The organism is Butyricimonas synergistica DSM 23225 (genome assembly GCF_000379665.1).
Taxonomy (GTDB): domain Bacteria; phylum Bacteroidota; class Bacteroidia; order Bacteroidales; family Marinifilaceae; genus Butyricimonas; species Butyricimonas synergistica.
This window is the reverse complement of sequence record NZ_KB903374.1, coordinates 57,672-115,342: the sequence shown is the minus strand read 5'-3', so window position 1 is coordinate 115,342 and position 57,671 is coordinate 57,672. Positions and strand designations below refer to the sequence as shown.

Sequence of the window (57,671 nt, the reverse complement as noted above, 5' to 3'; positions counted from 1 at the left end):
CCGGCAAACGGAATTTCCTGGAAAGTGTAATATTCCATATCCACGACATTAGCCGAAGTCAATTTTTGCATAGCCTTCAATGCCAATGGTCCTTGAACAGCAAGCTGACAGATATTTTCGGAAGCATTTTCCAAATCTGTTTCCAAATTCATTCCTAATTCTTTCGCCCATTTGGTACACCATGCCCAATCTTTATCGATATTTGCGGCATTCACCACCAACAAATATTTCTCAGCACTGAAACGGTACACCAGCAAATCGTCCACAATACCACCCGTTTCATTCGGGAAGCAACTATATTGTACTTTGCCGTCCGTAAGGGCTGCCACGTCGTTAGATGTAATTTTCTGCACCAACTCGAAAGCCTTCGGACCTTTTACCCAGAATTCACCCATGTGAGAAACATCAAACACGCCCAACTTTTCGCGAACAGTATTATGCTCATCCTTGATACCCGTGTATTCTATAGGCATATTGTATCCGGCAAACGGAGCCATTCTTGCTCCCAACGCCTCATGAAAATGTGTAAATGGAGTAGTTTTCATCATTATTTTTCGCTTAAATATTCATTATATTATTATACTATTAACAATAACGCTCCGCAAAGTTATAACTTTTATTCATCCTGCCCACCCTTTCTTTAAAAATATTACTTCCCGCTGAAAAAGTTAGAAGCAAACACATATATATTCCTTTCATCCAAAAACTTATCTTCCTCATTCCCGTGCCACAAACGGCTTCTGCAAACGATTGACAGTTTCTTTTTCAAGAAATTATCCAAAGAATCTCTTACCAATATTATTTGCAATATCAGCGGAAATGATTACTTTTGCTAAATAACCAATAATTTAGAAACACGAAAAAATCATGATAATTAAAGTAACAGAACAAAACGGTATTACCTTCGCCGAATTCACGGAAGACGTGACTCGCTTCACGTTAGCGTTGGCAGAAGCAGTGAAATCAGACCTCAGACCTTACTTAAATAATCCCAATTGCCGGATGATATTTGACTTTAGCCACATCGAATTCGTGGATAGTAGCGCCATCGGCACCGTTATCGCTCTTTTCAAAACGGCTAAAAGCATGGGGTCCAACTTGAAGCTCTGCAATCTTTCACCGGAAGTTTTAAAAATATTCGAACTTCTCCACTTGCAAGTCATTTTTGACATCACGGGTACACGTGAAAGTTGTATCGCTTCATATAGCAAATAAAAGTGCTTATAACCAAATTTTGAAAAGCACCCCAAAAGTTAGACACAAAACTTTTGGGGTGCTTTTTTTTACGCTACATTCAACGGAATAGACATACATAACTTATACCGAATCGCTTGAAACAAAAATTCACTCCTCCCGTATTATCAAATACAAAGCGAAATTCATAAACAACCAGTCCTAATTATTTGTCATTATGAAACATAAACTACAAATTTCACTGTTTTTCTCCCTCATCATCTATTTACAACCACAAACCTTGGATGCTTGCACCGGAATATCTTTGACAGCAAAAGACGGTTCCCGCATCGTGGCTCGTACCATAGAATGGGGCGGCAGCTACCTTAACAGTCAATACGTGATCGTGCCGCAAGGTTTCGAACAACAATCCTACACACCGGACGGGATCAACGGGATGCCATTCTCGGCCCGGTACGGGTACATCGGGATTTCCGTGGAACAAAAAGAATTCGTGGCAGAAGGTCTTAACGAAACCGGACTTTCTGCCGGGTTGTTCTACTTTCCCAATTACGGGAAATACGAGGAATACAATCCCGCCCAAAAAGCGAACACAATCTCCGACCTGCAACTCGTGCCATGGATACTTGGCTGTTGCAAAAACATCGATGAAGTAAAAGAAGCCATCGGGAAAGTTCACGTTGTTGGTATTGTCCCGCAAGCCTCCACAGTACACTGGCGCTTTGCCGATCCTTCCGGACGGCAAGTAGTTCTCGAGATCATCAACGGGAAACCCGTCTTTTATGAAAATAAACTCGGGGTACTGACCAATTCGCCGGGATTCGAGTGGCAAATGACCAATCTTAACAACTACGTAAACCTTTTCCCCGGCATGGCTTCCCCGCAACAACTGGACGATATAAAACTCTCCTCTTTCGGAAACGGTAGCGGATTCTTGGGTATCCCGGGTGATATCACACCCCCTTCCCGCTTCGTACGAGCCACTTTTTACCAAGCAACCGCCCCGCAGCAAGAAACTGGCTTGAAAACCGTTCTTCAATGCTTTCAAATCCTAAACAATTTTGACATTCCCATCGGGATTGAATATTCACCGAACACTCCCCCCATCGACATACCTAGTGCGACACAATGGACTTCGGCAACCGACATGACAAACCGGGTAATCTACTACCGCACGATGCACGACAGTGCAATCCGTAGCATTGACCTCAACAAGATCAATTTCACCCGCGTAAAATACCGTGCCATTCCCCTAAACAACGTGCAACAACAACCCATAATCCCGATAGATATTAAATAAGAGGTGCGTTTCAACACACCTCTTATCTACAATTATTTATAAATCTCACACTCTCTCCAGTTGAATAATCTTCTCCCAACGTGCCTTTTGAGCCGGAGTAGCCGAAGCTAAAGGACAATCTTGATACTGGCAAAAAGGACCGGCTAAACGAAAAACGACCCAAACAGCCAACTGAGAATCATCTTGCAAAATAGGCATCTCTTTTTCGCACACATCCAACAATTTATCTATATCATCGCTTCCCACTGCCTCAGCGATTTTCAAAGCAGCCAATAAATGACACTCATTCAACAACTTCATTTTTTTAATCTCTTTCTCTACTGCCTTTAAACGCTTGATCCCAACATTAATAATCTCACCTCCCATTATAGCCAAAATCTCATTACAAAGATCTTCTCCCAATCGCTTATCCACCTTTTCCCGACCAATAGTTGCATAAAATCTTTCCCGTTTATTCCTCAAAAACTGAAACGCCTTGGAATCAGAAGGACTCAATTGCGAATTAGCAAAAATAAACCAATATTCTTGAGATATCTTTTCTTCATCGCTCGCAACTTTCAACAATTCGTCTGCCACAACCGGCAATTTCGACCTTTCGCCACACTCGTTCAACAATTGAAGATACTCGTACAAAAATGCTTTATCTCGATTGCCGGTACGATATTTCACCTCCCAGCTTCCCAATGATTCGGTTCCCTCTATCCCTTCTTTCACCAACCGGATAAATTCATCCACCTCGTAAGCGCCGGAAATCTTATGCAGAAGCGTCCCGTCAGGTCGAATCAAGAAAAACGTAGGATAGGAAGCAACATCATAATTCCGAGCAAATTTCTTTCCTTCCTCTTTTTCCATGTCAAATTTCACGGAAACAAATCTCGGGTTAAAAAACTCACCCACTTTCTTTTGAGAAAATACTTTTTCAGACATCAACTTACAAGGTCCACACCACGTTGTGTAGCAATCCACGAAAAGCAACTTATTCTCTTCTCTCGCCTTCGCTAAAGCCTCATCGAAAGAGAGAATTTCAAAATTCACGCCTTCCTGTCCCTTAACCGCAACACAAATAGTGAAAAAAATAACAAAACAAACAAACCTTCTCATCTTAATCCTCCTGCAACACAAATTTATACGTTTTACCTGGCTCAAACCAAGCGTCATACACCAACAACATATCTTCAGACACAGCCACCTTCCAATCCTGCTTGGATACCAAACGAGGATTTTTCAATCGCTCCGGGAAAATAAAACCGAATGGTATCTTGCCAACGGTTGCCGGTTCCCCGGGTATTCGGTTATCAAACGTCCGGATTCCCTCTCCTTCCAACTGGTCCACCGAAAAATTCTCTTTCGTTTCCAAGGTAATCACGCACTTTTTCCCCTTGCGCACCATCTTCACCGTGTAAGTTTCTTCTCCCGGACGGAAACGGACATTCCATTTCGGATCTCCGAAATAAGCCAACAAATCCCGCTCCTGCCAAAATCCGAGAATATTTCCATCGACACGTTTAGCTGTTACCTCTTCCATTTGGGCATTTATAACAGACAAATTTGTTATCGCATCCCGAGTGAAATCATAACTAAGCTCCAGCAATCGGGGAAAAAACTCCTGCAACGTATGCAATAGATGCTGTTGTCCAATAAAATAAGCTTCTGCCATCGTGTAACGCCCGGGGGTTGCGTGCCAGAATTTCAAACCGCCCCATACTGCCTGTCCCAACAATATCTGGTTAGCAGGATACCCCACCATGGCTGTCACATTCGGGCTTCCCATCCACGCCAAAGCACAACTCTTTTCCGGCTGATCCACATCACAACCGAAACACCCGGCGGCAATATACACTTTTGGCTTTCCCGACCACTCCAATTCCCGATTCAATACTTCTCGCCGGGAAACGCGATTATCTTCTACCTTCACCTCCTGCATCGCGTGACGAAAAACTCCGTTTTGAGCATAAATCCGCTCGTGCACGCTTGAATTATCCGGCATCAACAACTGATAATTAGGTGCGTAAGACTCACACAACACGAAATCCGGCTCTAACTTCCGGTAAAGTTCGTTAAACTTATCTGTTTGCTTGTCTGCCTCCCAATGCTCCACGGCAAGCGTGTCGCAACTATTCATTTTCATTCCTGACTTTCCCCAACTCACGTACCCGAATCGCTCCCAATCCGCTTCTGTCAATTCAACTCTCTTTTGCGCCACCAATCCGTTATGTATCTCGAGCGGCTCTTTGGCATTCGTCACCAATTTCATTGCCATCTCCGCATCGATCCCCGTGATAATTCCCCAAATAAAATCGGCATAAATCGAGGGGGTCATCTGCCGCGACAAACGGTGCATCCCGATAACATAATCCCGGGTAATCCGCTCCGGTTTTTCTACTACCGCCACGTAACGGGGGTGTATACGCCGCAATTCCTCCAATGCCTCCCGCGGCTCCTTGACGTAATACACTACCTCCGCGGCGTGCAACTCCCGTAAAACTTCCACCACCTCTTTCCAAGCCTGCTCTTGTTCCACCGAGCGACTTGCCAATACCACGTATTCACATCCTTCAACTTTTACAGGGCGACGATTGCCGGCAAATACACTGCCGACAATCAAAAAAAACACAACAACAACACTTTTTCTCATATTCCTTTCAATTTTAACAATCGTTCCAACGTTTTCGGATCGGAAGGACGCGTCATATCGGCATCCACGATTTTCCCCTTCTTGTCCAACAAAATAAAACGGGGAATTCCCTTGATACGATAAGCCTCCATAAAGGTCTCGTTTCCCTCTGCATTCAACTGCACCCCTCCCATCTCTCGCTCTTTCACAAATTTTTGCCATACACTCCGGTTTTCATCCACCGACATGCTCACGAAAACGATCTTCTTGCCATGTAACTTCTGTTCCAATTTTTTCAGATAGGGAATCTCCGCGCAACAAGGGCCGCACCACGTCGCCCAAACATCAATATACACGTACTTTCCTTTCAAACTCTTCAATGTCACCACCTTGCCATTCACATCCCGGTATCTGAAATCCGGTGAAGCCATTCCCGCTTTCAGTGTATCCGCCACCGGCGCCGTCATCTGATCGGCCGCAACAGCTTGTCCCCCCGGGATTCCCAGGAGAACAAGCATAAGAAATAGATAAATTTTCGTCATCATTTTACATCTTTATAGAACAACTTCAAGGGCTTATCGGCCACCCCTTCAAACTTTGCCACGAACGAAAAATCTTGCGTCTTGTAAACATAAACGTTCCCTTTCAATCCGGATGCTCCCGCATCGTATCCCCCCACGTACAAGTATTCTCCATCCGGGCTTTGTGCAATACAAGTCGCCTCCCCGGGTATCGTCAACACGTTACGGCCACTCGCCGAAGCATCAGGCAATGCATCCGTGTAACGCCAACGATACACCTTGTTACCACTGGTGTAAAAAACTTCATTCCACAACCCGTTATACAACACCTGCGACTCTGGGGTCAACGTCAATGGGGAAGATACACTATAATCTCGAACTTGACTTTCGCTCTCTTTAGCGAACAATTCTCCCAACGTCCAATGATCCGGTACCTGGTTAAAAACCGTAATCCGCACCTTACCCGAACTGTTTTTCGATTCGCTCACGACAACCAACCGTTTGACCCGCTCCCCGACTAACAGGTAATTGATGATCCGATGTCCCGAAAACTCATTCCCTGAATTATACACCTTACTGCTCCCCTGATAAAGGAACATCTTCTCCTGATCGTTATCCGCAATCATCGGGAACGAGATGATAGTCGCCTCTTCCGCAGCATTAATGAAATCCGCCTGATACAACTTCGTGGCTTTCATATCCTTTCCCCACCAAGAATCATTTACCAATCCATTAGCGGTCAATTGAGACCCCACCACCTGGCCGCCTTTGGACAGGACGCCCAAATTCGTATTGTACACGGACAAGGCTACCGGTTGTATATCCCATTCCAACAATGGAGTCAAATCCATTTTACGCAACACCATCAACGTGTTTTTCTCCAATTCATAAATACATTTTTGAGACTCCGAAAGCACAAACACGCTTCCTTTATAGTTTCCACTATTCATCAAACAAATATCCCAGGCATCCCGCAACTCGAAATCCGGATTGATCATCGACCAGACATCCACGTTAAAGTCCTCTGCCTTTGCCTGCAACAATTCATTTGCATCGCTCAACACGGGACAAAACGACAATCGCCCATTCCCGGCATCATCCGAACTCAACACCAGCAAACCGGTTTCCATCCCGGCTTTCACCGTGACTGTCACGTAATGGAAGGTACTCCCGAACTCGTTATAGACCCGCAAACGTACCAGAAATTCACCCACGCGATTAAACGCGTACTCAAGCGCCGGTTCCGTGGAAACAAAACGCATCGAATCGATCACCGGCTTCCCGTCTTTGTAATCAGATATGTATCCCACGCGCCATTCATACGCCAACTCGTATTCCTTCAAACTCTGTGATACTTCAGCCTCGAAATGCACCGGTTTCATAAATTCCACAAACGCCGCATCCCCACTTTCGTTCATCCCATCGCCCGACATCTTCGCAATCGTGATGTCGGAAACTTCATTCACGAACCCGGTCGTACCGTCATGAATACAAGAAACCATTCCCAGCGATAGCCCGAGCAAACATAACAACAATCGTATATATATCTTTTTCATAATGCACTTCATTTATAATTATAAATACGGATCCGGCATTAACGTGTAATCCCCGTCTTCCGGATGAGCTTTCAAATGGTCGTACAAGGGACGCGCCACATATCGCTTAAGCATGGTATTATAAGGTTCTTTCCAAAAATAACGGAACCACCCCTGCATCACGGCAAAATCATAATTCCATATCTTTTCTATATTTTCCCCAAAATTCGGCAGGAAATACTCCGTCCACACGTAAGGTTCCAATTCTTCCACCTGATGGTAAAAACGAAGTACCAGCTCGTTATATTTAGGCGACCATGCCGTCCCGAACATATAACCGCTCCAGCTCCACCACATCGGTTGATACAACTTAAACGGATAGATAATATAGCATACCTGCGAAGAGATCACCGGTTGGAAATGCTCGTTCTCCACGAGCTTAAAAACAACCGACACCGTATCTGTTTCCGAATAGGCATAGGAAAAATTCAACATCCCGAACGTCTGCCCTGCCGGGATATAGCACGTGTCCTCGAATCTCAACCGCTCGGCAGGTATCGTGCTCAAAGAGTCCACCAGTTCCACCTTGAAATGGCGGTCTACATTCGCGGAGAAACCGAGAACATCAATACGGTCACTGTATTCGCACCATTCATTACCCAACGATGACGGGCGAATATCCAATGTATCGTATGAGCCTAAAAAATACACACCGGCCTTTTGATCGGTATCATACCACAAATAATCGCGGTCACAACCGCCTAAAAAAGCGGAAATCACCAGCATAGTACAACAAAGCCTAAAAAATCGATTCAATAATATACTTGTTTTCATATATTTTGCCCCTTTAATTTAAATCCTCTCTAAAATCAAACTCATCATCCGGGATAAGCAATTGCCACATGTTCTCGCTCATCGTAAGTTCCTGTCCGTATGCAGAGATCACCGTCTGCGGGTAACGATGTTTCATCTGAAACCACACCTGCCCTTCACACACCAGCTCTTTTCTCCACTCCTTGTCAATATTTTCCAGTGTCAACGTGCCCGGGAATTTCGACAAACCACGGGAAATCACGAGGTCATCAAGATACCCCTGTGCCGCTGTAGGATTGGCAGCTAAAGCAGCCTCGGCCGCAATCAGATACATCTCCGCAATGCGGATCTGATTTATCCCTTCCAACCCGGCAGGTGGCGTTGAGGAATTTGCCAACTCCACGGGATCCAACAATTTAAGCGTTCTCGTGTAATCTCCGGTTGCCACCGTATTGCCAAACCAATCCCGCCGGGCATCCATCTCTCCCGCTACCGACGCATAAAGTCCAATCTGGCTTGCAGTCGGATCGTACGAATCCATACCTCTCCCGATATAACGGGGATACAATTTGTCATACAATGTCTTAGTAGACAATCCCCAAATTGCCTCCGTTTCGGCAATTACACCCGCCATCATATACGTGACATCTTTCACCTCCCTCACCAGGGGGAACTTCTCCGACTCAATCAATGCCCGTGCATACTCTCCCGCCTTCTCCAAATCGCCCGGTTCCCCGCGCATGTAATACACCCGGGCCAAAGTCGCCTGTACCGCGTACCAGTTGAAATGTACCTCACGGTTCCGACAGATAATAAATTCATGCGAGCGCACCCGCGGCCACGTCAAAAGCGTTTCATCCTCCCGCAACAATTTCTCGGCATCCAGCAAATCCTGGATAATAAGATCGTAACACTCTTTCACCGTGAAGAATGAAGTCACATCAGGACCGAAATGCTTGACATAAGGGATTCCCCTCTCCGACAATTTCACCGGGGCAAACATCCGAAGCAAATCGAAATGGAGGTAAGCCCGCAAACCCAACGCCTCACCCCGGTAAAGATCCTCGAACCGGAGACGCTCACCCTCGTAAGCATCCAAATTCGACAGGAAATTATTAATATCGCTGATCGAATGATACATCCCCTGCCATATCGAATTGTAAACCCTCCTGCATTCCTCCCGATCATGTTCATATTCCAGCATAGAGTTCAAGGATGCGTTAGCGGGAATGTAAAACTGTGCCAAAAAATCCATCCAGAAAGGCACATCCACGCCATACACCGTAGATTGCGCCAACCCGGCATATATCCCGTACAACGCATCTTCTACGCCCTCCCGGTTGGTAAACAATTTATTCTCCAATACCGTCGACTTATCGCGCGAGGTAAGAAAATCGTCGCACCCTCCCAACAGGAGTGCTGCCCAAATCCATAGTATCGCTAATTTTTTCATCGTGTATTCAATTTTTAGAATGTCGGACTAATCGTAAAATTGTATCCTCTCATGTAGGGATAGCTGGTTCCCCGTTCATACTTCACCGTACCGACCCGAAGTATATCGCTGAAACCGACACCCAACGCCAAACGTTTCAAACCGATCTTTTTCAACCAGTCTCCTTCCAAGTTATAGGATACACTGAGTGAGGAAAGATAAAACTCGTTGTTCCGCTCCACGAAACGTTCCGTGTGACCACTCGTGGGACGTTGCACGTTAGGATACATCACGTAATCGTCCATCTGTTTCCAACGTTCCGTGAAAGCCCGACGGTCCACATTATCCTCTACATTGATATTCTCGACCTTATTTGCCCGAGTGACATTGTAAATATCTCCCCCGAAGGTTACCGAGCATCCGGCAAATACCGAAAGATTCTTCCAACGGACTCCGGTGGAAATCGTCCCGTGCAACTTCGGGATAGTATTTCCCAACGCCACCTTATCCTGCGGATCGTAAGTAAACGTGTAAGAACCGTCCTTCTTGATAAAAATCTCTTTCCCGGTAGCGGGGTCTATACCAGCCGAACGGACGGCATAAATTGCCGTGGCAGACTCACCCTCTTCCAATTGGATCCTCGGTGCCGTGAATGTACTGTACTTGTCACGATTCTCGGCATTGATATTTTTCAACGAATTACTGATCTTTTTGATTTTGTTGACCGTATGGCTCGTGCCGAAACTCATCGACCAACCCCAATCCCGCGTATGAATAATCTGCCCCGAGATGGAAAGTTCGTAACCGCGGTTGACACTCTCTCCCAAATTATAATTAACGGAATTATATCCCGTTGAAGGGGGCAACGAAACCGCCATCAACAAATCTTTCGACGCCTCTTTGTAAAAATCCACATTCACGCCCAAACGTCCCTCGAACAATTCGACATTAACTCCACCGTTCCATTTCAACGTGCGCTGTGATTTCAACTTGTCATTTCCCATGGCAGAAGGTAAAGCCCCAAGATAACTATCGTATGTCGCATTGTATTTATAAGTAGTCTGCGCGAGCGTTCCCCCGAAATTGTTACTTCCCACATACCCCACGCTTCCCTTGATACGTAAACTCTTCACCCAGCCTAAGTCCGCGATAAACTGTTCGTTGTGAACATTCCAACCAAAACCGACCGACCAATAAGGTGACCAACGACGATCCTTGGAGATCACGGAGTTACCTGACGTACGGAACGAAAAATCAACAAAATAACGATTTTTCAAAATAAAGTTGACATTCCCGAAATAAGCCACCGTGGCGCTATACGATTCACCACCTCCCGCGTGAGAACCCTCCGGGAATTTCTGTGAAAAGTTCAAATCATCCAAACGGTCTTTCGAGAATCCGACTGCCTGGAAACTAAATGAATTTCCTTTACTTTGCGACACGTTAACTCCCCCGTGAAGGCTCAACAAAGTTCCCTCTTCATCCAAAGGAAGGCTGTAATTCAACACCCCGGACAAACTCCATCCAGTCCCTTTATTTCCTGACACATCGTAACTGCCTTTCTCGTCTTCCGGGTATTCCTCCCTTTGGAATTTGGTGTGATCCGGTGAAACATACACATCCGACTGCCCGTTACTCATGTTGTATCCGGCAGTACCGGTAAAATAAAATCCTTTCAAAATATCCCACCTCATGCTCAAGCTACTGGAAAAACCTTTCTCTTCCGCTTTACTGAAACTGCTCAAAGTGGCATTCCAAAGTGGATTGATCTTGTCATACGACAACACCTTCACCCACTCCCCGTTCTCATCCTTGGGGGCATCATAAGGATTGATCGTCACCCAATCGCTATAACTTCCATAAGGCGAATCCTTTGTTGCCATCTTAGAAAAATCAGTACGGAGACTAACCGTCAATTTATCATTCAAATGATAAGAGAAATAGAAACCTAATCCCAAATTACGGCGATAGTCACCTTTCATCACACCCCGGTCATCCGAGAAATTGGCAGTAATCCCGTAATCCATGCCGCCACCGCGCCCGGTGATGCTCAACGAGTGGGCATGCGACCAGGAATTGCGCAACGGGATAGATTTCCAATCCGTGTTCACTCCGGCAGTAACCCGCTTCAATTTTTCGTTATACAACTCGTCATACTCTCCCGTCGGGCTATCATATTTCCCGTACAAACGTTCCAGTTCCAACTTCTCCCACGGGGAACAAAGATTGAAAGAAGATACATCCGGGAAACCAATGTTCGGTACAAAATTGTAACGCACTCTCACTTTACTATCTGTCACGCGCTTTCTCTCGACCACGATCACGCCGTTAGCCGCCTTCTCCCCGTACATCGCCGTGGCGGAAGCATCTTTCAGCACATCAATACGCTCGATATCGAACATATCCAAATCGTACAAACGCTCCATGCTGATCTCCACCCCGTCCATGATAATCAACGGGCGATTCAACCCCATCTCCATCTTTTCGCTATCGAGCGAATTCATACCGCGAAGAATGATCTCGGGAATCTTGTTCGGGTTAGAACCGTTCACGTCATCCGTCACGATACGCAAACCGGGAACCATGAAACTCAAAGCCTTCAGCACGTTGGTCTTCGACACGGTCAACAAATCCTCTCCTTTCACCGAGGTCACCGCACCCGTGTAACTATTCCGGTTTTGCGTGAAATAACCGTTCACTACAACTTCGTCTATCGATTCAACTTCTTCTTTCATCACGATATTCACCTCTTTTCCCGGCGTGACTTTCACCACCTCCTCGCGCATTCCCACGAAAGAAGCGACCAAAACAATCGACGCCTGCTCGGGCAACTCCAAGCGGAATTTTCCGTTGACATCCGAGGAAACCCCGATAGTCGTTCCCTTCAACACGATCGTGACTCCCGGCAACGGCTCTCCGTTCTGATCCTTCACGACACCGGTAATGACAACCTTCTTCTTTTCCGGCTCGCCATTCTTCACCCGGTAGATCACCACCGTCTCTTCATTGATCTCGTACTTCAACTTCGTATTACGCAAGCAATAATCCAGAATTTCATTCACCGTCTTCTGTCGCATATCCAAAGACACTTTCACATCCTTGATCTCGTCTGTCCAATACATAAACGTGAAATCGGTCTTTTCCTCCAATTTCCAAATCACTTGCTCCAAGGAAGCGTTTTCCAAACGCAGATCCAGCAACTTGCCTTGAGAATGCACAGCCGCTGTAACTTGAAAACAAGAAAACAACACTAAAAACAATTTTAACTGCATAATCCACAAAATTTTTCGCCAATTCCCGTTAAAAAAGGAACCAGAATCTCGTTTTTTTTTCATAATTTTGAACAATTAATAAAGAACACTTATTTATTGATTCTGATGCGTTTATGTTGCCAGCGTAAACGCATCTTTTATTTTTTACTCGAAATCAAATACACACTATCCCGTAAGGTTATCTCCATCAACGAATTCATTTTCAACATATCGATAATCGGATTCATGTTGTCATACCGATTCAATTTAGCCCCGATTCTGATATTCTTCACGTCGTCATCCACAAATTGGTATTTTACATGATACCATCGAGCCAAATAAGCCATTATATCCTCCAAACGCTCGTTCCTAAAAATAAACCTACCGCTTCGCCACGCGACATAACGTGCAACATCTACTTCATTCACCACCATGGTTCTTGCCGCCTTTTCGTAAACGACTTGTTCCCCGGAAATAATATCTTCAAATTGTCGACCGTCAAAAACCTGCACTTTCCCTGATGCCAAAGTTGTCGTTACCACCTTTTCGTCATCATAAGCCCGCAAATTAAAAGAAGTTCCCAACACCTTAACTGACAAATCCCGAGTTTCTATCACGAACGGATGTTCGGCATCTTTGGCTACATCAAAATACGCCTCTCCGGACAACGCCACGATTCTTTGCGCCCCCTTGAAACTCACCGGGAAACTCAATTTCGATTCCGCATTCAAATAAACTTTTGTACCATCCGACAAAGTCAACGAGTACTCCATCCCAGTCAACGTCTGAATCATATTCCGCACTTCTTTTTCATTCTTAACTTCGTGGATCTGATAACCTATTCCCGTTGAATCCGCCATAATTACAGTTCCATCTGACTCTTTCAATAAAAAGGTCTGGTCTTTCACTATATCCATAACCTTCCCGTCTGCCATGGTCAAACGGGCTCCGGTCGTCCCGGCTTCAATCCGGTAAGCGAAAACAGCTCCCGGCTCTTCCTTGACCGGTTGGTTTATCCAATAGAAAATACCATAAATAATCAATATGATACCCACTGCCGCATATCCAGCTATATATTTGAACCTATTCCACACTTTTCCAGAAGGCTTTTTCTTTATCATACCTGTTTTATCAGCAAGCATATTGGATTTTCTTGCCAAATGATCTTTAAAAACCTTCCAGCCTTCTTGTTGGTCAAACCGCCTTGTCGTAGATTCAAACCGGATATAATTATTCAAATCCAACACATGCTTGGCTAAATCTCGATTGCTTTCCCGCTCTTTCTCCCATTCCTCATAATCCCTCTTGTCCTGTTCCGTCGGAGCATCAGTAAAAAATGCCGCCAAAAACTCAGCTATCCTAAAATGCTTTTTGAACGATTCCATTGTTATCTTATTTTACTCATATAACACGCGAACCCTCAAACAGGAATAGTCAGAAAGTAAAAAAAATCGTCAAATAAATAACAATAAATAAAAATGCCCTTTTAATTGCGCCCTTAATTTACGGTATGCCGTTTGTTTCAGCGACTTTACAGAGCCCTCTCCGATTCCCATCTCCTTTGCTATCTGCGGATTACTCATTCCATCTAGAGAATAACGGATAATCTTCCGCATTTGAGGCGGCAATTTATCCACAGCATTTCGCACCAAAAGATAAGTTTCTTGTTCGATAACCTGTTCTTCAAAAACACGCTCGGATTCTAATTCCTCCTCATACATCTTCCGGTAATTCAAACTCACTTTCTCGTGACGCAAGATATTTAAACAGTGATTCCGCGTAACAGTATAAAGATATCCTTTCACCTTATAAATATCATCAAAATCCTCTCGCCTCTCCCAATACCCGGTCAAAGTTTCCTGAGCCACATCCTTACATTGTTCGTCATCTTTCAAATAGCGGGCTGCAAATACACACAACATGATATAGTAATCATCAAAGAATTCTTTGAAGGCATATAAATCTCCTCGCTTAATATTTGATACTATATCCTGCTTTATACTCACGGTCCAAATTATTTACCGGGCAAAAATAAATATTATTCGGTTACAGAACAAATATCCCCAAAAATCCATTTATATTTAGCTATCTATTTGCATAACAAAAGCAGTTCGAAAACCAATCCGAACTGCTTCTTTTTAATACACCAAACAACTATTTTAGTAATTGTTCCTGAATAATCTTCTCGAACTTCTCTGGCATCGCCCCCGTTTCAATAATCGGCTTTCCCCCGACAGGAATAAAAAACAAGGTAGGAAGCGCAACAACATTAAACATACTGCACAACTCTTTTTCCTTGTCGGCATTTACTTTCAAAAAAATGACCTTATCTTTATACTTCTCCGCCATCTTTTCCAATTCCGGGATCAACCGCATGCAAGGACCGCACCACGTCGCCCAAAAATCGATCACAACGGGCTTATCGCCCTTAAAAACAAACTCTTTATCTTTCCGATAATCGTAGATATGCTCCAAAAAATAATCACGGGTGATCGGGTTCAACTTACCCGCCTCCACCGTTACTGTCGAACCGGACAGGACCTCGTCTTTCACTTCCGCCAAATCAAAAGCCTGGAAGTACACTTTTTGTTTCTGGAAATCAATAGAAAGTATTCCTTCCTTCAGGATTCCGGTTCCCAAGACAGAACGAGGCAAATCCTTATTTTCTGCCACGACCATCCCCGGGAAACTATTTTTTACGAAGTCACATTTGCCCGCCACTTTCGTGTTACTCGTTTTCACAAGCTGCCCGTAACCATTATACAACGCAACCTCATTCCCGGCACTCCCCCCTATTTTAGCATAATCCGACGATGTCAAAGTAACCATCCCCTCGTTCCACGTGTCAAAAGCCAAAGAGAACACCTCCCCGTCTATCGTTACCGAGAAAGCAACCACCGAACCCGGCAGGATACTCAGATCAGCACGATGATCTAACTTCATGTACGAGGGACGGTACGGGACAGACGTGGTAATCTTTTTGCGTTTACTATCGATCGTCAATACCACGTTACGGAACAACGCCCCGCCAACAACTCCAGCAACCCCGAGTTTTCGCAAATAAGGTTCATCTTCCAGCACGAATGCCGCCACACTATTCCCGAACACATTATTCCCGAAAGAAATTGTGCTAATAGAAACACTTTTGGACGTCGGGACTTTCTTGTACAGAAAAGAATCGTAATGAAAATCACCTTCCTGATTCGGGTCTATATTAAATTTCTCCACGTATTCCGGCAAGATAGCATTATGTCCAGCCAAGTCCAGCACAAAATCCGCCTGCACCCCGTTCACAACCATTCCAATAATTATTTTACCGTCCACTTCCCGGTAATCCTTTACCTCCGTGGCAGTGTTCTTGGATTGAGCAATTGTCAACAATGGCAACAACATTATTACCAAACCTATAAACAATTTAGTTTTCATACTCGTTAAATTTTTCTGATTTCAACCTTCTTTTCTTTACCATCCTTCAAGATCACGATCTCGGTTTTATCTCCTTCAATACTATCAAGCAATGCCTCTACTTCCAATTGACTCTGTTTCAATTCCGACAATTCCTTTCCGTTTACACGCACGACCCGATCACCCAAGGCAACCAGCTCTTTCATGTCGTCCCATACCGTGGTTACCTCGAAATGACCGTTCACGGGTAAAATACCCACGTTCCACGTTTTCAAGTTTCCAGATAAATCTTCAACCACATCTCCATAAGGGAAAAAATAAAACCGGTTACGTGCGTAATCTATCACCACTTTCCCGTATTTCAACATATCCACACCAATCAAAGACCTTCCCATCTTGACCGTGATACTCTCCATGTTTACAAATTCCTTCCCCACGAAATTAACCCGATTGACACTTACTTTGTCTATTTCTGCCGCATTCTTGTAATCAAAGCCACCTATCCCAACACTATTAATTCCAAAGGCTTTAGCTAACAACCGACTTCCAGTCTTCTTTAAACTCTCGTAATCATTGGCAGCAAGAGCCAACAATCCCTGCGCCCCTGTATCAAACAAAATTCGCTTCGTCGTTCCACTAAAGTCCACGTCCACGATAGGGTGATTCGTGCTGCCCGGGTAAAACGGCACACCTTCCGTGATTTTCAAACCTCCCGGACGATATGGGTAATTGATGACCATGATTTTATCACGAGCATCAAAAGTAACCACCGCTTGCGCAAAAGCATCACTCCCCAAAATACCGGCAACTCCCAGTTCCCGGAAGAAGCCATTTGGCGGAAAAATAATACTTTTCATTTGAGCCAACTTGTAATTCGGGCTCAACTGCACGTCCTTCAAGATCGCCTCGTCATAAGACAGACTCATCCCGTTCACATCAGATACCCCTCGTGCTCCAATCCCGCCCATGGCTTTCATTTCCATGGCATTTTCTCTTATTGTCCCGGTCTGCCCACCCGTGTCCACGATATACTTCACTTTCACCCCGTTCACTGTCACGGGAATAATAATCTTCTCGTGAACGAACTCGTAATGAACCGTGTCACAAACCCGACGAGTCGCTTGTTGTTGCGCATTTCCTGCTAAAGAGAAAGAAACAGCAACAAAAACGAATAATATCCTGATATTTTTCATTCTCTATTCTTTTTGATAGACAATCACTTTCTCCCCTTGCTGGGTCTGTATCGTCAACTTCGTCTTCTTTTTCGCCTTCAACTCGGGAATCCCATTAATAATACTCTCGCAAAAATCGTATCTTCCCACGGGTTTCCCGTTTATTCTAGTTACCTTATCTCCCACTTCGACCTGCCCTTTCATGGCACTCCACACGGTAGCCACCACTAATTCACCATCCTTCACCCTTAACCCCAAGTTGTAATGCTTACTTTCCAAATCATTCTCCGGTTCATACGCCTCGAAGTAGAAACGAGCCCTAGGATAATCCAGCGTTACTTTGCCATAATCCAACAATTCCACTCCTAACAAAGTAAAAGGCGGGGTAGAAGTCTCGGAACTTACATTCCTAAATCTTGTACTCCCCACGGACAACAAGGGAAAACGCACACGGTGGGAAACATCTGCGTCTGCCATCCCGGCAACCCCGATAGAACCTTCCCCGTATCCCTCGGACAGGATATCAAAAGCACCGGCAGACCGCAATACATCAAAATCGGTGTCTTTCAAGGAAAAGAAAGACGGACTCCCCGTATCGAACAGGCAAGTAATATTATTCCCCGCCCCGGCTTGCAAAGAGATAATAGGCATCCCCGCTTTCACGAAAGGGATCATCTTCCGCAATGACACGGTTGACGGATTCTCGGCAGAAGTAATAGTGATGGTTTTTGCCTTCCCGTCAATCACCACAATAGTACGTGCCAACAAATCGCTACCGATCAATCCATCCGCCTGAAAACACGCGAAAGGAGAAGGTTCAGGCAATTTCATTGCCGGCACATTTGTGAAATTAATTTTCTTGTCGGGCGTGAGCAGACTTTCTATCGCCACGATCGGGTAAGCCGCTTTCTTGCTATTCACGTCTGTGGCGACCAGCGAATCTACGACAACTAAACCCAGTTCCTCGCAAACCTCCCCGGTCAGAGCCGTGCGTCCCCCCGTGTCAAAAATAAAGGAACGAGGGGTTCCGTTCATCTCCATCTCCACGACCATCTTGCCCCCGACCATCCGGTAAGGCAGCACAGTCCTATACTGCTGTGCTGCTACCGGAAGAACCACCATACAAAACAACCATATAATAATGATCCTGTATATCACCTTCATAACATAACCTATTATTTATCAAACCTATCTGCAGTCACCACAGCCTGATAAGCATTCAATATACCTCCGGACAAACATAAATCCTCAAAAAGGAATAAGTCCTGAGCCTGTTTCCCATCCACGATAATCCCTTTTTCTACTTCTGTGCCTTTCCGGGATGTCACCGATTCCAACAATATATTCCGTATCTGCGCCCCTGTCAGATGCGGATAGTAAGCCTTAACCAAAGCTGCCACTCCCGCCACGGTTGCAGATGCCAACCCCGCTCCGGTCCCAGTCTTATAAGTATCCCCCATGTACGAGGCATAGATATTCGTCCCTGGAGCGAACAAATCCAGCTCTTTCGCGCCATAATTAGAATTCATGGAAGGATTACCATTCTTATCGGAAGAAGCGATCACCATCAAATTCGTCAACTCCTTGCTTCCGTCCATCCAACGATGCGGGAAAAACACCTGTTTGGCTAAATCACGAGATAACTCCCAAACAGGAACGATCACCAACACCCCTTTACTTTCTGCATAACGCAAAGCCTCTGTCATCCATACCTTTTGTGCTTCCGGATACAAGGTGTTCTGTTGCGGCAGGGTTATCACATCCGCACCATGGTCAACAGCATAACGAATAGCCAGAGCCATATCTTTCAAATAAGGTTCCCCGCCAGCCGCACTCACTCGCAAACACATAATCTCAGCTTGATCCATGATACCATCTCCACCAAGACCGTTTCCTCTTTTTCCCCCGATAATACCGGCTTGCATGGTTCCCGTTGCCGCCTCTGAAGTCAACAACACATTATTCCCGTATTTATTATCCTTTATATCCAAGTAATTATCCCCAACAACATCTTTCCGCCCGTCGTTACCACCCCTTTGCAAAGCCTTTTCATATGTATCCTTGCCTCTTGCTACCGAAGATTCTACAAAATTTTTATAAATCACGTCAAGTTCATCGGTTTTATACAAGTTAAATCCCATGGCAATAAGCGTGAAAGCCACATCTCTCAAGGTATCCTGGGGGGCTTTCGGGTCATAATAAGTCTGGAACTCTTCCAACGTATGTTTCTTACCTGGAAATTTTGCATCCAATTCTTCCTTAAATTTTTGAGCGTATTCCTCTATTACATAAGCTACTTGCCAACCTCCATAAGTCCTAGCAAGCTGCGATTCCGGCATAACCTTATTTTTATAATAAGAATACTCCGCAAGATCCGCCGGGGCTGCAACTTTTGTCCGTTTTCCGTTCACGATCTTAAAAAACTCCCCGTTGCTCGTCATATAATCCGCGTATTTATCCTTCAAACGCAAGAATTCCCGGTCTCCCTCCTGCATCAAAGCCTCCATCACCAGCCCGTTCTTGCCTCCAAGAAAATTCCACCCGTTAATATCGTCCACAAAACCGTTTTTATCATTATCCTTCCCATCTGCTTTTTCTTTCGGATTCACCCAAATAGCTTGCTTTATATCCTCATGCTCAACATCCAATCCAGTCCCGATCAAAGCGACTACCGGTCTTTTCTTTATCTTTTTCCCTTTCAGAAATTCATAAGCCTTATTCACCTCTACCCCGTAAACCCCGTCTTTGTCAAAGGAACAGTTATACCAGTCCAAATCAGCTTGTTTCTTTTGTGCTTGATTATCTTGCTTGACAAGCTGTGCATTCACCTTACCTATCCCGATGCACACCAGTAATAATAAGAAATATTTTTTCATCATTTACAGAATTTATCTTGTTATACAATACGAAACCTAAAAAACTTATAGACACAATAATCGCCAATTACTCTCTGGCTTCCAATATCGCCTCTTTCACCTTCTCTCCCCCGTAACCCCCTTGCGAGAATTCGCCCTTCTTTATCGATCAACACGATAAAAGGAATACCGTAAAAACCATATGCTTTTTGAATCTCGTTGGGTTCATTACCAATCGTGAATCCTTCCTGATTCCACAACATCACCCAAGGCAAATCCTCTTCCGCCAACATCTTTTTCCAGTCCTTCTCCCGTTTATCCAACGACACGCTGATAAACTCCAGATCATTCCCTTTCAATTCGTTATAAATCGGCAAAAGACTTTTCATCTCATGCCTGCAAGGTCCACACCACGATGCCCAAAAATCAACCAACACCAGTTTTCCCCGGAAATCGCTCAAACGGACCATTTCCCCGTTCGGATCAACATACTCGAAATCATGCGCCTGCGCCCCAACGGCAAAACGCCCCAAGCTATCCACACGATGTGCTAACCAACGAAATGAAGCTGCATTCTGCCCGGCCTTCGGCACAAGATCCAGCAACATTTTATTCGGTTCGTATTGCTCCATATCAGCTATATAAGCCAAGGCACTATACATCGTTCCGCTCAACTTTCCTTTTACCTCGGGATTAATCACTCGATTCTTTGCCGCTTTTTCAGTCGGAAGCCATCGTGATAATTCTAAAAATTCATCAATCCCACTAAAAGCAAGAGAACTATTCTCCGGATTTTTCTCATCATAAAATCCCTTCACTGTTACCTCCCGATTATTCAAATAGATCGGCTGTACCGTGTTTCCGATATTCAATATATACACGTCCGGCACGATTTCTACAGACTCCGAACGAAACTCTTTACCATTCTCAACAAGAACAGATAATATCTTTTCACCCTCGATGGAAGTCACTTTTATTTCCACGGGTTCCAACAAACGCAATCTCCCGGACAATGTCAGACCAGTTTGGGCAATCCCGGGGGTAATTCCCCCGAGAAAGACCCAAAAAATGAAAACAATCTTCAACATATATCTTTTATTTCAAAACGACATTGCCAATCGACTGCAAATCTATTCCGTAATTCTCCTTAAACTTGTTCACTAGAATATCATATTTCTTCCGGATATAGCCATTCACATCCTTTTTGGCGTGCAATATTCCTTTATTCGTGTAGTCTTTATCTGCCGGTTCTGCAATCAAATCTTCATACGGGGTTTGAATAATCGCCTGAATATAGATTTCCACATCATCCTCTTGCTTTGTTCCGGATTTTATAAAGCCGCGCTCATACATATTCGTTTGCGTCACTTTATCCTCGTAATTCATTCCCTCGTAAAAACTCGCATCTTCCACGATCCTACCACTATTCAACAACCGGGTTAAAAAGGCATAATTAACTTCGTTTTTGAAAGTATTTTTCTGTACGTTTGTCATCGTCAGGACATCTTCGTTTCCCCAGTTAAACGCCAAATAATCATAACCACTATATACATTATAAAATGTAACCTTACCATCCACCGTACGCCAATTTAACTCCCCGCATAACAATAACTTCAACGGAAGTAAACGGTACAATGTAGAATCTGGGTAAAAATCTAAAAACAACGTTTCAACCAAATCCAACTGTTCTCCCACGTAAACTTCATCCGCAATTGCTCCCAGCAATCCATTACTGTAAGGATACGGATAACTACTATCTTCTGGTGTCGGCGTTGATTCATTCCAACGGTTCACGTCCCAATACAACTCCTTCAAATCAAATTTATACAGGATAAACGTGTTGCATCTCTTATTCCAATCCACGATACGATCATCGTAATCATGATTCCCCTGGGGCACACTATACCCGAATTCAGGCGTTTCTGTCGGCGTTAAACTATTATCGTCATTACAAGCGACCAGACTCGCTGCCAATATAAATATATAAATTAAATGCAGTTTCATAATTTCTCGATTAACGTTTATTTTGTTCCAAATAAGGATTACGATCTAAAGCAGATTGCGGTATCGGCAACACATAACGAGGGTCTTCCTTCCCTAAAACTAATTGTTGTTTTGAATCCGCTTTGATAAAATACACGTGTGTCAATTCCGGCATCCCGTAACGACGCAGATCAAACCAGCGATGACCTTCAAAACATAACTCCCTGCGGCGCTCGTCCTTGTAGAACTGCAATAACTCCTCTGCATTCGTGTAATCAACTTTATTATAAGCCACATTACGCGTATCATAACGATTCTCTCGTAATTTGTTCAAATCCGCCAAAGCCAAAGTCCGGTAATTATCCTCGCCTGTTTTCATAAATTTGCGGACATATGCCTCTGCCCGGTTTAAATACAATTCTGCCGTTCGAATTCCATGCGAAGCCCATTTTTCATTTTTCCCTCCCTTAAATCCATAAGCGGGGAAAATCGTTGGTCTAAAAATAGACCAATCCATCCAAGCCTCGTATTTGAAATACATATAACGTCGTAAATCCCAGTGATTATCACTATCCGTTGAAAACTCATACAAATCCATCAATTCATCAGATGCCGTGTACGGACTAGTAGCAACACCATTACCACCAGGATAACATGAATATTCCCGATTTCCTCCATACATCCAAATAATCTCGTTACTGGTAGATTCATTGTAAACACACCACGTATTACTTCCCTGATATTGCATGGCATCTTCAGGAGCACTAGCCAACGAAGTCAAGGCAGGCTTCTCTCCCAACACCATATTGGCATATTTCAAAGCATTATCCCAATCCTCCATATAAAGATACACCCTACACAAAATAGCTTTTCCCGCCAAAGCGCTAATCTTATACAAGGACATTTCCATTTTATTCTCTTCCAGCAATTTAATTCCCTTTTCCAGATCAGTTATCATTTGTTCATAAACTTCAGCCACAGTTTTCCGGGGTAAAAAACCATCAACCACCTCCATCTCCAATTTCAAGGGTACTCCCAGATTTTTAGTCGGGTCACCATAATTATAAGGTAAGGCATAATAATTTACCAATAACAAGTAATAATACGCCCGCAATACAAGAGCCTGCCCTAACATATTATTCTTTGTTTTTTCCTCTCCACTCACCCGATCCATATAATCGATAACCGTATTACACCCCATGATTTTATTATAACAAATCTGCCAAGTATTATACTTATCATGAGTCAATTTCTCGTACATATCATCACTCCAGGAAAACAAGGGATACATATCCTCCACGGAACTCTCCAAAGTTTCCTGTCCGCCAGCACCATTGCACTGTACATCATCCGTCAAGAAATCAACATAAACATATTGGAAATAATCCATAGGATAACCTTCACCCACCATCACCTGCATCAAATCATCCGCCGTCGTCGGACGAACCTCATCCTGACTGGCTTCCTCCAGGAAATCGCTGCATCCAACGAATCCTAACAATAAAATAAAATATAATATATTTTTCATACGACTTATCTCTATATCATTAGAAACTTAAATTCACACCCAACGTGTAGCTTTGTGACAAAGGTTGAGAACCGGTTGCAACTTCCGGATCCTTTCCCTTGAAATCCTTGCTTACAATCATAAAAGGATTGGATACACTAAACGTAAATCCCATATTTTGGGCAAACTTTTTAATCCACCCTTTCGACAAATTATAAGATAATGAAATACTGTTACATCTCAGGAAAGAAGCATTCACGACACGAATATCCGTGTAATTATACAATTCGTAACTATAAGCGCTTGACGAAGATAAATCAACTGAAGCTTTACCGAATTCCGGCAAAGAAGGAATATTCGTGTACTTCTCGTCTCCCGGTTTACGCCACCGGTTCACCAAATCTTTGGGCAAATTATTATATTCATACGGGGTACTATTGATCATATCATTATCAAACATTTTCGCCAAAAATTTCTTACCACCAACCGACAAATAAAAAGAAGTAGAAAGGGTTAAATCCTTAAATCTAAATCCCATATTCAAACCGGCGGTAAAATCAGGGTCCAACTTACCCATGTATTTCATGTACACCGTAGCGTCTGTTTTTGCCTCCGGGGTATCTATTCCGGGTAAATTATACAAAGGAATTCCATTCTCCGGGTTCAACCCCGCAAACTCAAACGCCCAAAATCCCGACACGGGATACCCTTGCTTATTTATATTTCCAGCAACAGCCTGCTGCCAATTCTCGTTCGATTCCAATTTACTAGTCACCTTATTATAGTTCTTGGAAGTATTTAATCCCATCGTCCAGATAAAATTCTTTGTCCGCACGGGTGCAAAGCTAAAGGATAACTCCCATCCGTAATTTTCCAGCGAACCTCCGTTCATCGGCATGCTCAACACCCCATTTTCGTAAGGCACCTCCTTATTGATAATCGCATCCGTGGTCTTTTTATAATAATATTCAAACGATCCGTTAATCTTATTCTTCCAGAACACAAAATCCGCACCGGCATTCACGGTTGCTGTCTTTTCCCATTTCAATTTCGGGTTCGGCAAACTCTTTATCTCCAAATAATATTCGCCAGTCACTTTAGATATCCCCGCTCCGGAAGGAATCCTGGCAATCAAATCCGGACCTGCAGCCTCACTTGCATTTCCCTGGTAGCCGTAAGTTAAGCGTAAACTGAATTCATTCAAGAAGTCTTGTCCCTCCAGAAAATGTTCCCGTCCCATATTCCAACGTAAACCCAAAGACCAAACCGGCAGATAACGGGCATCTTTATCCTGCCCGAAACGATTGGATGCATCCGAACGAATACTGGCATTAAAAACATAACGCTCGTCAAAAGTATAGGTAAACGCCCCGTAGAAAGAAAGCTTATTCGACTTATTATCAATAATTGAAGTCGTCGGTTGTGCATACCCGGTATTCTCCGAAATATTACCATAAACACCCGTGTTTGTCAAAGGAGGGTTCTTTATCGTTTGTCCCCTGTTAGGCAAATACCCGTAAAACGTCCCCGTGAACCCGTCGTATTTCGTGCTATTAACCTCTTGTCCCACGGTTGCCGTAAGCAAATGCCTGCCGAAATTCTTCACATAAGAGATCTGATTTCTCCATGTATAATTCTCGTTACGAGAATCCGACATATTCAACTGTCCTCCATGAGGCAACCTTGAAGCCTGATAATGAGTATCATTAGGACCATACATTCCAAATTCATATCCACGTATTTTTGCGATATAATTTGTCATTTCCGTCGCCCAAGATTCTCCATGCGTTGAAGAATAGTTGTATCCCAGCGACATTTCATATTTCAATCCTTTAATGATTTCCCAATTCAAACCAATATTTACATTCAGGGAATTGGACGTATTTCCGTTACCGGACTCCGCCAACTCATTCAATATATTATATTTATACCCGGAACGAGTGACATAATATGCCCATTCCCCATTCTCTTCAAACGCAGGAAGCACACGGCTTGTGGTGGAAGCATAGGAATAAGGCGAAACACTACTATGAAAACCATTCGTTTTTGAAACACTTCCGGCTACTTTAGCTGAAAATTGTAACCGATCCCAAAAAATCGTGTTCACGTTTACACTTCCTTGGTAACTCTTCGAGTCGTTCCCTTTGGCAGTACCATTGTTATTGGTTATACCGAAAGATGCATAATACGTAGTTTTATCACTGCCACCGGAAACACTGATGTTATTGGAATAACTAAACGGATTCTCGTACAAAAGATCAAACCAGTCCGTATTTACAACTTCCAATTTCTTTACCCCGGCATTGAAATCATCGTAAGAAATTTTTTCCTGCAAATATTGTTGCAACAAAGCCTGATATCCCACGTTTGCCAAAGGCTGACTACCTACTAATCCTCTCTCGTATATTTCCCGGGAAACATCTACTCTCTCCTTAGAATTCATCAAATTCAACTTATCATACGTCACCTTTGAGCCGATAGAGAAATTACCGGAATAACTGATAGACATACGCCCTTCTTCTCCCTTTTTCGTGGTAATCACGATAACTCCGTTCGCCGCCTTCACCCCATAAATTGCTGTAGCGGAAGCATCTTTCAACACGGTTACATCTTTGATATCGGAAGGATTCAACCAAGCAATGGCACTACCCACGAAATTCCGAATCATATCAATATTATCCGGACTTGTATTATACGTGGACAAATCCGTCGCTTTAAAAGGAAGCGGATCCTCTTGTATAATTCCATCCACAACCCACACGGGTTCCTGGCTACCTAACAACGTCGAAGTTCCCCGTACCCGTACTTTTTGGCGGGTACCGACCAAACCGTCTTGATTTTGGATAACCACTCCCGGCAACTTACCTTGTAACGCCTGCTCCAGAGACTGTGTTCCGTTCAATACAAGATCTTCCGCCTTGATTGTACTCACGGAACCCGCCATATTCGATTTCTTCACACGCTGATACCCTGTCACAACCACTTCATCCATCTCCTGCGCATCTTCCTCCAACACGACTTTCAACTCTTTCTCCCCTTTCCAAGTCACAAACTTCGTTTTCATCCCCACGAAAGAAAAAATCAAAGTCACACTATCCTGCTTGGTGGTTGTAAACGTGAACTCTCCATTTATCCCGGTAGCCACCCCAATAGTAGTACCTTTTTCCATGACCGTTACCCCGGGCAACGGTTCTCCTTGTTTATCTTTCACAACTCCCTTTACCTTCGTGATTTTCAATGTATCCAACATGGATACCGGAGAACCTCGTTTGATCACCACGACCTTTCCTTGTATCTCGTAATAAAGATTCGTTCCTTTCAACACTTTATCCAAGATCTTCTCCAAAGAAACATCTTTAAACACTGCATCCACCTTCCGCACCTCAGACACGTCCGCAACATTGTAAAAGAAGGTAATGTCACTCTTTTTCTCCAATGCCCAAATCACCTCCTCCAACGTCACGTCCTTCATTTCAAGGCTCATCTTGGCATATTGAGCTCGTACATTTGCCGAAATCGACATCATTGAACATAGCAATAAACACACGCATAATTTCATAATCCTCAAAATTTTTACATACAATTCCCCATAAGGAACGTATTTTTTCCACTTCTTTTTCATACTTTTGTCTAACTGATTTTATTTAAACGCTTTATTTTACATAAAGTGAAAATCCAAGCGGGAGATGTTCGCAGCATCACCCGTTTTCTATTTCACCCCCAAAACGATCTGTTTTCCTTTTACATTCACGGTTAATTTACCTGTAGCCCTTAACACATCCAATATCGGCGCAATGTCTTCACTTCGATCAAGTTTTCCGGCAAAAGTCATATTCTTTATAGACTCATCAGAGAAAACTACTTCCACGCCATACCAACGTGCCAATGTCCTCATAATATCTTCCAAACGATCTTGCCGGAAGATAAACCGCCCGTTTCTCCAAGCCATAAACAAACCGGGATCCACTTCCCGAACCTCCAACGCCACGTGTTCCCGGTCCCATTGAGCTTGTTGATTAGGAGAAATTGTCATTTTTTCCTTTTTCTCGAAACCGGCAAAAACGGTCACTTCCCCTTTCAACAACGTCGTTTGCACCTCTAATTCATCCGGGTATGCCTTCACGTTAAACTCTGTCCCCGTCACCAACACATCCATATCCTTTGTTTTCACGATAAATGGATGTTCTTTAGAGGCAGTAACCTGGAAATACGCTTCCCCCACCAAAGTCACTACCCTCTCTTTACCCGAGAATTTCACGGGAAACTCTATCCTGCTTTCAGCATTCAAATAAACGATGGTACCGTCACTCAAAATCAAATTGTACTCCCCTCCGGTTGGTACAATAATTTCATTTTTCAACCCCACACCTTGTTCCCCTGATTCCTGGTTGTAATTAATTCCGAGAGAATCATTCATGATTACTTTCCCGTCTTTTTCAATAATTCTATCGACTTTCTTTACACCCAGATCTACTTGTCGTCCATCATTCAATACCAAAACAGCCTTGGTCTCCCCTGGCACGATATCCATACCTGCCACTTTTTTCACCTCCGCATCTTTCCCTACAGCCATCCAAAATCCGATTCCGATAACACAGAAAATAACAACAGCAGCAGCATACTGCCACCATACACTCACTCTCCTGACAGGTTTTATCCCAATTTCCTTCTCAAAAGCGGTAGTATGCTTTTTTACATCAATGGACGACCATTTTTCTAACCTCAACTTCACATACTCTTTCTCCGTTATTTCCTGGTAGAACGAGTCATTTCCCGGTTCTGCGATCCAATCGTTCAACTCCTGCTTTTCCTCCTCATTCAACCCTTCCACGAGTTGCTTGGCTATCAATTGATATATTCTTTTATCTTGCATTGTCATTTCAATTTATTTCATCTGATCATATATATAACAACCAAGAAAAAGAAATCGATGAATCCCCTTCTAAAAATTTAATGTTAAAAATTGTATCATGCCGAAAAGGTCAAGATAAACGAGTCCAATCGACCAAAAAAAGAAGATAAAAATAGTCCCTCAGCAATCCCTTTAGTTTCTTATAGGCATTTTGTTTCAATGTTCTTACTGAATTGACTGAAATATTCAATTGTTCTGCAATCTCCCCGTTCGAAAGTTCTTGAAGCGACATCAAAATAACCTTACGGGATTGAGGCGCCAACTCATCAATAGCTTTATAAACCAACGCGTACACCTCTTCCTCCGCCACGTTATCCAAAAAATATTCTTCCGATTCAATTATACCTTTCTGCACGTACCGATTAACAATAGCCTCATGTTTCAACTCGTTCAGGGCTAGATTTCTCGCCGATGTATACAAGAATCCCTTAATCTTTTCCTCTGACTCGAAACTCAATTTCTCTCGCCACAAACGGATAAAACACTCTTGGGCGATGTCTGCCGCCACCTCCATATCTTTCACATACTTATCGGCAAACATAACTACAGACGAGAAATTCTTCTCGAAAAAAAATTTGAAAACTTGCCGGTCTTTGCTATTTATCCCGATAACTATATCCATAGTTTACCATAGTTACGGAACAAATATAAGTATTAAGCGGAATTTCACAAAAAACAGGCAAATATTTTTCTTTTTCTGCCTATCATTTTCAAAGTGCACACCTCCCTAGCTATAAAGTTCATAAAGTCTCGAATCACTCGACCTTATAAACTTTATGAACCTTATAAACTAGAGGCTATGCATAAAATTACTCGTAACGAATAGCATCGATTGGATTCAAACGGGAAGCTTTACGCGCCGGATACCAACCGAAAAATACTCCCGTGACCGTACAAACCAGGAAGGATATCACGACCGAATAGAGCAGGACGGATACCGGCCATCCCAAAAAGAAACGTAAAGCCAAAGCCGCACCGATTCCCAGCCCGACACCGATGACTCCTCCGGATACGCTGATGATAATGGATTCTATCAGGAACTGGAACAAAATGTGTCTTCCCTTTGCCCCGATCGACATCCGCAGACCGATCTCACGGGTACGTTCCGTCACCGATACGTACATGATATTCATAATCCCGATACCCCCGACCAGCAAAGAGATTCCCCCGATACAAGCCAGCAGGATGGTCAATACTTTCGTCGCCATAGTCAATACCTTGCTCATCTCCTCCAACGAACGCACGTTGAAATCATCCTCCTGCCCCCCGGTGATCCCGTGGGTCTGCCTCAACACGCCCGTTATCTCCTGAATCACTTTCGCCGTGTATTGCTCCCCGATCACGGAAACATAAATCCCGTGCATATAGGGTATCGCGAGCAACCTCTTCTGTATCGTCGTGAAAGGAGCCACGATGATGTCGTCCTGGTCCCGTCCCATCGAGTTGTAGCCCTTGGGAGCCAACACGCCGATAATCCGGAAAGGCACTTTGTCAAAACGAATCACTTGCCCCAGCGGATCCTCCCCGTTCTTGAAAAGATTATCCACGACCGTCTGCCCCACCACACACACTTTGGCGGCCATTTTCATATCCTGGTCGCTGAACATCTCCCCTTTGGCCACCGACAAGCGCCGGATATCCATGTAATCCTCGTTGATCCCGTAGATAGACGTCGGCGCGTTGTTCGCCCCGGAAATCACCTGCCCGGACTTGGTCACGTAAGGTGAACAACTTTCCAGATAAGGCACCTCCGACGCGATCGCCTGGTAATCCTTCAATTTCAGCGTCTGCTCGATCACGCCGTTCTGCCGGATCCCCCCCACCATCGCGTTGGCGGGCGTCACGACAATCATATTCGCCCCAAGTTCCTGTATCTGTTTCTCGATACTGATCTTGGAACCCTCACCGATCGCCAGCATCGAGATCACCGAGCTTACCCCGATAATGATCCCGAGCATGGTCAAAAATCCTCGCAATTTATTATTGCTCAATGCCCGAAAGGCTATAACTATCAAATTCCCGTAATTCATAAATCACCAATTAATTCGTTTCTTTGGGCAAACTGTCCAACACCTTTTGCGCCGACCCGATCCGAGAATTTCTGGTATCTTCAATAATGTGTCCATCCCGAAGCAGAATATTCCGGCTGCTGAACTCGGCAATTTCTGGGTTATGAGTCACAAAAATGAGCGTCCGCCCTTCCGCGTGAAGACGTTGGAATAGAGCCAGTATCTCGTATGAAGTACGGGTATCCAGATTACCCGTGGCTTCATCGGCCAACAAAATGACCGGGTCGTTCACCATCGCGCGGGCAATCGCCACCCGTTGCTGCTGTCCCCCCGACATCTGGTTGGAACGGTGAAAAATCCGATGTTCCAAACCCACAGCCTTCAAGGCTTCCAGGGCTTTTTCCCTTCTCATCCGCCGCGTGTAGGCCGGATTGTATAATAACGGCAATTCCACGTTTTCCAAAGCGGTGGTCTTTGCCAACAAATTATAGGACTGGAATATAAAGCCGATCTTCAAATTCCGGTAAGAAGCCCGGTCATTCGCCCCCATCTTCCTGACGGACATCCCGTCCAAATAATACTCTCCCGACGTCGGCGTATCCAGGCAACCCAGGATATTCAACAAGGTAGATTTCCCCGAACCGCTGGTTCCCATAATCGTCACGAACTCTCCCGGCCGGATGGAAAACGACACATTCCGCAAGGCGTGCACGGTTTCCGATCCTACCACGAAATTCCGGCAAAGATTTTCAATTCTTATAATATCTTCCATTTGTTCAATACAATAATAATGTACAGGATTAATGCGGTCTTTGTCCCGTCATATTAGGCATCAAGGGATTGCTTCCCGGGGCGTTCTTCTTCTTGGAACCGGAAGCATTCTCGGGCAACTCGACCCCGGTCACTACCCGTTCGCCCGCGTTCACGCCTTCCAGTACTTCCGTGTAAATGCCATCCGAAACACCCGTGCGCACGTTTTTGCAAGCCAACCCCTCCGCGTTCTGCACCCAAACGGATTTGCTTCCTTTCGCCGCGGGTTGCTTGGAGATGACAGGTTCCCCGTCCACCTCTTCAGGTTGGAAACGCAAGGCGCGCAAAGGCATCATCAACACGTTCTCTTTCTCGTGAATCAACACCGTGATATTGGCCGTCAACCCGGGTTTCAATTTCAAGTCCGGGTTGGGAGCGTTAATCACCACCTCGTAAGTCACCACGTTGGATTCCACGATCGGCTCCAGGCGCACCTGGGTCACCTCGCCCTCGAAATACTCGTCCGGGAAAGCGTCCACCGAAAAGATCACCTTTTGTCCTTCTTTGACCTGGCCGATATCTGCCTCATCCACATCCGCGATCACCCGCATATTCCGCAAATCATTCGCGATCACGAACAACTTGGGGGTATTAAACGTTGCCGCCACAGTTTGCCCCTCATCCACGGCACGGGAGATGACCACCCCGTCAATCGGCGAATAGATCATGCAATACTTCAAATTCGTTTCCGCCTTCAACAAATCGGAACGGGATTTATCCAAAGCGCGACGGGCATTCTCGTATTGATACTCGGCAGTTTCAAATTCCGAGTCACTCACCATTTTTTGGGCATGCAACCCCGCCATACGCGTATAATTCCTTTTCTGGTAATCGAATTCATTCTGGTTGGAATACAACAGCGACAATTGCGATTTGTATTCGGCCTCCAGTACGGTTTTATCCAATTCCGCCACAAGCTGGCCTTTTTTCACTTCCGAGTTATAGTCCACGAGGATACGGGCAATCGTGCCGGAGACCTGGGTACCCACCTCCACCTGGACAATCGGCTCCACGGTTCCGGTGGCGGTCACCGTGTTTCTGATATTTCCTCTCTTCACTTCAAACACCTCGTAATTTACCTTCTCCTTCTCTTTCGGGCGGAAAATGAAAAAACAGAGAACCCCCGCGAGGATAACGATTATCGCGATAACAATCTTCTTCATTTCAATGATCTTTACAAATTATTACATATCAATAGCTTCATTCCGATAAAAATTCAATAGCTTGAATGCCAGCACCGCCTGGTACTTCGCCTGGATTTGCTCCTGCAAGGCGGACAGGTAATTATTCTTTTCCACCAACAGGTCCACCGCGTTTTTCAGTCCCGCGTCAAACTCGCCCTGCACGAGCCGGTAACTTTCATACGTGGATTTCACCCGTTGCAGGGCTGCCTGGTAACGGCTTTGCGCCGCGACAACATCCTGATGCAAAGATTCCACCGTCTGCAACAAATCCTTCCGGGTATTCCGTTCATCCAACCGGGCCTGTTCGGTTTGCAGTTTTGCCTTCGCCACGTTCAGGCGTGCCTGTTTCCGGTTGAAAATGGGCACACTGACATTGATGCCGACATTCTCCACGAGCCGGTCATCCATCTGTGAAAAATAGGAACCGGAACCTTTCGAATCATGCCCCGTCGAAACGGAAGCCGAAAGGGAAACACTCGGGAGATAATCCCCTTGTGCCACCTTCTCGCCCAACACGGATGCCTCCACGCTGATCTGTTCGCTTTTCATCTCGGGGCGCAACCGCAGTGCCTCCCGGTACACCTCCTCCAACCCGGGAACGGGGACGAGCACATAGCTCTCGTCAAGCTCCGGGAAGATAACATCAAAACCCTCTTCCGGCTCCAGTTCCAGCAGTTGCTTCAATTGCAATTTGGATAAAGCCAGACTATTCTCGGATTGCACCACCCGGTACCGGTCGCTGCTGTATTGGGCTTCCATCTGGGAGAAATCGCTCGACGAGATGGATCCCGCCTCGAACAAAGCCTTTGTCCGTGAGAGTTGCACCTCCGAACTTTCCAGGGTTTGTCTGTCCGTTTTCAAGGTTTCATTTGCGTATAAAACTTGCAAATACGCCTTGGCTACAGCCTCCTCTATATTATTTTGGACAACCAGCACCTCCTGTTGCATTGCCTTTTCTTCTAAACCCCGTTGCCGGATTGTCCTGGAAATTTTCCCTCCCTCGTAAATCGAAAAATCACCATTCAACGAGTAATTACCCGTGTAAGCGCTCGATGAAGACAACTTCCCGCTCGCATCCGCTTTCTTTTGATGTCCCCAGCCTTGGGAAGAGGAAAAAGACAATGAAGGCAAACGCTGGGCTTTTCCCCGAAGCAATTCGGTTGATGCATTCTCTAATGACAAGCGAGAGTACCCCACTTGAATATTATGCTCCCGGGCATGTTCAATACAAGCACGCAATGACCAAGCTCCTGCTTTAGATTGAGCCGCCGCATCGTTCGGTCCCAATAGCACACACATGCTCCCGAAGAACACAATAATCCCCCGCTTCACGTTCCGGGAACGTGAATAAATATCACATTTTTTCATATAAATCTTTTCCCAATATTAATGTTTCGGACGAGCGTTTGCCTTTCCCCAATCCTCCTTGTATTTCTTTTCAAGCTCGAAAGCCTTTTCCGCGGCATCCGGCTCTCCCATTGCTTTCAACAAATTGCCTCTCCGTTTCATCAAATTGCTCAACAGCATCAAATCTGTCGTTTTCAAGGTTTCCTTGTCCACCCAGTCAATGCCTCGCCTCAAAGCAGCGACATCCGTGCTCCGGGCCAACTGGTCCATGAAGATGTGGAAATAGGTTACCCCATCATTCTCGCGGAAAACATTGTAACTGAAAGCCTCCTGCATCTTGTCCAACATTCCCTTGTAATCTCCTTCCCGCACGCACTTTGCCGTGTACACGTATGCCAGCCGGGCAGGAGAGGAAACATGATCGAAACGCAACAAGTACTTCACCAACAAATCGTTCGCCTCCTCATCGAAGGGCTGGCCGCTTTCCGGCGTCCACCGGGCAATTCCATAAGCGGAATTATAGAACACCCACCTCAGGCACTCGTCCGTTTTCTCTTTCCCCACCACCTGATACGTGTAATCCAGACTGTCCATCACGTGCTTCACAGGCATGGAAAGCGGATTTAACGGGGCATTGCTTACGATATGCCAAGTTGCCTGGTCCGCCAAATCCCGAATCGGCACCACATCCAAAAAAGCCTGCATCGCCCGGGCTTGGTCTTCACTTTCACGGGCATACATCGCCGTGAACAAATATCCCTTCAAGAAAGCCACATCCCGATCTCCCGCGGCAAAACGCTCCCGGAGTCCCTTTAAATTCTCTCGTGTATTGATAGCCTGTTCTCCCTCTTCGACCATCAACTTCACGTCACAGGCTCCGACCACCTTGTGCACCACCTCTTCCGTCTTCGGGTCGATGAACAGCAAGGTCGGGAAAGCCGCAATCTTGTATTTCTTCTTCAACATCACCCCGGAACTGTCCTTCTCCATGTCGTATTTCGCGTTGATAAAATGCCCGTTAAAGAACGCACCCACGGTATCGTTCGGGAACACTTTATTCGCCAGCATTTTACACGGGCCGCACCACGAGGTATAGCAATCCAGGAAGATCAATCGCTTCGCCTTTTTCGCTTTTTTCACCACTTGTTTCCACTCGACTCCCTTTTCAAAGCGGACACCGGAATCTTGTGCGTTTACCCTTGGGGTAAACACACAGGTTATCAATAAAAAGAATAGTATTTGTTTCATCATTATGTTCATTTGTTTTCTCCTAAGATGGTTTCAATCACCCGTTCGTTTTGCAGGATGATCATACCGTGCTTATCGCGGGTCACGCCCGGTTCCAACTTGTACGTGTAGGTCGGCACGCTTCCCTTCATCACAGTGGGCAAGTACTCGTAATTGATGTTGTCGCGCTTTTTCTTCAACTCCTCGGCAACCTCGATGATATGGGTGGATATGAGCAACGAGCAATTCTGCCGTTCGGCAAGGGCGTCGGCAACCAACAGCGTGGCATCGTACGCGTCCTTCACGTTCGTTCCCTTGAAAAGCTCATCGAAAATCACCACCAACCGTTTGTTACGGCTCACCTCGATCGCCACTTTCTTCACCCGAAGCACCTCGGCATAGAAATGGCTGTATCCCATGCTCAGATTATCCGACACGTTAATGGAGGTGTACATCCCCTGTTGCACCTGGAACAGCATACGTTTTGCCGACACCGGGAATCCCATGTGCGCCATGTAGACGGCGATGCCGAAGGACTTCATCAAGGTCGATTTCCCCGCCATATTCGCTCCCGTCAGGAAGAAGAGATTCCGCTCCGGCGTAATCTCCATGTTATTGGATACCGCCTTGGTCAGGCACGGGTGCGACAATCCCTCGATCTGGATATTGATATCGTTTTTGCCGGTTGTCTCTGCAAAACAGAAATGCCTCTCGCGAGCCACTCTCCCCACGACGGTTCCCACGTCCACCCGGTGGACGAATTCCAGCACATTCTGCAAAGCGCCGCGTTCGAGAAACAACAGGATCCGGTCACTACGGACCAATTGTTTCAGCGACATTTTCTTTTTCTCCCCGTAGCGGAACAATTCGCTCATATTCTCCCCGTTCAGTGTACGCCGCACCTCTTGAAGTTGCGCTTTCAACGGACTAGCTTCCACGGAAGGATGCAAACCGTTCACGTACTCTTTCACCTGCCGCAAATAACGAATGACCTGGGTCACCTGTTCCCGCCACAACTCCAACGCCGGATCGTTACCGATCAATTCCAGCATCCGGAACTTACAGGCTTCATAGATTTTGGGCAACATCTTGAATCCGCTCGTCATCAGGTAGTGTTCCACCTCTCCGCTCGCCTCCGAGTCCAACGGGAACTCTTTCCCGTACTGCTCGAACCAACGGAATTCGGCTACCCGCTCCTCTATCTTAGCCGCATCGGTCAAGGGGTTCATGAACATTTGTTCCAACAACACCTCTCCCCCTTCCGTTACGGTTTGACAAAACAAGGAATAAATGGAATTCGCTTTATATTTTCCTAAAATATTCAGGTCATTCAACGTCTGTTGGTCTGTTTCAAAAATCATGATACTCTCCTTTTATAATTTCTACAATATGCTCATTATTCACGATCACCAAACCGTGTCGGTCGGTGGTGATCCCTTCCGTCAATTTATAAGGATACACGGGCTTCATGTTTTCCATCCGGGTCGGCATATACAGGTAGCGTATATTCTTGCAAACGCCTTTCAGCGCCTCGCCCACCTCCGTGATATGAGTGGATATAATGAACAGAGAATCCCGGTTCTTGGCAAAAGCCTGCACCACGGCAAGCGTGGCATCGTACGCGTCCTTCACGTTCGTACCCCGGAAAAGCTCGTCGAAAAGCACGATCAACCGCCCGGTATTATGCAGGTTTTCCCCCACTTTTTTCACGCGCATCACCTCCGTGTAGAAGTGGCTGTATCCCCGGTTCAGGTTATCCGGCAAGTTAATGGTGGTAAACATCCCGTTGCGTACCGAGAATTTCATGTACTGCGCGGGCACGGGGAATCCCATGTGTGCCAGGAACAAGGCAATCGAGAGCGTCTTCATCATGGTCGATTTCCCCGCCATGTTCGCCCCCGTCAGGAAGATGACGTTCGTCTCCTTGTCCATCTCCAAGTCATTCCCCACGGGTTTGTCCAGAAGAGGGTGATACACCCCCTTCAATTTCAAGCAAATATCCTCCGCCGGACACGCCTCCGGGAACACGTACTTGCGCTCCACCGCCACGGAAGCGACACTCATGTACACGTCAATAAAGAAGATATGCTCCAACATGCGCGACAACTTATCCCGGTACTGGAAACGGAATGCCCGATCCAACTCGATGGATTGATCCTGCGTCAATTTCTTTTTCCCCTTATACTCCTTATACCATTTCCACTCCTCGAAAGCCAACAGTTTCGCCAACTCCTCGCACCGGTTATCGGCATCCGGGTAATGATGCTTCCGCAACTCGCCCAAAAAAGCGTCCAGGTGATTCAACAAATTCAAGGAAGCGATAATCCCGTTATGTATCCAGGCAAACTCCACGTCGCCCCGCAGGATATTTCTCAACTTCTGCGACATGTTATTCTGGTCTTTAGACAATTGCGTCCGCCGATCCACGTTATTCAAGTAAAACTCCAAGGCATCGAACATCTCCCCCGTGAACGGGAAATCGATCGTATGCGAAGTGAAGAAGGAGATGTTCTCCACCCGGCGGCGAATCGCCCGGTCATCGGACAAGGGGTTCCGGAACATATCGCCCATCACCCGCATCGCCCCCCGCGAATGCGTGTGGTTAAAAATCTCGAAAACCGAACGGCTGTTGGAACGCCCGAATAGCATCAAGTCTTCCAAGGTCTGTTTATCTGTTCTAAAACTCATAATCTCATCTTTTAAATAATTAATGGGAACGCCGGCGCAACCAAATGGTCACGGCAAGCCCAAGCAATAACAACGGCAGGAATTTCGTGAAAATTCTGCTGATCCAAGCGTACTGTTTCATCGTCAAATGGCAACGGACATCCTTCGCTTCCGGGCGGCGCACATCAAAAGGCATCTCGTGATTCGTGAGATAATGCAAGGCAGCCAACCCGAAGAAATAGTTACCGCCTCTCATGGAGGTGACTTCCTCGTTTCCTAAACAATCGGCATCTCCGCAAACGATAATCCGTTGCTCCTTGTCGCCCACGTTCCGGCTCAAGGCGGCAACCGTGCAATACTCTTTGGCGACCTCTCCTGCCGCCGGGTTGCAAACCAGTCTTCCCGCATCGATATCCACCGACTCCATCTCGTTCCAAGTGGCATACGAACGGTCTTCCCGCTGCTTGTTATTCAACTCCGGAACGATTGTATCGGAACAGAACAAAGGAGTGTACGTGAAACCTTTATCCGCAGTCTGCTCCAATCCCGAAGCGGAAGGCATCGACAACGTCAGGTCATCCAACAGGTAAGAGAGCGATGCCGCCACCGGACGGGCACGCGAAATGAATACATCCGGACGGAGTCCCGGCAAACGGTATTGCACTAAAATACCATCCAAAAGACGCACCCCAAGCAAATCTTCCAGCAACGGGTTCATAATCGCACGCCGTTTTTGCTCCCCGAGAATGATCAAGTTACCTCCCCGGTCCACATACTCCTTCAAAAAAACATACTCCGTCTCCGTGAGCGGTTCTTGCATGTCCGCCACGATCAAGATATCCACATCATCCGCCACCCGCTTGTTCAAGTCGATTTCCTCGGGATCAAACCCTTGGTTAATAAGGGAATTACGTTTATCTTTTTCAATGGCAATATCGTGATAACTTCCCGGGGCAGTCGTGGAGAATTGCCGCATCCCATGCCCCGTGGCAATAGCCACCTTATGCAATTTCGTCACCAACCCTTTCAGTGCCGCACTGATCTCCCGCTCCAAGGGCAACGTGTGATTGACCTCTCCCGGGTAACTTCTCAACCACACTTTCCGGTCTTTCCACTCCAACAACCAGTTGGTCGTGCGTTCCCCCTTCAAATCCACGCCCCGCGCTTTCAACTCTTCCGGACTCTTAAATATGCGAAATGGCACTCTATACTGTTTAGCCCTCTGTTCTGCACGTTCCCGCATAGTCTTATCAGGCATCGTCCTGCAGATTTCATCAAATGAAACAGCGGCTCCCACCCGGTCTTCCACCGTGATACTGTCATAGTAATACACCATTTTCAATTTCATGTCCGGTTTGAAACGTTCGTACAAACGGAATGTCTCCCGGTTTTGCTGCACGAAAAACGGAAAGGCCACGTCGCGGTAACGATTATTGAAAAGATTGGCATAACCCGTGATTTTCAACTCTCCGTCCAATTTCTTCACCACATCCTGGCTCTGTTGCGTCAAGGTATTGTCTTTCCGGGTCGTGGCGTCATAATACGCCATGAGCATCGGGCGGGAAGAGAAGTAGGCAATCAAACTGATCCCGACCACCACGCCGGCATATTGGCTGAACACTTTCAACGACGATATGGTCTGGCGCTTGGAATTCAAGCGGATAATCGTCAGTAACAGGAACATCACCGTCACCGCGGGGAAATAGATCAAATCCTCGCTGCAAATCATACCCGCCACAAACGTGTACGCCCGGCCGCTGATGGAAAGCCAATAGGTAATATCCCGCACCACGTCATACTCTTGCCACCAGCCTCCAATAGCAGACAACAAAGCCAACAGCAGGTAGGTTCCCAAAGCCGCCACAAACTGGTAGGAGGTCAGGCTCGACACGAACAAGCCGATGGATATATAGGTACAAGCCAACAGGAAAATTCCCAACAACCCTACAAATGTGGCCTGCCACTGGAAAGCCTCGATAATGTTGCCCGCGACAAACACGTACAACAAGAGGATCACGCAAAGGACCACGGCAAACATGACCGTCGAGAAGAATTTACCCAAAACAATCTGCGCGTTACTGATAGGGGAAGAATAAAGCAACTTAATCGAACCCGTGCTCAACTCCCGGCTGATCAATCCCATGGTCAGCAACGGAATGTAAAAATGAAGGGATCCGCAAGTACTCATCCACATCCCCATGATAAATCCGAAGGAACCGGGTGAAAAGTACCCGTCCCCCCATTCATTGTTATGGGCAATCCGCCAGCACAGCCCGGAAAAAATGCCGGATGCCTGCATCACAAAAACCAGCAACAATACCCACACGATCGGCGAACAAAACAACATCCGCAACTCGGTTTTCGCTATTCTATATATATTTCTCATAACATCGATTTTAATCCATTATTGACGTTCTTTCGCCCGTTGCACCAATTCCGCGAAAATGGTTTCAAGGCTCTTCTTTTCCAGGCGGATTTCCGTCATCCGCCAACGGTTTTCCGTACTGGCTCGCACGAGACCGTCCATCGCCAAGCGGGCATCCGAGAAACGGATCCGGAAATTATCGTCCCCCAACTCCTCGACACCCATCACCCCGTCAATCAACTCGATCGACGATAATGCCGGAGCATCCCGCAAGGTCACGAAAATAGAATCCGGGCTCGCCAAACTGTCAAACTCCTCGATCGACCCGTCAAAAGCCACCTCTCCCTGTTCGATCATATAAATGTGCTCACACAACGCCCGCACCTCCTGCAGGATGTGAGAGGAAAAAATCACCGTGTGCTCTTTCGCGATCAAGCGGATCAGGGAACGGATGTCCGCCACCTGATTCGGGTCCAATCCGTTCGTCGGTTCATCGAAGATCACGATGCTCGGCTGATGGATGATCGCCTGGGCAATCCCCACGCGTTGCTGGTACCCGCCCGAAAGGTTGCGGATCAACCGTTTCCGGAAGTGGGCAATCTGGCACAACTCCAACACCCGCTCAATCGCGGCAGGTATATCCCGCGTCTCCATGCCCCGTAATTCTGCGGCATAATACAAATACTCGTACACGTTCAAATCCCCGTACACGGGTGGCTGTTGCGGCAAAAAACCGATCTTCGATTTCGCCAGGATCGGGTTCTCCCCGACTTCCACCGAATCGATGTATATCTTCCCCTCCGTGGGTTTGATGATCCCGCAAATACTGTTCATCAACGTCGACTTTCCCGCCCCGTTCGAACCCAACAGCCCGTAAATGCCTTTCCGGGGAATCTCGATATTAATATCCTTTATCGCCCATTGCACACTGTAACGGTGCGACAAATGCTCTACTTTTATGATAGCTCCCATAACTCTCTTTTAAATTTCATTGACCGACATTTTTTATCTCGCCCTCCTCCTGAACCACAGGAAGCATCCCCCGATCAGCAACAACAAGGGCAACACGGTCGAGAACACCCATTGAATCACTCCGAACTGGTCCGGGGTCAGGTTTACTTTCGTTCGCTGGCCAAGCGGACGGACCATGAACAAAGGAAACTCCCCGTCGGTCATCCAACTGGCAATACCGTGCATCACGTGGCAACCGGACGCCTGGTTTTCATTGTCAAACAAGTCGGTATCTCCCGCCACGAGGATCTTCTGTTGCTTGCCGTTCACCTCCCGGCTCAAAGCCACCATCGTGTTGAACACACGCTCTTCCTCTCCCGCCGCGGGATGGTATTCCGCCTTTTCATCCGACAGATCCGTGGTTTCCAATTCCGTCCAATGGCTCACCTCCGGATTCGTGTGGGTCAACACGTACGTTTGGAAGCCCCGCTCTTCCACCACGTCGACCCCTCCCGCGGCATGAAGCAACATCTGTTCACTCAGCACCAGCCTCTTCATGTTTAATGCCTTGACATTTTCCTTATCAAAACGTACCTTCAATCTATTTTGAGGGGTCGCCACATCTCCCGCAAACACCACCTGCGGTGTCAACTCAACTCCTAACAACCGGCGAAGCACCGGGTTAAAAATATCGCGGCGGCGAGGTTCTCCCAACAGGATCAGATTTCCCCCGCGGGCAATATACTCCTCCAACACTTTTTCATGCGCTGCCGGAATCTCTTTCCGGGGATCCGCCAACATCACGATAGAGATATCCGACGGGATGGATTGTTCCAAGGTAATCTCCCGGATGTCAAACCCGTTATTGCACAAAGCCCGTTTTTCCCGCTTCCCGTTCAACACGGTCTGGTACTCCAACGGTTCCTTGCTGTCCAGGCGTCTCTCCCCGTGTCCCCGGACAAAACCGATCTGCGGGGCATCTTTCACCAGACGTTTGAAAGCCGCAATCACCTCGGGTTCTTCGTAATTAAATATTTTAAACATATTCGTGTAAAAAGCCTGTTTCCCGCTTTCCGTCCGGAACACGCGGACCGTGGGATACCCCGCCTCCTTCAAGCCCACACTCGGGTCCAAATCCTCTTTCGACTTCAAAATTCCAGGATCAATCCCGTTCTTCTGGCAGAATTTCAAGGCAAGCTCTTTCTCCGATGCCTCCGGGAAATCACTGGCAAACCGGAGATTAAAGTCCGGTGTATCCATCGCGTAATAATAAACCGTCTTCACCTTCATGTCGGGCTTGAACCGGATATATCCTTCAAACTCTTTTTGGTTACGCATGATGAAACCGGGATAAGCCAAGTCGTTATTATAAATGTAATCCAAAATATTGACATACGAGGTAATGGTCACCTCCTCATCGATCGCCTTCATCACCTCCTGGCTTTCGGGAAGCAGCGAATTATGTTGGTCGGCGGTCGTGTCCCAGAAACACATCAGTTGCGGCACGCGGGACAAGCCCCCTACCACAAAAAGCAACACCACCACACCGGCATAACGGCATGCCGTCAAACCGGCAGACAACTTCTGCCGCACGGAATTCAACCTAATCACCGTCAACGCCAGGAAAGCGGCGCAAATCAACGGGAAATAGATCAAATCCTCGCTGCACAACATCCCGTGAATAAAAGTGGTCACCCGACCCTTCAGGGAAAGCCAATAAGCAAATTCGCGCATCCAGTCATATTGTTGCCACATTCCGCCTACAATATTCAAAAAAGTAAACAGGAAAAAAGTACCTACTGCGGCAATCGCCTGGTGATGGGTCAACGAGGAGACAAAAATACCGATGGCCATATAAGTACACGCCAACAGGAAAAGCCCCAACAGCCCCGTCAATGCCCAAGGCAGATCAAACACCCCGATGGTGGCATACGAGAACAACACGTAAAACAGCAAAGGTGTCATCATCACGGCGGCATAGCCCACCAACGCCAAAAATTTCCCCAGGATGATCTGCGAATTACGCAAAGGGGAACTGTACATCAACTTGATCGACCCGTTGGCAATCTCCCGGCTGACAATTCCCATGGTCAACAAAGGAATATACAGGAAAAGGAAATCCTGGATATTGATCCACAACCCGCCGGTTCCCGCCCGCATGGCGGAGACGTTCACGTTACTAAAAATATAATGAGTCATCGCCATATTACCGCCCTGATAGGCAGAGGCATCCACCATGCTCATATAACGGTGGATAAAAATCAGACTCGTCTGCACGATAAAAGCCACCAAAAGCAACCAGGCTATCGGTGAAAAAAAGAGTTGCATCCACTCTTTTTTCGCTATTTTCAATATCATTCTCATAATTAACGCTGTTGTTTGGTTAACGCTGCAAATACGGCATCCATCGAGCTACGCTCCACACCCATCTCCTCCAGATGCCATCCCTTGGAAGCAGCGGCTGCAACTATATTCTCCAACACTTCGGTATCATCCCCGAAACGTACCCGGAAACTTCCGCCCCCCAAGGCTTCCACGCCGGTAACTCCCACGATCGCCTGCACCTCTTCTATCGCCGGTTCCGGCTGTACTTTCAAGAAAATACTGTCCGGTACGATGCTGTTGTCAAAATCACTCGTGCTCCCCTTGAAAATGATTTTTCCCCGGTTCACCATCACGATTTTATTGCACACCGCCTGCACCTCCGAAAGGATGTGCGTTGAGATCAATACCGTGGAATTTTGGGCAATCTCCCGCAACAGGCGGCGGACTCCCAGCACCTGGGTCGGGTCCAACCCGTTCGTCGGCTCGTCAAAAATTACCAGATCGGGCTTATGGATAATCGCTTGGGCGATTCCCACGCGCTGCTTGTATCCCCCGGAGAGGTTACTCAACAACCGTTTCCGGAAATGGGTGATACCGCACAACTCCAACACCTCATCCATTGCCTTCGGGATTTCCCGATCCGGCACCCGGCGAATTTCGGCGGCATGCCGCAAATACTCCTCCACCGTGAAATCCGGGTATATCGGCGGATTTTGCGGCAAAAAACCAATGTGCGCTTTCGCCTCCAACGGGTGTTTCAACACATCGATACCGGCAATGGACACTTTCCCGTCCGATTGCCGCACGATGCCGCAAATGATATTCATCACCGTAGACTTCCCCGCCCCGTTCGGTCCCAGCAAGCCGCAGATATCATGCTTGCGGACCTCGAAACTCACGTTCCGCAATGCCCAGGCGGCAGAATAGCGGTGACTCAAGTGATTTACATTCAATATTACATCCTCTTCCATAAATATAAATATTAAGCACAAGTGCTAAAGTTCATAAAATCAAACCCTCAGGTTCCTAATTACGATTTAAGCCGCAGAGGCTCCCAAAAATACTCCGCCTACATACGGGATCAACCAGAAAGCCCAAACGAACACGCTGAATTTGCTAAAATTTTTCTTCGCGTGCTCGCTGCCTTTCCAATACGTCCAGACGGCCCACAAGGCATGAATCGCCATGAGAATGATGGCCAAAAGCCCTGTAACGGCATGCAGGGGGTCTGTATTCCCTCCGTTTGCCTCGGCAATTTGCGACATCAAAGCCGTTCCCAACGTATCGGCACAAAGTCCAAGCAAGAAAAAGATAATGTGCCATAATTTTAGCGTGCGTTGTATTCTTTCCGCCCACGTCCCGATGGAGTAAAATACCAATGCCAGCGAGATACTGATAATTGCTGTTCCTAAAAAAGCTGTCATAATTTATAAAGCGCAATACTTTTGAAGACTCCCCGATATTCCGATGAAGGAATACCGGGAAATCCGATTGATGTTTTAATGTAAATGATTAAATTTCCGGATGTTGCAACTTATCCGTGTCGATGCCGTATTTTTTCAACAGTTCGATCACGAAATTGTATTTTTGTTTAATCCAGTCGATACCGGTTTTTCCATCTACTCTCCCGTCATCGGCATCCGCGTACACCCGGCTGAACAACCCGACGACAGAGGGATTGTTATCCTGTCTATCTATTGCCACCGGTTCCGCGTTCAGGATATCCAAAGGCACCGTTGCCAAATTCAGGAAAGCCATGAAGTCGTTTATCCGCGATTGGGTGATATTCCCATTGACCAAAGTTGTATTCGTCAAGAACCCTCTTTTAAACAAATTCTCCCCCTGCAATTGTGCGTAAGTATAAATATGCCCCGTCATCGTAAAACCGTTATCATACTCGAATACATCGTTTTCTTTCAAGATGGACATAAATGCGTCATTCAAGTCCTTGGAGAAATAAAGTTTGTCATTCGGTTTGATCGTATCGTAATCCGTACTTGCCCAATTGACTGCCAAGCGATTAAAGCTACGATAAACGTTTAATTTTGCCGTATCGCGAATGATCGTCGTTGTACCGTTTTCATATTTTGTTCCGACCGTGTACACTTTCCCCAAATTGGAACAAATCAAGAAACGGAGCGGCATATAATCTTTTAAATATTCCTCGGGATAAATTTTGAAACAGCACTTCTCGCACATGTCCAACACTTGCCCCACGTAATTGGGATCGGCTTGTTTCCCTCGTATCTCTCCTGTAGCTGTAGCTATGTAAACAAAATCTTTATCATCCATCAAAAACTCCGACCATGACATATTATTCCAAAAGAGATCCTTTTTCTCGAATTCATACAGGATATAAAAACCGTACTTCGTGTGATAATCCACGATTTTGGAGTCATAATCATGATTCCCTTGGGGTAATTTATAAAACGTCTCTTCCCCTTCCGACGGGGTGAGTTCATCCTCGTCATTACATCCTGCCACCAAGGCAAGCACCAACAATAAATAAATCCACTTCATAACGTCAATATTGGTTTTGTCTTAAATTACTATTCTTTTCCAAGGCTACCCGCGGTATGGGCAAGGCATAGCGGGGATCGTTTTCTTCCAGTACATATTTGCTCTTTTCCGATTCCTGGTAGAAGAACTCATGCTCGATCCGGGGCATTCCCGTGCGACGCATATCGAACCAGCGGAAGTTGCCTTCCCAGCAAAGTTCCCGGCGGCGTTCCCGCAGGCAAAGATCCAACAGCTCTTGAGGGGAAGCGAAGTCACTCAACTGCTTCTCGATGCAATTCCGAATCCGGTTGCTCCGCAGTTCATTCAGGTCATCCAATCCCTTCTGCCCGGCAACAGCATCGCCATTCTCCACGTATTGCCGGATGTAAGCCTCTGCCCGATTCAGATACACCTCGCCCGTCCGGATACCGGCGTAAGAGTCAAGTGCTTTAAAGATGCCGTTAATCCACTCTTGACGGACTCCATTGACGTAACCTATAGCTCTTTGCAGATAACTTTTACTGTGTGTTACGGTTGCCCGGATATCTTGCTCCTGTTCCGGATCGATGTCCTGCCCGAACAGGTTGACCAGTTCGTCCGAGGGCAACCAAGGGCTGGGGTAACTCCAACCAAAGATCATCTTGCTACCTGTTGGAGAAGTATAATGACATGCCCATAAAATTTCATCCGGGCAATACCGGACACTCCATATTTTACCGTATCCGGTATAGTCCGGGAAATAAGCCAAGTTCTCGTTGACTTTAAACACCGAATCGGCGTACTCGATGCACTTGTCCCATTTTCCCATGTAGAGGTATGCCCGGGAAAGCAGCCCGTAAGCCGCCGGACCGTTCATCCGGTATAGCGTCAGGTTCTGCGGATTTGCCTGCATTAAGCGAGCCCCTTCCGACAGGTCTTTTTCAATCTGTTCGTACACGCCTGCCACCGTCCCGCGGGAAGGTTTCTCTTCCGTAACGCCGGATCTTAATTTCAAAGGCACTCCCGGGTTTTTCGCGGGATCCCCGTAAGTGTACGGCAGGGAGAAGAAATTCACCAAATGGAGGTAATAGAACCCGCGTAACGCCAAAGCCTCACCCTTTAAATAGGCTTTCCGGTCGTCATCGCCTTGCATATCGTCCACGTAGTCCAATGCGATGTTACACCCCTTGATCCGTTCGTACGGCAACGACCAATAATCCGTGTGCGCCTTCTCGTCCTCATCCCCTTCGTCAAACATGGTAATATCGTAACAGAACAATCTGCGCCAAGTTTCTTTCAGGGTTTTAAAAGCACCTGCAATAGACATATTATTCTCGTCATATAGGCCGCATTTTACCTCATCCGTCAGGAAAGCGGTGACATAATTGAACATCTCCGACTCCGTTTCCGTCAGATAAGCTTCCCCTTCCAGTATTTTTTCCATATCGGAAACAGTTGAAGGGCGTATCTGGTTTTGGCTGGTCTCTTCAAGAAAATCATCACACCCGAAAAACGCCAAAGCTGCAAGTATAACTATTAATTTTTTCATAGGTTTTATTACAATGGTTTTTAAAAACTAAGACTGATACCCAACGAATAATCGTGGCTCATCGGCTGGTTGCCCAAAGCCACTTCCGGATCCCTGCCCAAGAAATCCTTGCTCCGGATCTGGAACGGGTTGCTCATGGAGAACGAAACCGAAAGGTTTTGCAGGAAATGAGGCAACTTGGCAGGCGGAAGGGTATAAGCCAACTGGATCGAGCTGCAACGGATAAACCAGGCGTCCACTACCCGCACATCGGATTTGGCATACAATTCGTACGGTTTCAACAGGGTGCCGACCGTCACGGGAACTTTTATCGGTTGGGCACTGGTAGAGATATTCGGCAAGGAGGGAACCTGGGTCGTTTTCTCGTCGCCCGGTTTCCGCCAACGTTTCAGCCATTCGGTCGACATATTGTACTCTTCGCCCGGTATTGCCTCGTAATTGGAAGACATCGGCGCCATGAAGGCTTTGTTCCCGAAACTGAAATACAATCCGCTCGTCAGGCTCAACGTTTTGTAGCGCAAAGTAAACGACATCCCGCTGGTGAAGTCCGGATCCATTTTTCCGGCATAGTCCATGTACAGGGTGGCGTCCGAGGCGGCAGCGTCCAAATCGATTCCCGTGAGGTCGAATTGCGGTCCTCCGTTCTTGGGATTCAAGCCCGTGAATCGGAATGCCCAAAAACTGGATACGGCGTATCCCTCTTTGTTCAGGTTCCCGGATGCAGCTTCCTGCCAACTGCCATTCGGTTCGAGGGTGGAGTTGACTTTGTTGTTCACCTTGCCGAAATTGAATCCCAAGGTAAGCAACCAATCCTTGCTCCGCCACGGGGTGAAACTGATCGAGGCGTCCCATCCGGAGTTTTTCATCTCCCCGCCGTTGATGGCGCGGGAAGCGACACCGTTTTCCAGAGGCACCTCCTGTTGCACCACCATGTCGGTGGTCTTCTTGTAATAGTATTCAAACGATCCCATGATATGGTTTTTGAACAGGCTGAAGTCCGTCCCCAAGTTAATGCTCTGTACCTTTTCCCATTTCAATCCCGGTGCCGGCAACGTGGGCACTTTCAGCGAGTAACCGCCACCACTAAGGGCTGAATTGGCAGTAATCGTAGCGATCAGGTCCGGGCTGACGCCGTTAGCCACGTTCCCTTGGAACCCGTAGGTAAAGCGGATGTTCATGTCGCTCAACAAATCTTGCCCTTGCAGCCAATGTTCCGAACCCACGTTCCAACGGAACCCAAGAGCCCAAATGGGGCGGAAACGGGTGCTTTTATCTTGCCCGAACTGGTTGGAGGCATCGGCACGCACGCTCACGTTCACGGCGTAACGGTTGTCATACATGTAGGACAAAGCCGTGTAAAAGGAGATGTTATTCGATTTCGTCCGGGTCAACTTGGGTTGGTTTTTCAAATAGGGATTGACACGTACAATAATTCCGTTCCCGCTTCCCTCTGTCTGGTATTCGGGCAAATTGACAAAGATATGTCCTTTGTCGGGCAAATAACCGTAATTGGTTTGATTGTAACTGGAAGTGGAGCCGCTACGCATCTCCTGCCCGAGCATGGCGGAGAAAGAGTGTACCTCGTTGAACACCTTCGTGTACTCCAGTTGGTTTCTCCAACCCCAGTTTTCACTGCTGTTTCTCAGTTCGGTCATTTCACCGCCCACCGGCAACCAGGAGTTGTTATAGGCATCACTGCCCTCGGCTACCGCTTCGAAATCGTATTGCCGGATAACAGCGATGTGATTCGACTGCTCCGTGTAGTAAGTTTCCCCGTGAGTCGAGTTGTAGCCGTAGGAAAAGGTCGTATTGAAATTCAAATCGTCCCGGATCTTCCAGCGTAACGAGAAATTGGTATTTACATTAGAACTCGTGTTCTCGTTACTACTATTGCGCAACTCATTCAGTACATTAAATTCATACCCGTTCGTTGCCTTGTAAAAGAAATACTTCCCGTCTTCGTTGTAGGCTCTCAAGGCACGGTTGGTCGAAGTGGCATACCCGTAAGGGTCATTCCCGACAAAGGCAGAGGTTTTTGACGTGCTTCCGTTCAAACCGACATTGAAAGTCACGCAGTTCCACATGGTGGTCGACAAATTCACGTTTCCCGTGTATTGCTCTTGGTCGTTCCCGATAGCGGTATTCCGCGTATTGTTGTATCCGAAGGATGCCCGGTAAGTGGCTTTGTCGCTTCCGCCCGAGATACTGATGTTGTGGTTGTGGCTGAATGAATTGCGGAAAAGAAGATCAAACCAGTCTGTGTTATTCGTTTCCAGCTCGTGTACCCCTTTGCTGAATTCTTCCAGGCTGATCTCACGCCGCTCGAATGCAAGAGCCAAGCCTAAGTATCCCATTTTTTGATCCGAGCCCAGCACCAGTCCGTTCTCGTAAGCCTCGCGGGATACCTCCACGCGTTCCTTGGAGTTCATCAACTCCATCCGGTTGTAATTCAAACGGGGAGTAAGCGACATATTGGCATTATAGTTCACGGACATACGTCCTTTTTCTCCCTTTTTTGTATTAATGACAATCACGCCATTAGCGGCTTTCGTTCCGTAGATGGCGGTGGAGGATGCATCTTTCAGCACGGTGATGTCTTCGATGTCGTTCGGGTTCAACCAAGAGATGGCGCCTCCCACGAAGTCTTTAATCATGTCCGTGTTATCCGGGTTCAGGTTGGTCAAGTCATTGGATTTGAACGGAAGCGGATCTTCCTGTATCACGCCGTCCACTACCCATACCGGTTCGGCGCTCCCCAATAGGGTGGACGTTCCGCGTACTCTCACCCGCTGGCGGGTTCCTGTCAAACCGCTCTTGTTCATGACCACCATCCCGGGAATCTTTCCCTGCAAAGCCTGCTCCAGGGTTTGCGTACCGGTCAACACTAAGTCTTCTGCTTTCACGTAACTGGTAGATCCTGCCATGGAGCGTTTTTTCACGGTCTGGTAACCGGTAACCACCACCTCATCCACCACTAGGGCATTTTCCTCCAAAATAACGGTCAATAATTTCTGTCCCTTCCACACGACCGTTTTCGTTTTCATCCCGACAAACGAAACGACGAACGTCACGGTATCCTTGAATGTAGAATAGGAGAACTCACCATTGACATTGGTTGCCACACCGCTCTTCGTGTCCTTCTCCATAATGGTTACCCCGGGCAACGGCTCCCCTTTAACATCTTTCACCACGCCCTTGATAACCGTCAGCTTTTTTGCCGACTTCTCATCATCCTTCACCCGAATGACCACCAGACGTCCGTTAATCTCGTAAGTCAACTTCGTGTTGGCAAGACAAATATCCAACACCTCTTTCAAATCAGCTTGCTTTACGTCGATATGAACAGATGAGACACGATCCACATCCTCGATAGAATACAAGAAAGTAAATTCCCCTTTCTGTTCGATAATCTTAAACACGTTCTCCAATTTCCCGCCCGACATCGAAATATCATATTTCGCCGTCTGCGAATAAACACCTGCCATACTTTGCAAGACACTCACCATTAATAGTAATACTGTCACTTTCATTTTTAACAGATTAAATTGCAACTTTCTTTTAACGAGAAAGTCTAATCCTCGTTTTTTTTTCATAGATTTGTCTGTAATTATTAAAGTTAAACGTCATTGTTCGCTTGTTGGCGCAAGCAAACAGTTATGAAACTCTAGCAGGGACGTGTTGGCGCACGTCCTTGTTTTTATCTCAATCTCACTATAATTTTCTTTTCATCGACGGCAAAAGACACTTTACCCGTCTTTTCCAGCATTTTCAATGTTTCCGAAATATCCGCAAAACGCTCCATGATTCCCGAGAACACGATATCCTTCGCCCCTGCCTGCTCGTAGAACACCGTCACGTTATACCAGCGAGCGACGTCATCCAATATCGATTCCAAGCGTTCGCGCCGAAATACAAATTGTCCTTTCGTCCATGCCCGATACGCCTCGGCATCCACTTCCCGTATTTCCAAACTATCTTTTCCCACGAACAAATTAGCTTGTTGGTTCGGTTCCAATACAATCTTCCTTGCACCAGCCTCAACCTCAACCTTCCCGCTTACCAACGTTGCTGTCGTTCGCCCGTCCTCTTTAAATGATTTCAAATTAAAAGAAGTTCCCAACACCGTTACCTTCATCCCGTTCAAATCTACCACGAACGGCTTGTCCTCATCTCTTTTTACTTCAAAATAAGCCTCCCCTTCAAGACGAACGTGACGTTCGTCCCCGACAAAAGCCACCGGGTAAGTCAACTTCGTCCCGGCATTCAACCACACCCGGGTTCCGTCAGCCAATGTCACGTTAAACTCGCCACCCCTGGGTATTTCCAGTACATTCATCCTCTCCTCTTTCATCCCCGCTTCCGATTGATAAAACAAAGCTTCATTCACCTGTTCGATCCTTCCGGACAAACTATCATCCACGATCACACCATTCCTTCCCCCCAAAACAACTTTTTTACCCTCTTCCAAATGCAAAATAGCCTTTCGTTCGCCTGGAGAAATCACGGCGACAGTTTTCACGTCCTCATGTTTCCCCTTATGCCCTGACATCGTGCCCATAAACCAACCCGCCACAATCAACACGACCACAGAAGCCGCATATCCCATCCATCGCCACGATAGATTTCGCCGCCGGGGAGCAATCTGTTGCTCGATACGATTCCACACTTGTTCCCGATGAATTGCCCGGTATTCCTCGTAACTCCGACTCAACGTGCTGCCTTTCGACAACTCGTCAAATACCTGCCGGTTAAAATCAGACTCATCCAACCAATCCCGCAACTCCCGTTGTTCTTCTTCGGTAGCGATTCCGACTTTATCCTTGTAGATTAAATCCGCTATGTGAATATACTTCTTCGTCATTTTTGTTGTTTTTACATCCATAAAACAACCAAAAAAAGAAAACGGGTAGTGGAAAAACGAAAAAAAAATCATTCGTCAACACCTGCTCTACCGATTCGCTACCCCAAAAACCAACCATGAACCATTCATAAACGTAGCATAAACGCAAATTTACGTTCATGCTTCGTCTATGATTCGTTCATAATTGGTTTATATCCGCAGGAAGCAGTAGAGAAAAGGTAAAGTAATCCCAGCTTTTCACACGAGAAATAACAAGTAAAATTTATCTTTCAACTTATCACGCAGCAACTGGTACGCATTTTTCTTGTGGAACTTCACCGTATTTAACGAGATTTTTAATTCATTGGCAATATCCTGATTATCAAGACCTTCCAAATTAAGCAAGCATACTTTCCGGGCGTGTTCCGGCAGACTGTCGATAGCCGAGAAAATTAACCGACGAGTTTCTTCCTCGATCACGGATTTCATGTAATAAAGTTCGGAATCTTCCTCTTGAAGGACATCATTCATGTATTCCTGTTCCACCTTACGGTGTTTCAACACGTTGAGGGCTTTATTCCGCACCGTGGTATAAAGATACGCCTTAATCGAGATTTCGTCCGGGAATTCCAACCGATTTTCCCACAAAGCTAGAAAAGTGTCCTGAACCAATGATTCGCATTCTTCTCGCTCCTTCAAATAACGATCGGCAAAAAGAACCAAGGAATTAAAATACTGATTGAACACCTGCTTAAACTCAAGACGTGTTCCATTCTTCAATATAATACTGTAATTCCTATTCATAAATACATCCAACATTCACTACTTCAAGAAGCAAAGATGCAAATAAATTCGGAGAAAACAAATTACACCTGACAATATCATTTCAACACCAACGGCACCCGCTTCCGGCAGATAATCCCATTCGAGGTGATTCCTTCCACGATAACCGAATACTTTCCGTACGTATCCGCCGTGTAGAATGACACGCTTGCCGGATTCTCCCGATCTATGGTAATGACAGGTTTCCAGTAAATCGTAGAACGTTCATCATAGCGGTTATCCTTTCGCACAGAGTCCACGTCATATTTCGGCACGTAGAACTCATCCGGAACTTGGAAACCCAATAATTTAAAAGGCAACACGTTCGGGCGTCCCAAGGGCTTCGGAGTCCATCCCGGTTCCGCAGAAATAATCAAAACCCCATTCGCCCCCCGATCGCCAAAAAAGATTTGTCCCTGCATACGATCCAACAAGGAGATATTCCGCAAGGCGCCTACCGGGATTAACCGGATTTGATCCATCGGTTCCTCGAAATCGTTCACCAAAATATAAAGCTTACGCCCAAAATGCTTGAAACAATCCTCACCCTCATCGTCTTTCTCGAAAGTGACACCGGGTAACAACTGGATGATCTGGGTTATATCCATCACCCCGTTCTCGGCAATCTTCGCGGAGTCCAACTGATGATATGCCAAATTATCATAGAAAGAATAGGATTTCTTTATTTTCCGCCGCACAACTTGCACCTCATCCAACACGTATATTTTCTCCCCGTTCTCGTAGTAATAATTCAACCCGTGCTGCTTGTAGAATTCCTCCTCTTTCTTTTTCTCCTGCATATTGTACGGCAAGTCGTAAACGGGAGGAAGAAACTCGTCCTCGTCCACTCGCACGGTAACCCCCCGGCGTCCTTTGGCACTCAATGCCTGTACCAAAAAACTCGTGCTATCGTGGAATGCGATCCCGTTAACCACGAAATTTCCCGTCTCGTCAGTCTCCACCATCCGGCAAAGCCCGTAATTGGAAATCAGTACGATATTTGCCCCTTTCGACTTTTTCCCCCAGAAATTATTCACCCGCCCGGACACGATTTGCCCGATCTCCAACGGGAATTTCAATACGGCAAATTCACCCTTTGCAATCTTGGATATATCAAAACGAGTCCACCCGTGAGTCATCATCACGAGATCGAGATGAGCGTCGATCTCCGGCGTCGTGTCATTGAAATAATAAGCCGGATTGTCGATATACCCCTTCAAATCCGAAGTCAACAGCAAATTAGACAAAATGTTATCTTCCAATGAATCCTGTACCACTTTCTCGTCATCTGTTACAGATATGGAAAAAGAACCGTCCAAATATCCCTTGAAAGGAGCATCGAAATCAATTTCCATTTTCACTAACTCCCGGCTAACATAAGTCGGTTTATTCGTGGTAATTTTCAACTCGGGACGCTGCTTGAATTTCCGGAAAAACAAGCGTTGGCTATACACGTTCGCCTCCTCGTCCATCAACACAATATGCGAGATTCCCTCGGGAATCATGCTCATATTGATGCTTCCTTTTGTCAACCCGTTTACCCGATTGGAACCAATAAGCATTCCGCGACAATGTATCACGGCATACAATTCTTTCGGCAATCGGGCATTTTGGGCTTTGATAACCCGGTAGTGCAACATGGAATCCTGTCCGACAAGCGTGACTCCCCACCCGTCATCGGAAACCTTGGGCAAATCGAATCGTTTCTCCACCCCGTCCTCCGTCCTCATGATGGCATAGAATTCCTTGCCCGGGTTCACGGGTATCCTGAAACATCCCATCCCGTCGTGTTGGGTTTCGATCTCGGCAATCGCCACGGAATCCTGATACACCTCGCCACTGGCATGAACGGCTCGCCCGTCTGCCCCGATGGCTTTAAAAGCTACTTTTTGCCAGTTATTCGACAACAAGGAACCGCCTTCAGGAAAAAACTGCACGTCAAAATCCCGTAAATGAGAGGGAATATGAATATACCGTTTAAAGGGGAAAGGATGTCCCTCCTGGAATTCAATCTCGATCGTCTTCATCGTGGTATCGATCTTCACCTCGAACTTTCCCTCTTTATCCGTCCGGGCATTCTTCTTGGAATAAGCATCTTTCTTGACCCCAGCGATATACGTCAGCAACACCCGGTCATAAGGTTCCCCGTCGGCGTCCGACAAACGAATAGTCGCCGTGTAACTATTCTCCCGGTTCTTCGTGTAGGTCACGTCCGTCCATACCTTGGAATCCTCCGGGTTAATGACCCGTATCTTCTTCTTGAACAGGAAATCTTCTCCTTGATTCTGCATATAATAAGTATATCCCCGCAGGCAATAATCGCCTTGTTGCAAATCTTTCGGGATATTTACCTGACCGTAGAAACAGGAATCACGTTCCACCACCTTTATCCGCCGTATCACGGAATCCCGGCGATCCACCAGATCGACATACGCATAACGGCTGTACACCATCGGTTGAAGCCCCGCGGCGTGCACGAGATACCCCCGGAACCAGATTTTTTCGCCCACGTTGTAAACACTTTTATCGGTATGCAAATACAACTTTTCTTGTTGTAATTCCCGAAGTTGTGCCGTCAAATTCCCCAATAATTGCTTCTCGAACGGGGACAATTCTTTAAACGCGCAAACAAGTAAAATAATTCCCACAAAGACCACGACTTTTTTCATAAACCTGTCAGATAAAATTATTTATTCCTTTTAAACAGACTTCTCAACACGTCAGCCAAATCATCCAAGCTATCACGTGAATCGGCGTGAGGCATACTCTTCAGCGCTCCTAACTCTTGCTCCCCGATACCGATTTGCATCGGATAAATCAAAATACAGCTATGCTTGTTGAAATACTTGTTCAGATAGGTCGGGATCATCGCCATATTCCTCACGTAAGAGGGATAAGTCCGACGGCTCATTACGATCATCAGAGCATCGTTTTCCTTCACGTCCCGGGAAATAATCAAGAAATCATCCCAACTGGCAAACTCGTTAAATTCAACTTCTACCGGATGTTTCGAATTCACTTCCCGCAACACGGACAAAACCGATTCATCTGCATAAAATATAATTTTACTGCTCGAATTCTTGGCAATATTCCAGATCCGTATCACCCAGTACGGGAAACCGATCTCCCGTTCCGCACGGGAAGGCACGACCACGATATATCGTTTTATCGTTGACAAGGGTTGAGTGGGACGATACACTAAAGTCGTGGTCGCACATTTCGACAGCACCCGATCGGTCAAATTCCCCAGGAAGGTATCCGATATTTCCCCTTCCTTGCGGAGCCCCAACACAATATCCGTAATTTTGTGTTCTTTCGTGGCATTCTTGATACCGTTCACCACGTCATCATCATAACGCAACGAGGTCTCCAATTTATTGTCTGTTGCCGCTGCCGCCTTGGAGGCTTTCTCCAACAGCATATTCGCCTTCTTCTCTGCCGTCGGGTCGCCCACGTCTGCCTTGATTACATTCAATGCAGTCATTACAGCCTTCGCTTTCTTCGATTTAATCGTCACGGCTAGATTTATCAACTCTTCCACATTCTCGCTATTGCTTAACGGAATCAATATTCGGTCTTCCTCTTCATCGTCATTATCCAACTCGTCTCCCGCAAACTCAGCCAACGCCACTTCCTGCGCCCCTTTCTGCGTGGCAAAGGAAGCCACGATACAAGTTACCAAAATCATCACGATAGTCCCGTTCAACACGCTCTCGTTCAACAGGCGAATAGGTTCGCCTTCCGGCGTCGTCCCTAAAATCACGTTATAACCGACCAACACGGCTGCCAATGTCGCAGCAGCCTGGGCATTGCTCAATCCGAAAATCAGCGTTCTTTCCGAACTCGTGAATTTAAAATTCTTTTGAGCCAACCATGCCGGAATAAATTTAGCAATTGTGGCAACAATAGTCATGACCACCGCAACCCATATTGAAGTCAAATCATTAAAGAACACGTGAAAGTTCACCAACATTCCCACTCCAATCAAGAAAAAAGGGATAAAAAGCGCATTCCCCACAAACTCAATGCGATTCATCAGGGCGGAGGTATTCGGGATCAAACGATTCAACGCAAGTCCCGCAAGAAATGCCCCGATAATCGCTTCCAATCCGGCAGCTTCCGCCAAGAATGAAGCAAAAAAGACCAGTCCCAACACAAAGATGAACTGCCCCACACGGTCGTCATACCGCTTGAAGTACCATCGTCCCACGACAGGAAAGCCCCACAAAACCACGAATGCAAACAAAACGGTAGAAACACCCAAACGAATCCAGAAGCCTTGTGTCAATTCACCCGTGGACATTCCCACGATCACCGCCAACACAAGCAACGCGAGTAGGCAGGTGACCACCGTCCCTCCGATCGTGACGTTGACCGCCCTATTCTTCGTGATACCATATTTACTGACAATCGGGTAAGTCACCAGCGTATGGGAAGCAAACATACTCGCCAGCAATATGGAAGTCGGGTAAGAAAAATCCAACAAGAAAACTCCCGCAAAAGTTCCCAAGACCATCGGGATAAAGAATGTGTACAAACCGAAGATCAGACTTCTCTTGCTGTTCTTCTTGAAATCCGCCATATCTATTTCCAGACCGGCAAC

41 protein-coding genes (2 of these 41 cut by a window edge) are annotated in these 57,671 nt (G+C 46.3%); 2 read left to right on the top strand and 39 right to left on the bottom strand.

The window, feature by feature from the left end; all coding sequences use genetic code 11:
- A protein-coding gene (gene gcvT, locus A3CY_RS0119765) for a glycine cleavage system aminomethyltransferase GcvT (RefSeq protein WP_026207908.1) crosses the window boundary here: on the bottom strand, window positions 1-545 show its beginning. It extends 553 nt beyond the left edge of the window; the window shows 545 of its 1,098 coding nt (coding positions 1-545); it begins with the start codon at window positions 543-545; its stop codon lies off the left edge, out of view.
- A 322-nt stretch (window positions 546-867) separates the two neighbouring features.
- Here gcvT and A3CY_RS0119755 point away from each other — a divergent pair, with 322 nt between their 5' ends.
- Entirely contained in the window at window positions 868-1,215 is a 348-nt protein-coding gene (locus A3CY_RS0119755; protein ID WP_018339683.1) for an STAS domain-containing protein, read from the top strand.
- Window positions 1,216-1,411: 196 nt separating this feature from the next.
- Window positions 1,412-2,494 (top strand): linear amide C-N hydrolase, encoded by a 1,083-nt coding sequence (locus A3CY_RS0119750; protein WP_018339682.1) that lies wholly within the window; start codon window positions 1,412-1,414, stop codon window positions 2,492-2,494.
- 45 nt (window positions 2,495-2,539) lie between these two features.
- Here the strand turns inward: A3CY_RS0119750 and A3CY_RS22355 are convergent, their stop codons facing one another.
- From A3CY_RS22355 to A3CY_RS0119560, 38 genes are all read right to left on the bottom strand, one after another.
- Entirely contained in the window at window positions 2,540-3,595 is a 1,056-nt protein-coding gene (locus A3CY_RS22355) for a thioredoxin family protein (protein ID WP_018339681.1), read from the bottom strand.
- Window position 3,596: 1 nt separating this feature from the next.
- Window positions 3,597-5,129, bottom strand: a complete 1,533-nt coding sequence (locus A3CY_RS0119740; protein ID WP_018339680.1) for a hypothetical protein — start codon at window positions 5,127-5,129, stop codon at window positions 3,597-3,599.
- Window positions 5,126-5,653 carry a TlpA family protein disulfide reductase gene (locus A3CY_RS0119735; RefSeq protein WP_148375273.1) on the bottom strand — a complete coding sequence of 176 codons (528 nt, stop codon included), beginning with the start codon at window positions 5,651-5,653 and terminating at the stop codon, window positions 5,126-5,128. Before A3CY_RS0119735 ends, A3CY_RS0119740 begins: the two co-directional genes overlap by 4 nt.
- On the bottom strand, window positions 5,650-7,185 hold the full coding sequence (locus A3CY_RS0119730; RefSeq protein WP_018339678.1) for a PKD domain-containing protein: 1,536 nt from the start codon (window positions 7,183-7,185) through the stop codon (window positions 5,650-5,652). The genes A3CY_RS0119735 and A3CY_RS0119730 overlap by 4 nt, the downstream gene beginning before the upstream one ends.
- Before the next feature lie 18 nt (window positions 7,186-7,203).
- Window positions 7,204-7,998: a DUF4843 domain-containing protein gene (locus tag A3CY_RS0119725; protein WP_081619510.1), complete on the bottom strand. Its 795-nt coding sequence runs from the start codon at window positions 7,996-7,998 to the stop codon at window positions 7,204-7,206.
- A gap of 13 nt (window positions 7,999-8,011) precedes the next feature.
- A complete protein-coding gene (locus A3CY_RS0119720; protein WP_018339676.1) occupies window positions 8,012-9,430 on the bottom strand; it encodes a RagB/SusD family nutrient uptake outer membrane protein in 1,419 nt (472 codons plus the stop codon).
- A 14-nt stretch (window positions 9,431-9,444) separates the two neighbouring features.
- Complete coding sequence (locus tag A3CY_RS0119715) at window positions 9,445-12,681, bottom strand: SusC/RagA family TonB-linked outer membrane protein (RefSeq protein ID WP_169503714.1); 3,237 nt, start codon at window positions 12,679-12,681, stop codon at window positions 9,445-9,447.
- Between the two features lie 137 nt (window positions 12,682-12,818).
- Entirely contained in the window at window positions 12,819-14,045 is a 1,227-nt protein-coding gene (locus A3CY_RS0119710) for a FecR family protein (RefSeq protein WP_018339674.1), read from the bottom strand.
- A 69-nt stretch (window positions 14,046-14,114) separates the two neighbouring features.
- On the bottom strand, window positions 14,115-14,666 hold the full coding sequence (locus A3CY_RS0119705) for an RNA polymerase sigma factor (RefSeq protein ID WP_018339673.1): 552 nt from the start codon (window positions 14,664-14,666) through the stop codon (window positions 14,115-14,117).
- A gap of 148 nt (window positions 14,667-14,814) precedes the next feature.
- Entirely contained in the window at window positions 14,815-16,086 is a 1,272-nt protein-coding gene (locus tag A3CY_RS0119700; protein WP_026207906.1) for a thioredoxin family protein, read from the bottom strand.
- Between the two features lie 5 nt (window positions 16,087-16,091).
- Complete coding sequence (locus tag A3CY_RS0119695) at window positions 16,092-17,258, bottom strand: pepsin/retropepsin-like aspartic protease family protein (RefSeq protein ID WP_018339671.1); 1,167 nt, start codon at window positions 17,256-17,258, stop codon at window positions 16,092-16,094.
- 3 nt (window positions 17,259-17,261) lie between these two features.
- Window positions 17,262-18,401: an aspartyl protease family protein gene (locus A3CY_RS0119690; RefSeq protein WP_018339670.1), complete on the bottom strand. Its 1,140-nt coding sequence runs from the start codon at window positions 18,399-18,401 to the stop codon at window positions 17,262-17,264.
- Window positions 18,402-18,412: 11 nt separating this feature from the next.
- Window positions 18,413-20,113 (bottom strand): S8 family serine peptidase, encoded by a 1,701-nt coding sequence (locus A3CY_RS0119685; protein ID WP_018339669.1) that lies wholly within the window; start codon window positions 20,111-20,113, stop codon window positions 18,413-18,415.
- A gap of 20 nt (window positions 20,114-20,133) precedes the next feature.
- Window positions 20,134-21,180 (bottom strand): TlpA family protein disulfide reductase, encoded by a 1,047-nt coding sequence (locus tag A3CY_RS21730; RefSeq protein WP_240388197.1) that lies wholly within the window; start codon window positions 21,178-21,180, stop codon window positions 20,134-20,136.
- Window positions 21,181-21,187: 7 nt separating this feature from the next.
- Window positions 21,188-22,096, bottom strand: a complete 909-nt coding sequence (locus A3CY_RS0119675; protein ID WP_018339668.1) for a hypothetical protein — start codon at window positions 22,094-22,096, stop codon at window positions 21,188-21,190.
- A 10-nt stretch (window positions 22,097-22,106) separates the two neighbouring features.
- On the bottom strand, window positions 22,107-23,603 hold the full coding sequence (locus A3CY_RS0119670) for a RagB/SusD family nutrient uptake outer membrane protein (RefSeq protein ID WP_018339667.1): 1,497 nt from the start codon (window positions 23,601-23,603) through the stop codon (window positions 22,107-22,109).
- A gap of 19 nt (window positions 23,604-23,622) precedes the next feature.
- Window positions 23,623-27,108 carry a SusC/RagA family TonB-linked outer membrane protein gene (locus tag A3CY_RS0119665; RefSeq protein WP_240388196.1) on the bottom strand — a complete coding sequence of 1,162 codons (3,486 nt, stop codon included), beginning with the start codon at window positions 27,106-27,108 and terminating at the stop codon, window positions 23,623-23,625.
- A gap of 183 nt (window positions 27,109-27,291) precedes the next feature.
- Window positions 27,292-28,455 (bottom strand): FecR family protein, encoded by a 1,164-nt coding sequence (locus A3CY_RS0119660; RefSeq protein ID WP_169503711.1) that lies wholly within the window; start codon window positions 28,453-28,455, stop codon window positions 27,292-27,294.
- A 109-nt stretch (window positions 28,456-28,564) separates the two neighbouring features.
- Complete coding sequence (locus A3CY_RS0119655) at window positions 28,565-29,116, bottom strand: sigma-70 family RNA polymerase sigma factor (protein ID WP_018339664.1); 552 nt, start codon at window positions 29,114-29,116, stop codon at window positions 28,565-28,567.
- 187 nt (window positions 29,117-29,303) lie between these two features.
- Window positions 29,304-30,524, bottom strand: coding sequence for an ABC transporter permease (locus A3CY_RS0119650; RefSeq protein WP_018339663.1), 1,221 nt, complete (start codon window positions 30,522-30,524; stop codon window positions 29,304-29,306).
- 10 nt (window positions 30,525-30,534) lie between these two features.
- A complete protein-coding gene (locus tag A3CY_RS0119645) occupies window positions 30,535-31,275 on the bottom strand; it encodes an ABC transporter ATP-binding protein (RefSeq protein WP_018339662.1) in 741 nt (246 codons plus the stop codon).
- 28 nt (window positions 31,276-31,303) lie between these two features.
- On the bottom strand, window positions 31,304-32,476 hold the full coding sequence (locus A3CY_RS0119640; protein ID WP_018339661.1) for an efflux RND transporter periplasmic adaptor subunit: 1,173 nt from the start codon (window positions 32,474-32,476) through the stop codon (window positions 31,304-31,306).
- 21 nt (window positions 32,477-32,497) lie between these two features.
- Window positions 32,498-33,865 carry a TolC family protein gene (locus tag A3CY_RS0119635; RefSeq protein WP_018339660.1) on the bottom strand — a complete coding sequence of 456 codons (1,368 nt, stop codon included), beginning with the start codon at window positions 33,863-33,865 and terminating at the stop codon, window positions 32,498-32,500.
- Window positions 33,866-33,883: 18 nt separating this feature from the next.
- Complete coding sequence (locus A3CY_RS0119630; RefSeq protein WP_026207903.1) at window positions 33,884-35,092, bottom strand: thioredoxin domain-containing protein; 1,209 nt, start codon at window positions 35,090-35,092, stop codon at window positions 33,884-33,886.
- A gap of 8 nt (window positions 35,093-35,100) precedes the next feature.
- Window positions 35,101-36,432, bottom strand: a complete 1,332-nt coding sequence (locus A3CY_RS0119625) for a MutS-related protein (RefSeq protein WP_018339658.1) — start codon at window positions 36,430-36,432, stop codon at window positions 35,101-35,103.
- On the bottom strand, window positions 36,422-37,759 hold the full coding sequence (locus tag A3CY_RS0119620) for a MutS-related protein (protein ID WP_018339657.1): 1,338 nt from the start codon (window positions 37,757-37,759) through the stop codon (window positions 36,422-36,424). The genes A3CY_RS0119625 and A3CY_RS0119620 overlap by 11 nt, the downstream gene beginning before the upstream one ends.
- Before the next feature lie 19 nt (window positions 37,760-37,778).
- Window positions 37,779-40,124 carry a Gldg family protein gene (locus A3CY_RS0119615; protein WP_018339656.1) on the bottom strand — a complete coding sequence of 782 codons (2,346 nt, stop codon included), beginning with the start codon at window positions 40,122-40,124 and terminating at the stop codon, window positions 37,779-37,781.
- 18 nt (window positions 40,125-40,142) lie between these two features.
- Window positions 40,143-41,075 carry an ABC transporter ATP-binding protein gene (locus tag A3CY_RS0119610; protein WP_018339655.1) on the bottom strand — a complete coding sequence of 311 codons (933 nt, stop codon included), beginning with the start codon at window positions 41,073-41,075 and terminating at the stop codon, window positions 40,143-40,145.
- A gap of 33 nt (window positions 41,076-41,108) precedes the next feature.
- Window positions 41,109-43,418, bottom strand: a complete 2,310-nt coding sequence (locus A3CY_RS0119605) for a Gldg family protein (RefSeq protein WP_081619509.1) — start codon at window positions 43,416-43,418, stop codon at window positions 41,109-41,111.
- Window positions 43,419-43,420: 2 nt separating this feature from the next.
- Window positions 43,421-44,350 carry an ABC transporter ATP-binding protein gene (locus tag A3CY_RS0119600; RefSeq protein ID WP_018339653.1) on the bottom strand — a complete coding sequence of 310 codons (930 nt, stop codon included), beginning with the start codon at window positions 44,348-44,350 and terminating at the stop codon, window positions 43,421-43,423.
- 66 nt (window positions 44,351-44,416) lie between these two features.
- Window positions 44,417-44,803: an HsmA family protein gene (locus A3CY_RS0119595; protein ID WP_018339652.1), complete on the bottom strand. Its 387-nt coding sequence runs from the start codon at window positions 44,801-44,803 to the stop codon at window positions 44,417-44,419.
- Between the two features lie 88 nt (window positions 44,804-44,891).
- Window positions 44,892-45,899 (bottom strand): hypothetical protein, encoded by a 1,008-nt coding sequence (locus tag A3CY_RS0119590; protein WP_018339651.1) that lies wholly within the window; start codon window positions 45,897-45,899, stop codon window positions 44,892-44,894.
- 4 nt (window positions 45,900-45,903) lie between these two features.
- The gene (locus A3CY_RS0119585) at window positions 45,904-47,406 is read right to left on the bottom strand and encodes a RagB/SusD family nutrient uptake outer membrane protein (protein ID WP_018339650.1); all 1,503 of its coding nucleotides are present in this window, start codon (window positions 47,404-47,406) and stop codon (window positions 45,904-45,906) included.
- Between the two features lie 20 nt (window positions 47,407-47,426).
- The gene (locus A3CY_RS0119580) at window positions 47,427-50,936 is read right to left on the bottom strand and encodes a SusC/RagA family TonB-linked outer membrane protein (protein WP_240388195.1); all 3,510 of its coding nucleotides are present in this window, start codon (window positions 50,934-50,936) and stop codon (window positions 47,427-47,429) included.
- A 167-nt stretch (window positions 50,937-51,103) separates the two neighbouring features.
- Window positions 51,104-52,267 carry a FecR domain-containing protein gene (locus A3CY_RS0119575; protein WP_018339648.1) on the bottom strand — a complete coding sequence of 388 codons (1,164 nt, stop codon included), beginning with the start codon at window positions 52,265-52,267 and terminating at the stop codon, window positions 51,104-51,106.
- 237 nt (window positions 52,268-52,504) lie between these two features.
- Entirely contained in the window at window positions 52,505-53,050 is a 546-nt protein-coding gene (locus tag A3CY_RS0119570; protein WP_051082767.1) for an RNA polymerase sigma-70 factor, read from the bottom strand.
- A gap of 77 nt (window positions 53,051-53,127) precedes the next feature.
- Complete coding sequence (locus tag A3CY_RS0119565) at window positions 53,128-55,737, bottom strand: hypothetical protein (RefSeq protein WP_018339646.1); 2,610 nt, start codon at window positions 55,735-55,737, stop codon at window positions 53,128-53,130.
- 17 nt (window positions 55,738-55,754) lie between these two features.
- Window positions 55,755-57,671, bottom strand: the 3' portion of a protein-coding gene (locus A3CY_RS0119560; RefSeq protein ID WP_018339645.1) for a cation:proton antiporter. The gene runs 237 nt beyond the window's last position; the window shows 1,917 of its 2,154 coding nt (coding positions 238-2,154); its start codon lies beyond the right edge, outside the window; its stop codon occupies window positions 55,755-55,757.

Excerpts from the sequence above, each read along its gene's own strand:
- A3CY_RS0119755 (WP_018339683.1), top strand. The coding sequence starts at position 868 with ATGATAATTAAAGTAACAGAACAAAACGGTATTACCTTCGCCGAATTC.
- A3CY_RS0119750 (WP_018339682.1), top strand. The coding sequence starts at position 1,412 with ATGAAACATAAACTACAAATTTCACTGTTTTTCTCCCTCATCATCTAT.
- A3CY_RS22355 (WP_018339681.1), bottom strand. The coding sequence starts at position 3,595 with ATGAGAAGGTTTGTTTGTTTTGTTATTTTTTTCACTATTTGTGTTGCG.
- A3CY_RS0119740 (WP_018339680.1), bottom strand. The coding sequence starts at position 5,129 with ATGAGAAAAAGTGTTGTTGTTGTGTTTTTTTTGATTGTCGGCAGTGTA.
- A3CY_RS0119735 (WP_148375273.1), bottom strand. The coding sequence starts at position 5,653 with ATGATGACGAAAATTTATCTATTTCTTATGCTTGTTCTCCTGGGAATC.
- A3CY_RS0119730 (WP_018339678.1), bottom strand. The coding sequence starts at position 7,185 with ATGAAAAAGATATATATACGATTGTTGTTATGTTTGCTCGGGCTATCG.
- A3CY_RS0119725 (WP_081619510.1), bottom strand. The coding sequence starts at position 7,998 with ATGAAAACAAGTATATTATTGAATCGATTTTTTAGGCTTTGTTGTACT.
- A3CY_RS0119720 (WP_018339676.1), bottom strand. The coding sequence starts at position 9,430 with ATGAAAAAATTAGCGATACTATGGATTTGGGCAGCACTCCTGTTGGGA.
- A3CY_RS0119715 (WP_169503714.1), bottom strand. The coding sequence starts at position 12,681 with ATGCAGTTAAAATTGTTTTTAGTGTTGTTTTCTTGTTTTCAAGTTACA.
- A3CY_RS0119710 (WP_018339674.1), bottom strand. The coding sequence starts at position 14,045 with ATGGAATCGTTCAAAAAGCATTTTAGGATAGCTGAGTTTTTGGCGGCA.
- A3CY_RS0119700 (WP_026207906.1), bottom strand. The coding sequence starts at position 16,086 with ATGAAAACTAAATTGTTTATAGGTTTGGTAATAATGTTGTTGCCATTG.
- A3CY_RS0119695 (WP_018339671.1), bottom strand. The coding sequence starts at position 17,258 with ATGAAAAATATCAGGATATTATTCGTTTTTGTTGCTGTTTCTTTCTCT.
- A3CY_RS0119690 (WP_018339670.1), bottom strand. The coding sequence starts at position 18,401 with ATGAAGGTGATATACAGGATCATTATTATATGGTTGTTTTGTATGGTG.
- A3CY_RS0119685 (WP_018339669.1), bottom strand. The coding sequence starts at position 20,113 with ATGAAAAAATATTTCTTATTATTACTGGTGTGCATCGGGATAGGTAAG.
- A3CY_RS21730 (WP_240388197.1), bottom strand. The coding sequence starts at position 21,180 with ATGTTGAAGATTGTTTTCATTTTTTGGGTCTTTCTCGGGGGAATTACC.
- A3CY_RS0119675 (WP_018339668.1), bottom strand. The coding sequence starts at position 22,096 with ATGAAACTGCATTTAATTTATATATTTATATTGGCAGCGAGTCTGGTC.
- A3CY_RS0119670 (WP_018339667.1), bottom strand. The coding sequence starts at position 23,603 with ATGAAAAATATATTATATTTTATTTTATTGTTAGGATTCGTTGGATGC.
- A3CY_RS0119665 (WP_240388196.1), bottom strand. The coding sequence starts at position 27,108 with ATGATGTCGATTTCGGCAAATGTACGAGCTCAATATGCCAAGATGAGC.
- A3CY_RS0119660 (WP_169503711.1), bottom strand. The coding sequence starts at position 28,455 with ATGCAAGATAAAAGAATATATCAATTGATAGCCAAGCAACTCGTGGAA.
- A3CY_RS0119655 (WP_018339664.1), bottom strand. The coding sequence starts at position 29,116 with ATGGATATAGTTATCGGGATAAATAGCAAAGACCGGCAAGTTTTCAAA.
- A3CY_RS0119650 (WP_018339663.1), bottom strand. The coding sequence starts at position 30,524 with ATGAATTACGGGAATTTGATAGTTATAGCCTTTCGGGCATTGAGCAAT.
- A3CY_RS0119645 (WP_018339662.1), bottom strand. The coding sequence starts at position 31,275 with ATGGAAGATATTATAAGAATTGAAAATCTTTGCCGGAATTTCGTGGTA.
- A3CY_RS0119640 (WP_018339661.1), bottom strand. The coding sequence starts at position 32,476 with ATGAAGAAGATTGTTATCGCGATAATCGTTATCCTCGCGGGGGTTCTC.
- A3CY_RS0119635 (WP_018339660.1), bottom strand. The coding sequence starts at position 33,865 with ATGAAAAAATGTGATATTTATTCACGTTCCCGGAACGTGAAGCGGGGG.
- A3CY_RS0119630 (WP_026207903.1), bottom strand. The coding sequence starts at position 35,092 with ATGAAACAAATACTATTCTTTTTATTGATAACCTGTGTGTTTACCCCA.
- A3CY_RS0119625 (WP_018339658.1), bottom strand. The coding sequence starts at position 36,432 with ATGATTTTTGAAACAGACCAACAGACGTTGAATGACCTGAATATTTTA.
- A3CY_RS0119620 (WP_018339657.1), bottom strand. The coding sequence starts at position 37,759 with ATGAGTTTTAGAACAGATAAACAGACCTTGGAAGACTTGATGCTATTC.
- A3CY_RS0119615 (WP_018339656.1), bottom strand. The coding sequence starts at position 40,124 with ATGAGAAATATATATAGAATAGCGAAAACCGAGTTGCGGATGTTGTTT.
- A3CY_RS0119610 (WP_018339655.1), bottom strand. The coding sequence starts at position 41,075 with ATGGGAGCTATCATAAAAGTAGAGCATTTGTCGCACCGTTACAGTGTG.
- A3CY_RS0119605 (WP_081619509.1), bottom strand. The coding sequence starts at position 43,418 with ATGAGAATGATATTGAAAATAGCGAAAAAAGAGTGGATGCAACTCTTT.
- A3CY_RS0119600 (WP_018339653.1), bottom strand. The coding sequence starts at position 44,350 with ATGGAAGAGGATGTAATATTGAATGTAAATCACTTGAGTCACCGCTAT.
- A3CY_RS0119595 (WP_018339652.1), bottom strand. The coding sequence starts at position 44,803 with ATGACAGCTTTTTTAGGAACAGCAATTATCAGTATCTCGCTGGCATTG.
- A3CY_RS0119590 (WP_018339651.1), bottom strand. The coding sequence starts at position 45,899 with ATGAAGTGGATTTATTTATTGTTGGTGCTTGCCTTGGTGGCAGGATGT.
- A3CY_RS0119585 (WP_018339650.1), bottom strand. The coding sequence starts at position 47,406 with ATGAAAAAATTAATAGTTATACTTGCAGCTTTGGCGTTTTTCGGGTGT.
- A3CY_RS0119580 (WP_240388195.1), bottom strand. The coding sequence starts at position 50,936 with ATGAAAGTGACAGTATTACTATTAATGGTGAGTGTCTTGCAAAGTATG.
- A3CY_RS0119575 (WP_018339648.1), bottom strand. The coding sequence starts at position 52,267 with ATGACGAAGAAGTATATTCACATAGCGGATTTAATCTACAAGGATAAA.
- A3CY_RS0119570 (WP_051082767.1), bottom strand. The coding sequence starts at position 53,050 with ATGAATAGGAATTACAGTATTATATTGAAGAATGGAACACGTCTTGAG.
- A3CY_RS0119565 (WP_018339646.1), bottom strand. The coding sequence starts at position 55,737 with ATGAAAAAAGTCGTGGTCTTTGTGGGAATTATTTTACTTGTTTGCGCG.